This window comes from Jidongwangia harbinensis, from assembly GCF_020216025.1.
Taxonomy (GTDB): Bacteria; Actinomycetota; Actinomycetes; order Mycobacteriales; family Micromonosporaceae; genus Actinoplanes; species Actinoplanes harbinensis.
This window is the reverse complement of the sequence record NZ_JAIWNC010000010.1, coordinates 1-57443: the sequence shown is the minus strand read 5'-3', so window position 1 is coordinate 57443 and position 57443 is coordinate 1. Positions and strand designations below refer to the sequence as shown.

Here is a 57443-nt window from a genome sequence, read left to right as displayed (position 1 = left end):
AGGTAGCGGTAGACGTCCGCGGCGGTCCGGGGCCCGCCGTCCGGGTCCGGGGCCGGCGCCCGCACCGGACCGGCCGCGGTCTCCGGGGTCCACGCGAGTGCGGCGGCGGGCAGCACGGAGACGGTCAGGGCAGCGGCGAGCGCGGCGGCGAGGAACCGATACAGGCGGGTACGGCGCATCGAACTCGCTCCTTCGCTCGGCCCGGAAGCGTGTACATCGATGATGGACAATGCTTACTTCTGTGTCGCGTTGTGTCAACGTGTGAACTCTCGGTGATCTAAGCACCCCGTTCCGGCGGCCGGCCCCTAGGGGGTAGTGCCAGCTCTACCCCCGCCAGGGTGCAGGCGTCAGGGTCGAATGGGGTGAGGCCCTGATGGTGCCGGACGGGCCCACCCGGAAGGCTGAAGCAGTGATCAACGAACTGATGACCGCCGCCACCGCCTTCGTCGACTGGCTGTCCACCCTGGACGACTGGTCGGTGCTGCTGTTCACCGCGCTCTCCAGCGCGCTGGAGACGACCTTCCTGCTCGGCCTGCTGGTGCCGGGCGAGTCCGTGGTGATGCTGGCCGGTTCGTTGCCCGCCGGTCCGCTCGGCTTCGCGCTCGCCGTGGCGGTGGGTACGGCCGGCGCGATGGCCGGCCAGATCGCCGGGTACCTGGTGGGCCGCGTGCTCGGGTCCCGGCTCCGGGACACCCGGCTGGGCCGCCGGATCGGCGCCGAGCGGTTCGACAAGGCCGAGGCGTACCTGCGCGACCGGGGTGCCGCCGCGCTGGTGGCGGTCCGCTTCGTCGCCGTGATCCACGCGGTGGTGCCGATCGTGGCGGGCACCGCGAAGATGCCGTTCGGCCGGTTCGTCGGCTGGTCCTCGCTGGGTACCGCGATCTGGGTCGGCGCGTTCGCCGGCGCGGGCGCGCTCACCGCCGGGGTGGACACCGGCGGCACCGGCGTGGTGCTGGCCGCGGTCGGGGCGACCTGCCTCGGGGTGGTGCCGTTCGCCGGCCGCCTGCTGCGGCGCAACCGCCCCGGCGTGCCGGCCACCCCGCCCGCCCGCCCGCGGCTCGCCACGGTCTGAGACCCGGCACCCGCCCCCGGTACCAGCCTCAGCCCAGATCCTCGGCGACGCGCCGCAGCGCGGTGACGGTCTCCCGGTCCCGACGTTCGTCGTCGAGCGCCGGCCACGCGCTGCACTTCACGATCACCACGTCCGCCACCGGATCCACGAACAGGTACTGCCCGTGCACGCCCAGGCCGGTGACCGCCGGCCGATGAGCCGCGACGGTCCACCACAGGGTGGAGTACCCGTAGTGGTCGTACCCGCTCTCCCCCAGGGCACCCACCGCCAGATGCGGCAGCCGCCGGCCCCAGGTGCGCCGGGACCAGCCGGACGGCACCACCCGGCGGCCGGCGATCACCCGTCGTGCGCCATCAGCAGCCCGATCCGGGCCAGGTCGCGGGCGGCGGCGTCGAACGAGCCGGCCCCGAGCGTGGCCGGCGGGCGGGATCGATCGAGGTGCATTGTGCCCGCCCCGGGACAGTGGTCCCGGGGCGGGCGGACGGTCAGAACGGCCAGTCGGCGTTCCGGCCGGCCTCGATCAGCGGGACCATCCGGAACGTCGCGTCGGTCAGCCCGCCGAACTCGATCCGGTTCGGCGCGCCCGCGTCGAACGCGGTCCGCGTGTACCCGCCGAGGTTGAAGCCGTACAGCGGGGTGTGCCGCGGCACCACGGCGGTCACCTCGCCGGTGCCGGGTCCCGGAGCGAACGTCTGCATGTCCGAGATCACGAAGACCCGGTCATGACCGCGCAGCGTCGCCCGGACCGCCTCGGCGATGCGGGTGCCGTGACCCACCTCGCCGACCCGGCGGACGAACCGGTCCACCTCGCGGATCACCGAGGCCCCGGCCGGCACCGGGTGCCGGAACACGCCGTCGGCGAAGCCGTGCAGGTCGACCCGCTCGCCGCGGGCGGCCAGCGCCACCCCGAACACCGCGGCCGCCTTCACCGGGGTCATCGTCGACGTCCGGGAGAAGCCGCGGGCGGACATCGACGCCGACGTGTCGACCAGCACCAGCGACCGGCCGGGCAGGGCCGGCAGGTTGGACAGCGACAGTTGCAGCGCGCGGTCCAGCGCGCCGCCCCAGCGCAGCGACGGCGCCTGCTCGTACGCGGCGAGGAACCGGAACGGGAACTGCCGCGACCGGGCCACCTGGGCCGGGTCCGCCAGCCGGGCGCAGACCTGGGCGGCCACGTCGTCGCCCACCCCGGCCTGGTCGAAGTTGCGCAGGTTGCGCAGCAGCGCCATGTAGCCCATGCCGGGGATCAGCGCGGTCCACAGCCGGGCCTTGTCCAGCTCGGCGCCGGCCAGCGACAGCGCGTCCTCCCACGTCATGCCGGCCCGGGCCAGCGCGTCCGGGTCCAGCAGCACCGACGGGTCCCGCTCCGCCGCGCGCCGCAGCTCGGCGTTGGCGGTCAGCATGGACAGCGGGGCCGGCGGTGCGGTGTCCCGGCCGTGCCGGCGGTCCAGCGCGTACCCGAACAGGGCGCCCTGCCACGCCCGACCGGTGGCCGGCGACGGGTGGGTGAGGTCGATGACGTCGCCGAAGCGGAACCCGTGCGACGCGGTGTCGTACTTCAGCAGCGACCGCTCCCGGTACAGCCGCGCCACCGCGTCCGCGACGCCGCGCTTCACCGGCTTGGGCACCGCCCGGCCGTACACGGACATCCAGTAGGCCAGCGCCTCACCGGGCTCGTCGGCCCGCTGCAGCACCGAGTCGACCACCGCGCGGCCGCCGGGAATCCCGTGGTCCCGCATGGCCTTGGCCGCTTCCAGCGCGCCCACCAGCGACGCCGAGCGCAGGTTGCCCTCGGTGCGCAGCCAGCGCAGGAACCGGGCGGTCCAGGCCGGATCGGCCACGGTCACCCGCTGCACCAGGCCGGCGTAGCGGCGGTCCCGGTCGGCGGCCTTCTCGTAGTACGTGTCCTCGCCGGCCAGGTTGGCCACGGCCAGCAGGAAAAGCTCGCTCTTGGCGTCGTGCGCGAAGCCGGCGCCACCGGTGTGGGTCCGGCCGGAGGCGGTGTGCTCGGCCGTGACCGGCCCCCGGCCGAGGGCCGACCGTGCGCCGGCGATGTTGAACTTGGTCATGGTCTTCCCTTCTGTGCGCGGCGGGGTTGTCGTGCGGAGGATGCCCGAGATCAAGGGCGGCCACGGTACAAAGTTGCTCTGCCGTTGAGCTACGGCGGTGGGTACCGCCGGCGGGAGTCGAACCCGCATCCACCCGGTTTGGAGTCGGAAGTAACCGTCGCCTTCGCACCGGGCATCCTGCCGACGTCGTGCTTCCCGAGTTCTGGTCGGCATCGGCTTTGGGGACTTGAACCCCGTCCCGCCTATGGCGGTTCTTTACCAGAGAAGTAGCCGCGTACCTTCGCACCGGGAAGTGCGCGTCAAACGATACGAACGATGGCGTTGCGCGGCAACGGAATTACCCGGGGACGGCCCCCCGTTGCCGACGCCGTCCCCGGTGCCTCGCGGTCAGCCGAACCGGGCCGCGATCCAGCGCGCCACCACGTCGACCGTCCGGAACACCGCCTCGTCGTGGTTGGCGCCCTCGACCGTCACGAACTCCACCGGCTGGCGGTAGACGGCCAGCTGCGGGAGCAACAGGTCGCGGGTGACCTCGTACGGCACGGCCTCGTCCGCGGTGCCCTGCACGATCAGCATCGGCACGCTCGGCGTGGACTGGGCGGGGTTGCCGTACCGGGCCAGCTTGGCCACCACCGCGTCCGGCAGCGCGCCGCCGACCAGCAGCTCCTCCGCGGTCAGCGAGGCGTAGGCGTCGAGGATCTCGTACAGGCAACCGGACTGCAGCACCGACGCGCGCTGCCGGGCCGGGCCGGCGAGCAGGGCGTTCGGGTTGACGCTCGGGTCCTGGGTGCTCAGGCCGTACAGCGCCATCACCAGGTAGCCCTGGCCCGGGGTGCCCGGGATGGCCGGCGCCAGGACATCCAGATTGGACACCGGCGCGATGGCCGCCACGCCGCGCAGTACCAGCGGCCCGTCGTACGAAGGCGCGAGCTGACCGGCGAACAGTGCGCCCTGGCCGCCCTGCGAGTGGCCGTCGAGCACGTACTGCGTGCTCAGCGCGGCGTCGAGGTTGCGGGCCGCCTTCACGCTGTCGATCATCGAGCGGCCGGCGCTCTCGCCGATCAGGTACGGGTGTGCGGCCGGCGTACCCAGCCCCGGATAGTCCGGCGCGGTGACCGTCCAGCCCTTGCCGAGCAGCGCCGCGATGGCCGCCCGCGCCTCCGGCCAGAACACCGCCTGGCTGGCCGAGGGCGCGCACTGGTCGGCGAGGCCGGTGCTGCCGTGCCCCCAGACCACGGTCTTGTTCTTCTTGCCGGTCTTCGGGGTGAGCACCAGGCCGGTGGCGGCGGTGATGGCTCCGCCGGGCGCGGTGGTGAGGTACGAGATGCGCTTGCCGTTCGCGAGCGGCACCAGTTCGGCGGGCAGGGTCGCGGTCGAGGCGGTGACGACGGTGCCGGGCACGAGCGACGCCGCCGCCGGCGCGCCGGTGACGAGCAGGCCGGCGAGCGCGAGCAGAACGGTCTGGAGTACGGCGGCCCATCGGACGGCGGGCCGGCGGAGGTGCGCAGTGGACATGTCCGGATCCTTTGCTGGGCGGGTCATGAGGCGATCGTTGTCGGATCCGGCGGTGATTCAAGTGCGCACGTGCGTAGTACTTCGAGGACTAGCCTCGCGGTAGTGAACTCCGTCGATGGCGTCCGGTGCGTGCGGCGGGCCCCGGGCGTGCCATAGGGTCGGCGGATGACCGGCGAACAGGCACTCTATGCCGCAACCGTGGCCGATGTGGCGGAGCCGGACAGCGTGTTGCTGCCCGGTCACGACGTACCCCTCGGACGGTGGACCACGGTGCGCCGCCTGCTCCCGCACCGACAGCGCCGCCTGATCGGCGCCTGGTGCTTCGTCGACCACTTCGGCCCGGACGACGTGACCGGCCGCCCCGGCATGCAGGTGCCGCCGCATCCGCACACCGGCCTGCAGACCGTCACCTGGCTGGTCGACGGCGTCGTCGAGCACCGCGACAGCCTGGGCAGCCACCAGCTGGTCACGCCCGGGCAGCTCAACCTGATGACGTCCGGGCACGGCATCGCCCATGCCGAGTACACCCCCGACGACCACCCGGCGGGCATGCACGGACTCCAGCTCTGGGTGGCGCTGCCCGACGAGACCCGGCACGGCCCGGCCCGGTTCGAGCACCACGCCGGCCTGCCGGTCCGGCAGCTCGGCGACGCCCGGGTCACCGTGGTGGTGGGCCGCCTCGGCGACGCGGAGTCCCCCGCCCGGGTGGACACGCCGCTGCTCGGCGCGGAGGTGCTGTTCGACGGCCCCGGCGGTGCCCGGCTCCCGGCCGATCCCGCCTTCGAGTACGGCATGCTGGCGATGGACGGCGCCGCCACGGTCGCCGGCACCGACCTGCACCCGGGCTCGCTGCTCTACCTGGGCACCGGCCGCACCGAGATCCCGGTCGACGCGAGCCGGCCGGCGCGGCTCTTCCTGCTCGGCGGTGCGCCGTTCGAGGAGCCGCTGGTGATGTGGTGGAACTTCGTCGGCCGCTCGCACGAGGAGATCGTCGAGGCGCGCGCCGACTGGACGGCCGGACGCCGCTTCGGCGCGGTCAGCGGGTGTGCGGCCGATCCGCTGCCGGCTCCGGAGATGCCGTCGGTGCGGCTGAAGCCCCGGGACCGGCACGGCCGATCGGGGTAGTCCCGTCGCCCTCCGCCGGCGACAGCACGGACCGGACCAGCAGACGCAGTCCGGCGGTCCACCGGTCGTCGGACCGGTCGCGCAGGTGTTCCACCAGATCGCTGCGGACGGCCGCCAGCAGCACGTGCGCCAGGTAGTCCGCCGACTCCGGTCCGCGTGCCTCCGCGACCAGTCCGGTCAGCAGCGCGTGCCAGCGGTCGTACGCCTCGTTGCGGTACGGGCTGCCGGCGCCGGCGTTCTCCAGCGCCAGGGCGAGGACCCGGTTGTCGAGCTTGAACCGGAGCATGGCCTCGAGCAGGTCCAGCGCGCGCTGAGCGGCCGGCCGGCCGGGCGCCGTGGCGAGCGCGGCGTGCAGCTCCACCGACCGCTGTTCGTACAGCGCGCGGATCAGGCCGAGGCGGTCGCCGAAGCGGCGGAACAGCGTGCCCTTGCCGACGCCGGCGGCGGCCGCGATGTCGTCCATCGAGACGCGCTCGGGGTCGGCCGCGGCATCGAACAACCGCCCGGCCGCGGCGAGCACCGCCTCCCGGTTACGTACCGCGTCCGCGCGCATCCGACCCCTCTCGCCAAACGGACTGATGGTCCGTATAGTTCAAACGGACCGACGGTCCGCATCCTACCGCGGGCCGCTTCCCGGCGGAGGGACCAGCATGCCGTACACCCCGACCGACGTTTTCCACCGCGCGATCGAGCTGTTGCTCGCCAAGGACATGGCCGCCTTCATCGCCCTGTTCGCCCCGGACGCGGTGATGGAGTTCCCGTTCGCGCCGCCCGGCCAGCCGACCCGGCTGGAGGGCCGCGCCGCGGTGCACGACTACCTGATCCACTACCCCGATCTGCTCGACGTCCGGGAGATCGGCGACGTGGTGCTGCACGAGACCACCGACCCCGAGGTCATCGTCACCGAGTTCACCGCGTCCGGCGTCGTCGTGGCCGGCGGCCGGCCGTACCGGTTGCGCTACATCGCGGTCCTGACCGTCCGGGACGGGCAGCTCGTGCACTACCGCGACTACTGGAATCCCCTGGCCGCTCAGGAACTGCTCGGCGGCGGCCTGGTGCGCGCATGATCCTGGTCCTCGGCGGCACCGGCACCACGGGCCGGCTCCTCGCCGCCGCGCTGACCCGGCACGGCCACCCGGTGCGGACCGCCAGCCGGCAGGAGTCCGCCGCCACCGTCCGCTTCGACTGGTACGACCCGGCCACCCACCCGGACGCCCTGGCCGGCACCCGCGCGGTCTACCTGCTGCCGCCCGTGGGCGAGGTCGATCCCGCCCCGGTCATGCTGCCGTTCCTGGCCCTGGCCGGGCGGCTGGGCGTCCGCCGGGCGGTGCTGCTCAGCTCCTCGGCGATCCCGGCCGGCCCGCACGGCGCCGGCCTGGTGCACGCCCGGCTGCCCGGCCTGTTCCCCGAGTGGGCGGTCCTGCGCCCGTCCTGGTTCATGGAGAACTTCGTCGGTGATCATCCGCACGCCGTGAGCGCGCGCCGGCACGGCGAGATCGTCAGCGCCACCGGCGACGGCCGGGTCGGCTTCGTGGACCCGGCCGACATCGCCGAGGTGGCGGCGCGGGCGCTCACCGACCCCACGCCGCACAACACCGAGCACCTCATCACCGGGCCCGAGACCCTGAGCTACGCCGACGTCGCGTCCGTGCTCACCGACCTCGGCGGGCGGGCGGTGCGCCACCGCGCGGTCGGCCCGGCCGAAATGACCGACCACCTGGTCGCGGGCGGGATACCGCGGAACTTCGCCGGGCTGCTCGCCGGGCTGGACGCGGCGATCGCGGCCGGGGCGGAGGACCGGACCACGACCACCGTCGCCGACGTGACCGGCCGGGCGCCGCGCACCTTCCGGGACTTCTGCGCCGGCCGGCTGGGCGGCACCGCACCCGCCGGCCCGCACACACCGGCGACGTAGCCGAACCCGGCGCCCCCCGTCCCAACGCGGCGCCGGCGGTCAGAACGCCGCGCCCGCGGTCAGGATGCGGCGCTCACGGTCAGGATGCCGCGCTCACGGTCAGGATGCAGCGCTCACGGTCAGGATGCAGCGCTCACGGTCAGGATGCGGCGCTCACGGTCAGGATGCGGCGGCGGACGACGGGCTGACGCCGGCGAACGGGATGCTCGCCGGCGCGGCGCCCGCGTCCCCCGCCGGGTGGCGCCACAACCCCCGCCGGCGCAACTCCGGCAGCACCCCCTCGCCGAACCAGTACGCCTCCTCCAGGTGCGGATACCCGGACAGGATGAACTCGGTGATGCCGAGCTCGGCGTACTCGGCGATCCGGTCCGCGATCTCGCCGTGGCTGCCCACCAGCGCGGTGCCCGCGCCGCCGCGGACCAGGCCCACGCCGGCCCACAGGTTGGGCGCCACGACCAGCCCGTCGCGGGAGCCGCCGTGCAGGTCGAGCATCCGGCGCTGCCCCTCGGACTCGCTCCGGCGCAGACCGGCCTGCACGGCGGCGATGTCGGCCGGGGAGACGCCCTGCAGCAGGCGGTCGGCCTCCGCCCAGGCCTGCGCGGCGGTGTCCCGGGCGATCACGTGCAGCCGGATGCCGAAGCGCAGCGCGGGGTTGAGGCCGCGGATCCAGTGCAGTTTCTCGGCGACCTGGGCGGGCGGCTCGCCCCAGGTCAGGTAGACGTCGGTGTGCCGGGCGGCGACCGGGCCGGCCGCCGCGGAGGAGCCGCCGAAGTAGATGTCCGGCGCCGGGTCGGGCAGCCGGCTGAGTCTGGCGCCCTCGACCCGCAGGTGCTCGCCGACGTGGTCGACGGTCTCGCCGCGCCACAGCGCCCGGACGATGCCGAGGAACTCGTCGGTACGGGCGTACCGCGCGTCCTTGTCCAGGAAGTCGCCGAACGCCCGCTGTTCCGCCGACTCGCCGCCGGTGACCACGTTGAGCAGCAGCCGGTTGCCGGAAAGCCGCTGGAACGTGGAGGCCATCTGCGCGGCGAGCGTCGGCGAGATCAGGCCGGGGCGGAACGCCACCAGGAATTTCAGTCGCTCGGTGACCTCGGTGAGCATCGCGGTGGCCAGCCAGGCGTCCTCGCACCAGGCGCCGGTGGGGGTGAGCGCGCCGACGAAGCCGAGCTGCTCGGCACTGCGGGCGATCTGGCCCAGGTAGCCGATGGTCAGCGGGCGTACGCCGCCGGCGGCACCGACCGGGACGCCGTGCCCGCCGCCGACGATGTCGCGGCTGTCGCCGTTGGTGGGCAGGAACCAGTGGAAGTCGAGCGCGGTCATGGAACCCACAGTACCCATATCTCCTATCGAGTAGATAGAGTGCTCTCCAGCACGCCACCCATCGAGGAGCCACCATGCGACGTTTGACTGCCCTGTTCACCGCGCTGACGCTGACGCTGGCCGGCCTCAGCGGGTGCGGCGGCGATGACGCGGCGTCGGCCGGCGGGGACGGCGGGCCGCTGCGGGTCGGCTACCAGCGGTTCGGCGGGCTCAGCCTGGTCAAGGCGAAGGCCGCGGCGCCGGAGGTGACGTGGTCGCTGTTCGAGAGCGGGCCGGCCCTGACCGAGGCGCTCAAGGCCGGCGCGATCGACATCGGGCAGACCGGTGAGGCGCCGCCGATCTTCGCCGCCGCCGGGAAGATCCCGTTCTCCGTCGTCGGCACCAGCGCCCCGGTTCCGAAGGGCGAGGCGGTCCTGGTCAAGAAGGCCCGCGGATACCGGTCGTTCGCCGATCTGCGCGGGAAGACCGTCGCCCTGAACAAGGGGTCGAACGTGCACTGGCTGCTGGTCAAGCTGCTGGAGAAGCACGGCATGAAGCTCACCGACCTCAACGTGAAGTACCTCAAGCCCGCGGAGGGCCGGCCGGCCTTCGACAACGACCAGGTCGACGCGTGGATCATCTGGGACCCGTACTTCGCGCTCGCCGAACAGCCCGGCGTGCAGGTGCTCGCGGACGCCACCGGACTGGCGAACAACCGGGAGTACATCCTGGTGTCGCCGGAGGCGGTGGAGCAGAAGACCGACCGGATCAAGACGTTCCTGGACACGTACCAGAAGACCACCGACTGGGGCATCGCGAACCCGGAGGAGCGCGCCCGGATCCTCGCGCCGGAACTGAAGATCGACGAAGCGGTCACCGCGCGGGCGCTGGCCCGCAGCGCCCAGCCGCTCGCGCCGCTGACCGCCGAGGTCGGCGCGGAGCTGCAGGCGATCGCGGACGGCTTCGCCGAGCTCGAGCTGATCCCGCAGACCGTCGACATGAAGGCCCGCGTCGACGACCGGTTCTCCGCGGAGTTGCAGTGACCGCGCTCGCCACCCAGCCGGTCGCGCAGGCGACGGCGCCGGCCGCCCGCAGACGACGGCGGCTGCGCTGGCAGCGCAGTATCAGCCCGCTCGTCCTCCTGCTGGTGTGGGAGGCGCTGTCCCGGGCCGGCGCGCTCTCGCCGGAGAAGCTGCCCGCACCCAGCACGGTGCTGGCCACCGGCCGGCGGCTCGCCGCGGACGGCACGCTCGGTGCGCACCTGGTCGACTCGCTCACCCGGGCGGCCGCCGGCCTGGTCATCGGCGGGGTGCTGGCACTGGTGCTGGGCGCCGCGGCCGGCCTGTTGCGCCTCGGCGACGACGCCATCGACCCGCCGGTGCAGATGGCCCGGATGCTGCCGCACCTGGCCCTGGTGCCGCTGCTGATCATCTGGGTCGGCATCGGCGAGTCCATGAAGATCACGCTGGTCGCCCTGGGCGCGTTCTTCCCGCTCTACTTCAACACGTACGCCGGCATCCGCGACATCGACGAACGCCTGGTCGAGGCGGCCCGCACCTGCGGACTCGGCACCTGGGCCCGGCTCCGGCACGTGATCCTGCCGGGCGCGCTGCCGTCGCTGTTCCTGGGGCTGCGGCTGGCCATCGGGGCGGCCTGGCTCAGCCTGGTCGTCGGCGAGCAGACCAACACCGAGAACGGCATCGGCTTCCTGATGATGGAGGCCCGGGAGTTCAGCCAGACCGACGTGGTGGTGCTCGGCCTGTTCGTGTACGCGGGCCTGGGCCTGCTGTCCGACCTGCTGCTGCGGATCGCGGAGAGGAGGGCGCTGGGATGGCGGCGCGGACTGAGGGCGGCGTGACACCGGTCGTCCGGGTCACCGGGGTACGCCGGGCGTTCGGCCCGGCCGTCGTGCTGGACGGCGTCGACCTGACCATCGGACCCGGTGAGGTGGTGGCGCTGCTGGGCGGCAGCGGCTCGGGCAAGAGCACGCTGTTGCGCATCCTGGCCGGCCTGGACCCGGAGGCGACCGGTGCGGTGTCGGTGCCCCGCGAGCACGCCGTGGTCTTCCAGGAACACCGGCTGCTGCCCTGGAAGCGGGTGGCGGACAACGTGGCGCTCGGGGTGACCGGCCGGGACGTGCGGGCCCGGTCCGCGGCGGCGCTGACCGAGGTCGGCCTCGCCGAGCGGGCGCGCAGCTGGCCCAGCGAGCTGTCCGGCGGGCAGTCCCAGCGGGTGGCGTTCGCCCGGGCCCTGGTCCGCGAGCCCCGGGTGCTGCTGCTGGACGAGCCGTTCGGCGCGCTGGACGCGCTGACCCGGCTGAGGATGCAGGACCTGTTCGGCCGGCTGCGCGACCGGCACCGCTTCGCCGCCCTGCTGGTCACCCACGACGTGGACGAGGCGCTGCTGCTCGCCGACCGGGCCCTGGTGCTGGACGGCGGCCGGATCGCCGAGGAACTGCCGGTGCCGCTGGACCGGCCGCGGGCGCCGGACGACCCCGGATTCGGGCCGCTGCGCCGCCGGCTGCTGGACCGGCTGGGCGTTCCGGTCCGGGGTAGCTGAGGAGCGTCCCACCGGGCGGCATGGCCTTGACGAACGTCGATGTCTTGGCGATGGTCGACGGATGGTGAAGCGGGGACTGCTCAGCGCGTTGTTCGTCACGGCGGCCCTGGCGGCGGTCGGGTTGGTCGCCGCCAACGACGCGGCGGGCGGGACGCTGCCCGGCGTACCCCTGATGATGCCGCCGACGTCTCCGGTGCCGTCCGTGCCGTCCGCGCCCAATCCCTCGCCGCACCCGCCGAGCGCGCCCACCGACCTGGTCGCCGCCCGGGTCACGTCGGTGTCGGTCACGCTCACCTGGACCGCCTCGGTCCGCGGCTGCTGCGAGATCGCCGGGTACGACATCACCTACTACCAGTCGTTCGACGACGTGGTCCGGCTGCACACCGCCGGCAACGTCACCACGGCAACCGTCACGGCCGGCATCGTGCCCCGCCAGCAGTACTCGTTCCAGGTCATGGCGCGCGACTCCATGGGCCGCCGCTCGGCCTGGTCCCCGACGGTCACCGTGGTCACCCCGGCCGGTGACACCGGCCCGGACGTCACGCCGCCGAGCGCGCCGTCCGGCCTGACCGCCGGTGAGGTGGGCCCGGCCGGTGTCCCGCTGAGCTGGTCGCCGTCCACCGACGACGTCGGCGTGACCGGGTACAACGTCTACTGGTTCGACGGCTGGTTCAGCTCCCGGGTGGTGGCCCAGGTGACCGGCACGACGTACACCGCGGCGTTGCCGGCCGCCCGCAACCAGTTCTACGTACGGGCCCGGGACGCGGCCGGGAACGTCTCGATCGCCACCCCGGCGATCACCGTCACCACCACCACCACGACCACGCCACCGGTCAGCGAACCGCCCGCGCCGCCGTCCTGCCGGGTGACCTGGACGCCCACCGCGGAATGGCCGCGCGGCTTCACCGCCACCGTGACCGTCACCAACACCGGCGAGCGCCCGCTCGACGGGTGGACGCTGGCGTACACGTTCGGCGGCGACCAGCGGATCACCTCGTCCTGGAGCAGCACGTTCACCCAGACCGGCGCGGACGTGACGATGCGCGACGCCGGCTGGAACGGCCGGCTCGCCGCGGGCGCCAGCACCACGGTCGGGGTGCAGGGCAGCTGGTCGGCCAGCAACGCGGCGCCGGCGGCGTACACCCTCGGCGGTCTTGCCTGCGCCACCGGCTGACCGGGCCTGCCCCACCCGCGGGTCCAGGCGCGATCTCGGGGATACGCTGGGTCGATGAGCGAGCGGGTCACGAACTGGGCGGGCAATGTCGTCTTCGGGGCGCAACGGTTCCACCGGCCGACCTCGGTCGCGCAACTGCAGGACCTGGTGGGCGCCGCGGAGCGGGTGCGGGTGCTGGGCAGCGGCCACTCGTTCAACCGGATGGCGGACACCGGCGGCGACCTGGTCTCGCTGGCCGCGCTGCCCCGCACGGTCGAGATCAGCGACGACCGCCGCACCGTCCGCGTCGACGGCGGCATCCGGTACGGCGACCTGGTCCCGCACCTGGACGCGGCCGGCCTGGCGCTGCACAACCTGGCGTCGCTGCCGCACATCTCGGTGGCCGGCGCGGTCACCACGGCCACCCACGGCTCCGGCGAGCGCAACGGCAACCTGGCCACCGCGGTCGCCGGGATCGAGCTGATCCGCGGCGACGGAGAGCTGGTCACGCTGCGCCGCGGCGACCCCGGCTTCGCCGGCGCGGTGGTCGGCCTGGGCGCGCTCGGCGTGGTCACCGCGCTCACGCTGGACGTCGTCCCGGCCTTCGAGATCCGGCAGTACGTGTACGACGACCTGACCCGGGACGCGCTCGAGGAGTCCCTGCCGGAGATCCTCGGCGCCGGCTACAGCGTGAGCCTGTTCTCGAACTGGGCCAGCACGACGATCAACCACGCCTGGGTGAAGCGGTCCGAGCCGATGCCCGGCGGCCCGTTCTTCGGCGCCCGGCCGGCCGACGGTCCCCGGCACCCGATCCCCGGGCTGCCCGCCGACAACAGCACCCAGCAGGCCGGCGTGCCCGGTCCCTGGCACGCCCGGCTGCCGCACTTCCGGATGGAGTTCACCCCCAGCTCCGGCGCCGAGCTGCAGTCGGAGTACATGGTGCCGCGGGAGCGCGCCCTGGAGGCGATCGACGCGGTGGCGAGCGTGCGATCGGTGATCGCGCCGGTGCTGCAGGTCAACGAATTCCGCACGGTGGCCGCCGACGGCCTGTGGCTGAGCATGAACTACCGCCGCGACAGCCTGGGCCTGCACTTCACCTGGATCGCCGACACCGAGGCGGTGCTGCCCGCGGTGGCCGCGCTGGAGGAGGCGCTGGCGCCGCTGGATCCCCGCCCGCACTGGGGCAAGGTCTTCACCATGGACCCGGCGACCGTCCGCGGCCGGTACGAGAAGTTCACCGACTTCGCCGCCCTGGTCCGCGAGCACGACCCGGCCGGCGTCTTCCGCAACGACTGGGTCGAGGGCATCCTGGGCTGACCGGACCCGCGGGCCGTCGTGCCCGGCGGCGCGGACGCGACGATCCGGCCCGGGGCACGCCGCAACGGTGGCAGGATCACACCTGTGCCGCTGTCTTCCGAGCCTCTGCGCAAACTCGGCTTCCTCACCATCGGGCTGTTCGACGGTGACGATCCCGGTCCCGGCCACGAGTCGACCCTGGCGATCATCGAACTCGGCGAACGGCTCGGCTTCGACAGTGCCTGGCTGCGGCACCGCCACCTGCAGTACGGCATCTCCGCGCCGATCGCCGTGCTGGCCGCCGCCACCCAGCGCACCCATCGCATCGCGCTCGGCACCGCGGTCACGCCGCTCGGCTGGGAGAACCCGCTCCGGCTCGCCGAGGAACTGGGCACCGTCGACATCCTCTCCGGCGGCCGGCTCCATCCCGGCGTCAGCGTCGGTGAGCCGGCCCCCGCCGACGTCGAGGACGCGCTGTACCCGGACACCGCGAGGCACGAGGACTTCAGCTACCGGCGGGTGGAACGGCTGCTGGCCCTGCTCCGCGGCGAACCGGTGACCGATGGCGGCTCGGCCACCGGGCTCGACTCGGCGCGGGTGGAGCCGCACTCCCCCGGCCTGGCCGGCCGCCTGTGGTACGGCGGCGCGACGCTGAGCGAGGCCCGATGGGCCGGCGAGCACCGGATGAACTTCCTGCTCAGCAGCGCGGCCCGGGCCGAGGGGCCGGCGAACCTCGCGGAGATCCAGCTGTCCCACCTGCGCGCGTTCCGCGCCCAGCATCCGGCCGGCCGGGTCTCCCAGGCGCTGGTGGTCATCCCCACCGATTCGGCCACCGCCGCACAGCAGGCCAGATACCGGGAGTACGCCGCGCGGCGCCTGCCCCGGACCACCGCGCCGCAGGGGCCGGAGCGGACGCTGTTCGCACCCGACCTGGTCGGCCCGTCGGCCGAGATCGCCGAGCGGCTGTACGCGCACGCGGTGTTCCGGGAGATCGACGAGGTGGCCTTCGCGCTGCCGTTCACCTTCGGTCACGACGACTACGTGCAGATCCTCACCGACATGGCGGGCGCGCTGGGCCCGGCGCTGGGCTGGCGGCCGGCCACCTGAGACCGCCCGCGGCCGGCCGGCGTCAGCTCGGCGGCCGCCACGTCTCGAAGGTCGGCCCCTCCCGGCGCGGTACCACCGGGTAGACGCTGGAGTACGCCTGCCAGGACGGCTGCGGCTTGGGCGCCGACCCGGTCAGCGACCGCTGCAGCGCCTGCAGCATGTCCCGCACCGCCATGTGCAGCTGCGGGTCGCCGACGATGCCGCGGGCGTCCACCGAACCTGGGCTCACCGGCACCCGGATGCAGGCGGGCCGCAGCAGCCGGGCGTCGGCGTGGCCGAGAACCGTCTCCAGCATCGCCCGGGCACCGTCGTCCTGTCCCCCGCCGGCCACCGACAGCCAGGCCACCGGCTTGCCGCCGAGGTTGCCGCCGTCGACCAGCCAGTCGAGCAGGTTCTTCAGGCTCCCCGGCAGCGAACCGGCGAACTCGGGCGTGCTGAACAGCACGGCGTCCGACGCGTCGACGACCCGCCGCAACAGGTCCACCGAACCGGGCGGCTGCTCTCCCGGTACGAACGCCGGCAGGACGCGCAGGCCGTCGTACAGCGTGGCGGTGATCCCGGGCGGCACCAGCTTCGACGTGGTCCGCAGCACGGCACAGTGCAGCGAGTCGTCGCGGGTGCTGCCCGGGATCAGCAGAAGGCGCGTCATGCGCCGACGATACGGCCCGGCGCAAGCGTCAGCGGCGGCGGCAGACGTCCCCCACGTCGACCGTCGCGCCGCGGGCCACCTCGACCTGCCGGGCGGCGGTCACCGCGCCGCCGGGCCGGTGACAGGTCAGCGTCCACGACTCGGTGACGCCCGGGGCGCCCAGCCGCGGCGGCGCGAAGGTGACCGTGCCGTTGCCCCAGTCACCGCTGTCCGAGCCGTCTGTGCCGGCCACCTTCTGGATCACCGCGCGGTAGGTGCCGGGCGCCGGGTCGATCAGCGTCGCCTCCTCGAACGGCCGGTCCTGGTACCCGTTGACGGACATGCCCACCACGTGCCCGTCCGGGTCGAGCACGTGCAGGTCGTAGTCGGTGCCCGGATCGGTCCACTCGATGCGCACCCGGGCGAAGCCGTTGTCGTGCCGGGGCATCCCGGTCACCGTGAACGGCACCTCCTCGCGTGCGCTCTGCAGGGGCTCGCCCGGATCGACCGGCGTCTGCCCCGCCGGGTTCGCCAGCCTCAGTGCCGCCTGTGGTTCCGCGGCCGGGGCACGCCCGCCCCGCCCGGCCATCTGCGGCCGGGTGGACGGGTTGACCGCCCAGCTGAACCGGCCGCCGGTGCCGCGCAGGCTGCTGCGGAACCGGTCGGTGTAGTGCAGCGGCGCGGTCTCGGTGCCGTCCGGCTGGAGCACCGGCGAGGTGGGGGTGCTGAACCGCTTGTGCGCGGTCAGCGTCCAGCCGTCCGGCAGCGTCCCGGTGAGCGTGGAGTGGTACTTCGGCTCCAGCGTCGCGGCGAGCATCGTGTAGTAGACCTCGCGGTTGCCGCCCTTCCCGGCGCCGGGCGCGGTGCCCCGGCCCAGGTACTCGTCGATGTGCCGGGTGAACTCCGGGTGCAGCGACTCGAAGCCGACCCACTCGCCGACCTCGATCGTGTACGCCAGCGTGCCCCCGACCCCGTGCGCCCAGTCCTCCGCCGAGCCGCTGGTGTCGTACAGCTGCCAGCCGCGCACGCTGTGGTAGCCGTTGTGGTCGCGCATCCGGGCGCCCAGCTCGGCGGCGACGCCCTCGTCGGCAGAGACCTCACCGGCGAGCAGGCTCGGCGGCCGGATGATCAGGTTGGCGGCCGAGTGGTTGTTGACCGCGGTGACCACCTGGCGGTCGGTGTACAGCGACCGGAGGTTGCGGATCTCCGGCTCGGAGAACGGCGCCGGCCCGCGGAAGTACATGTCGTCCCAGGCCGCGCTCGCGCCCGGCCCGCCCCACAGACCGCCGTAGTTGCGGTTGAGGTCGACCCCGATCTGGTTGGCCGCCGGGTTCTGCAGGCAGATGCCGCCCGTCCGGTCGGCCGGCACGGACGCGGCCGAGCAGTTCTTCCGGGTGAATTCGTACGCCGTGTAGTCGACCGGGAATCCGCCGACGACCTCGGCCCGGTGCGCCTCCCGGCTGACCGCGAAGCCGTCCGGGTTGACCAGCGGCACCACCACGGCGCGGGACCGGCTCAGCAACTGCCGGGTGCGCTCCTCCCGGGAGTACGAGGTGACCAGGTCGTAGGCCCATTCCATGGCGTGCTCGGCGGCGATCCACTCGGGCGGGTGGTGTGCGGAGGTGTTCAGGAACACCGGCTTGCCGTCGTCGGCCGCGCCGACGTCCCGGGTGATCTCCAGCGCCAGCATGTCGCGGCCCTCGACGGTCCGGTGCGGCAGGACGACCAGCCGCACCAGGTCCGGGTGCCGGCGGGCCAGTTCCTTCATCTCGTACTCGTAGTCGGGCAGCCGGCGGTACGACGTCCGTCCGCTGGGCAGGCCGGAGCGGACGGTGGTGTCCGCGTACCGCCGGTCGGCGGCCCGGTGGCGTGCCGACTCCGCGGCCACGTCGGAAACCTTGACCGTGTACGCCAGCCCGGCCCGGCGCAGCTTCTCGGCGTCGGCCGGTCCGCGCAACAGCACCGCGCGGGACGTCTCGGTGCCGTGCTCGTCCAGGCGCAGGCCGAGCCGGTCCAGCTTCGCCTTGTCCGCCCGCGCCGGGGTGGCGACCTCGACGACCTGGATCGGTGCAGCGGTCCGGCCGGCCGCCGCGGGGGCCGGTACCGGGTCGGGGTGGAAGCTGACCGCGACGTCGACGGTGCGGGCGGGGCCGGCGTACCGGCAGCCCTGGATCGTCAGGACGTCCCCGGCGGTGACCTGACCGTCGGCCAGTTCGGCGCTGCGCGGACCGGCCGAGCCGGCCACCAGCCGCCCGGCGGAGTCGAAGACCGCGAGGTCCCAGTCCCCGTCCGCGCCGGACCGGAGCCGGGCCCGGATCACGCCGGTGGACGGCGCGGTGATCCGGAACGTGTCCACACCGCGGCGCCCGGCGGCGGGCGCGGCGTGGCACTTGCGGGGCTCGGCACCGCCGGCGGTGAGGGTCCGGCCGGGCGCCGCAGCCACCGGCGGTGGAACTCCGAGGCCGACGGCCACGGTGGCGACCGCGACCGTGGCCGCGGCCACCGGGCGCAACCGCCTTGAGACACTGGTCACACTGTGCAACGAAAAGCTCCTGTCGATCGTCAGGAGACAGTTCCTACCAGGCGCGTTCGGCGCCGGGGCCGGTTCGCCGGTGCGGCCTGCCCGATGCTCCCCCCGTTGTGCACCTCCGCCGGGCCCGCCCCCGGGTCACGGCCGGGGCAACAGCACCCGGAACGTGGCGCCGGCACCCGGTGCGGTACGCAACTCCACCCGCCCGCCGTGCGCTGCCACGATGGACCGCGCGATGGCGAGTCCCAGCCCCGCCCCGGTGCCGCCGTTGTCCCGGCTGCGGGACGCGTCCACCCGGTAGAACCGGTCGAACACCCGGGCCGCCTGCTCGTCGTCGAGGCCCGGCCCACGGTCGGCCAGTTCCAGGACCGCGTCGCCGCCGACCGTGCCGACCCCGATGCGCACCGGTGTACCGGCCGGGGTGTGCGCCACCGCGTTGGCCACCAGGTTCGTCATGACCTGCCGCAGCCGGGCCTCGTCGGCGATCACCGGGGCGCTCTCCGGCGGTCCGCCGTCCGGGCCGGTGAGCGTGACCGGGCGGGCCGGATCGAGCGCCTGCACCTCGGCGTACGCGTCCGCGGCCAGCGTGCGCAGGTCCATCGGCGAGCGGTGCGCCACGCCCACCTCGTCCAGGCGCGCCAGCAGCAGCAGGTCCTCGGCGAGCGAGGCGAGCCGGGTGGACTCCCGCTCGATGTGCCGCATGGTGCGGTCGACGTCGGCCCGCTCCGGCAGCCCGCCCATCCGGTACAGCTGGGCGAAGCCGCGGATGCCGAACAGCGGGGTGCGTACCTCGTGGCTGACGTCGCTGAGGAAGGCCCGCATCCGGTCCTCGGAGCGGGCCCGGGCCGCGAACGCGGCCTCCAGCTGGCCGAGCATCCCGTTGAGCGAGGCGGCCAGCCGGCCCACCTCGGTGCGCGGCGGCGCCAGCTCGGGCACCCGGTGGCTCAGGTCGCCGGCCGCGATGGCGGCAGCGGTGTGCTGGATGCGCCGCAACGGGCGCAGCCCGGCCTGTACGGCGAACCAGCCCACCACGGTGAGCAGGGTCAGGACCGCCGCGATGGTGAGCGCGCAGAGCATCCACATCCGCCGCACGGCCGAGTCGACCGCGGTCAGCCGGGCGGCGACCAGGACGGCGTTGTCCCCGGTGACCCGCTTGCCGACGATCATTCGCCAGCCGTCCACGGTGAACGGCCGCTGCCCGCGGGCCCGCACCGCGGCGGCGTCCAGCGTCGGCAGCGGCGGCGTACCGGAGGAGGAGCCGGCGGCGGCCGCGGTGCCCGCGACGCGCACCGGCTGCCCGGTCGGGGTCAGCTCGACGACGTAGATCTCGTCGATCGTGTCCAGCGTCCGGGTGTACTCGGGCGGCAGCCGGTCGGCCACCTGCACGGGGAACCGCTGCAGGATCGTGCCGAGCAGCGTGAGCTGGGTGTCCACCCGGTCCACCAGGTGCCCGCGCAGGTAGCCGATGGCCACCGCGTTGGTGGCCAGCACCCCGGTGGTGAGCAGCGCCAGGCCGATGGCGAGCAGCCGGGCCCGCAACGAGAAGCGGCTCACGGCTGGGGCCTGCGCAACACGTAGCCGACGCCGTGCACGGTCTGGATCAGCTTGGCGTCACCGTTGTCGACTTTGCGCCGCAGATAGCTGATGTAGGTGTCGACGATGCTCGGATCGCCGCCGAAGTCGTACCGCCACACCTGCTCCAGGATCTCCGCCTTCGTCACCACCTGCCCGGCGTGGCGCATCAGGTGGTGCAGCAGCCGGAACTCCGTCGGCGACAACCGCACCGCGCGACCGGCCCGGGTGACCTGCCGGCTGTCCGGGTCCAACGCCAGGTCGGCGACGGTCAGCGTGCCGGCCGCCGATCCGCCGGTGCGGCGCAGCACCGCCCGGATCCGGGCGATCAGCTCCGGCAGGTCGAACGGTTTCGTCACGTAGTCGTCGCCGCCGAGGGTGAGCCCGTGCACCTTGTCGGCGGGCGCGTCCCGGGCGGTCAGGAACAGCACGGGAACCCGGGTACCGCCGGCCCGTAGCCGCCGTACCACCTCGAAGCCGTCCAGGTCGGGCAGCATCACGTCGAGCAGCACCAGATCGGGCGGTTCCCGCCGGGCGGCGTCGATCGCGGCGGCGCCGGTGTCCGCCGAGGTGACCGCGAAGCCGGCGAAGCGCAGCGTGGCCGCGAGCAACTCCCGCACGGTGGGTTCGTCATCGACCACGAGCAGGGTTTCCATGCCGCCCCACTCTAGGTGCCGGGATCAGCCCGGACAGGAAGCCGGTGAGCGCACCGAGCAGCGCCGCCACCACGACCGTGCCGTGCGCCTCGGCCTGCAGCGCCGGTACCCGGAGGAAGAACACCGACACGGTGGCGGTCGCGCTGAGCGCGGTGCCGGCGGTCACCAGCGCGCACGCGGCGCCGGTCACCACGCCGAGGCGGGCGGCGGCGCGCCAGCCCCGGCCGCCACCCCAGCGGCACAGCGCCAGCACCAGCACCGCCGCGGGCAGCAGCCACCAGGGCCGGCCGCCGTCCCAGCCGCTCCCCCAGACGCCGTCGACGTCGCCGCCGGCACCACCCCCGGCGCCGCCACTGCCGAGCGCGCCGCCGGCGAGGCGGCCCTCCGCGGTGGCGGTCCCCGGCACGCCCAGGCCCCAGGACAGCAGTCCCAGTGGCACGTTCGCGCCCGCCAGCAGGCCGAGCCCGGCGGCCCGCGCCCCACCGGTGACGGCGGCCACGACGGTCCCGCCCGCGGTGGCGAGCGCGGCCAGGGTGGCCAGCACGACCGCCGTCGCCGCGATCGGCCGCCGCCACCGGCCGGACGCCGCCGCCAGCCACCCACCGGCCACCACCGCGGCCAGCACCAGGGCGCCCAGGACCGCCGCGGTCCGGTCCGGCGCCACGGTGACGGACACGGCGCCGATCCGCACCGGGCCGGCCGGCCCGACCCCCGCGCACACCGCGGCGCCGCCGGCGACACCGAGCACCGCGCCGCCGGCCCGCACCAGGTCCCCGGTCCGCCCGCGCCGGCCCCGCAGCAGCAGCAGCAGGCCGGCGAGCGTGCCGGCGCCCGCGAGGGTCACCCCCAGCGGCCGGACCGCGACCCGCCCGGTCACGGTCACCGGAACGCCGCCGCCGGGTGCGCCCGGCACGACGGCCGGCCGGTCGGCGCCGCGCCCCGCCAGGGCGGCGACCGACCGGGCGTCGCCGGTCGCCGCGGCCTCGACCGGCGCACCGGCCGCCATGGCCACCCCCGCCGCCCCCCACCGCACCCGGTCCCCCACCCCCGCGCCCCCGAGCAGCAGGTGCATCCCGACCCCGGCGACCACTCCCATCACCGCGACCGCCACCAGTCCCGACAGCACCCCCGCGACGCCCTCCGCGACGACCCGTGGCCCGGGCATCAGGCGTCCCGGGTCCGGAACACCACGAAGGCCACGGCGAACACGGCGGCCACGGCCGCGTACATCAGGCCCAGGCCGGCCCACGGCGGCAGCATGTCCTCCGGATTAGGCACGGTCTGGAAGATCTCCCGGCCGGCGGACGGCGGCCACCACTTCCCGAACCAGGGCGGCAGCATGTCCGCGAGCAACGGGATGACCAGGGTGACCGCGACCAGGACGGCGAACGCACCGGCGGTGGCGCGGAGCAGGATGCCGAGCGCCACGCCGAGCAGTCCGACCGCCGCCATCCAGAGCGCGCCGCCGGCCAGGGCGCGGAGGACGTGCGGGTCGCCGATCGAGGCCGAGGGCGCGCCGGTCGACCGGAGGACCGGCTGGCCGAGGAGGAATCCGGCCAGCACGGCGATCGATCCGGCGGCCAGTGCGACGAGACCGACGACGCCGGCCTTGGCGGCCAGGACGACGCCCCGGCGGGGCACCGCGGTGAGGCTGGTGCGGATCATGCCGGTGCCGTACTCCGAGCTGACCGAGATCACGCCCAGCGCGCCGACCGCCAGCTGGGCGAGGGCGAAACAGGCGCTCAGACTGCTCTGCGTGGGGTCGAACAGGGCCTGCTCCGCCGGTGTGGCGTCCAGATAGGCCATGCCGAGACCCCGGGAGATCAACATGCCGAGGCCGCCGGCCAGCACGACGGTCAGCGCCGCCGTGAGCGGGGTGGAACGCACACTGCGGAACTTGGTCCACTCGGACCGGAGGACGCCGATCACCGGTCTCCTCCGTCCCGCGCCGCGAACTGCACGCTGTCCCGGGTGAGTTCCATGAACGCCTCCTCCAACGACGGCCGCTGCGGAATCAGCTCGGACAACGGCAGCGCGTGCCGCGCGGTGAGCGCCCCGATCCGGGCCCCGTCCAGGCCGGTCACCAGCAGCGAGCCGTCCGGCTCCGGGGTGACCAGCCCGCCGGACGTGGTGAGCAGCGCGGCGACGGCGTCCGGGTCGGCGGCCCGCACCCGGACCCCGCGCACGTCGTCCGGCCCGATCACGTCGTCGAGCCACCGGTCGGCGATGAGCCGCCCGGCGCCGATCACCACCAGCCGGTCGGCGGTCAGCGCCATCTCGCTCATCAGGTGACTGGAGACCAGGACGGTCCGGCCCTCGGCGGCGAACCCGCGGATCAGCTGCCGGATCCACCGGATGCCCTCCGGGTCGAGACCGTTGACCGGTTCGTCGAACATCAGCACCGGCGGGTCGCCGAGCAGCGCCGCCGCGATGCCGAGCCGCTGGCTCATGCCGAGCGAGAAGCGGCCGGCGCGGCGCCGCGCGACCTCGGTGAGGCCGACGGTCGCCAGCACCTCGTCGATGCGGCGGCTCGGCAGGTTGTTGGTCTGGGCGAGACAGAGCAGATGGTCGTACGCCGTCCGCCCGGGATGCACGGCGCGGGCGTCCAGCAGCGCGCCCACCACGCGCATCGGGGACGGCAGGTCCGCGTACCGGCGGCCGCCGACGGTGACCGACCCGGACGTCGGCGCGTCCAGTCCCAGGATCATCCGCATGGTGGTGGTCTTGCCGGCGCCGTTCGGTCCCAGGAAGCCGGTGACCGAGCCCGGCTCCACGGTGAACGTGAGGTCGTCGACGGCCCGGGTCTCGCCGTACCGCTTGGTGAGGTTTCGTGCCTCGATCCGAATACTCATGCCGCACACCCTGGCCGCGCGGGCTGGCAGGCTCCGGTGCGCTTCTGAGTGATTCCTGCACGCATAAGCCCCCAAACCGGACAGCATCCGGCGGGGCGGCCGCAAGATCCGGGAGAACTGCCAGGACTCACCTCAGGGAGACCGCGACCTCCTGTGCCTCGGCCAGCGTCGGCAGGCCCTCCAGGCGGTACGTCACGCCGCCGGCCGACCAGACCAGGGTGGGCGCCGCCAGCCGGGCCGTCTCGGTGCGTTCGACGCGGTCCCGGTCGACGTACGTGACCGGGTGCGGGCCGGGCAGCCAGATCGCCGGGCCGTCCCGCACGGTGGTCCAGTGCGCGGCGGGCGCCGACTTGAAGTACGCCGGCGCCGGCGCGCCGTCGAACTGGTCGAGCCGCACCGCACCGCCGCGGTAGGTCAGCGTCACCACCCGCGGCGCGCCGTTGCGGTCGGGGTCGGCGGGCAGCACCTGGTCCGGCGCACCGAGCGCGGCCGGCACCAGGACCGGGAACAGCGCGATGCGGCGGGCCTCCACCAGGCCGGTGGACCGCAGCGACGGCAACGGGCTCGGCCCGGACGGCAGATCATCGGGTACGGGCCCACGTCGCACCTCGATGCCGGTCACCCGCAGCAGCCCCTCCACCGCGTCCACCACCGCCGCGCGGGCCGGCGCGACCGCGGCGACCGTGCCCAGGATCGCGGCCACCGCGGACGCGGTCCACCAGCGGGTCCGGTGCCGGCGCCGGACCGGCCGGGCCAGCCGGGCCCGCACCGCGGACCGCTGATCGACCGGTTCGGGTACGTCCAGCCGGGCACCCAGCGCGCGCAGTTCACCGGCGAGGTCGTCGTCGGGACGCTCAGACATCGGACACCTCCCCGGCGACGAGACGCTCACGCAGCTTCTTGAGGGCCCGCGAGGTCCGCGACTTCACGGTGCCCTTCGGCAGGCCCAGCGTCACCGCGGTCTCGACCTCCGACAGGTCCAGCAGGAAGCGGCAGACCAGGACCTCCCGGTCCCGGGCGTCGAGCAGCCGCAGCTGCGCGATCAGGTGCTGCCGGCGTTCCACGGCGACCGCCGAGTCGGCCGGGTCGGTGCCGGTCGGTTCCGGGCCTTCCCGCGCCGCGGCCCGCAGCACCAGGCCGTCCCGGCGGCGGCGCGAGCGGTGCAGGTTCCGGGTCTCGTTGGCCACGATCGCCAGCAGCCACGGCCGGAAGCCCGCTTCGCCGCGGTACCGGGACAGCTGCCGGTACGCCTTCACCAGCGCCTCCTGCACCACGTCGTCGGCCTCGGCGCCGGCGCCGAGCAGCACCGCGGCCCGGTGCGCGGGCACGGTGTACCGGGCGACCAGGATCTCGTACGCGTCCAGGTCCCCGGTGCGGGCCCGGGCCACGGCCGCCGCATCGTCGAGTTCGATGGCCATGTCCAGTCCCGACACCTCCGCGCCCTCGACCTCCGCACCGACACTCCCTGGACACCGCGGGGCGCCGGAAGGTTCCCGGGAACCGCGGGGCGCCGAGCGGTGTCGACACTGCATGACAACACGGCGGGACCTGTTTCTCCTCGGCGGCGGGCTGGTGGCGGCCGCGACGACCGGCTGCCGGGAGCCGGCCCGGACCCCGGCGGCCGGCCCGGCGGTGACCGTGCCCGACGTCCTGGTCGCGGAGAGCGGCACCGGCCTGGTGATTCTGGGCGGGACCCGGCGGCACCTGCTGGGCCCGGCGGCGGCGGTGCGGCCGGACGGCGGGCTCGCGTACGCGGTGACCCGGGACCCGGACGGCGGATCGGGCCTGGTGCGGATCGACCCGGCGGACGGGGTGCCCACCCGGAGCGGCACGCTCGGGGGCGGGTGGGTACCCCGGGCGGTCTCCGCCGACGGCCGGGCGTGCGCGCTCGGCCGGCACCTGCCGTCCGCCCGGCCGGCCGGGCGGGCACGGACCGCGTTGCTGGTGACCACGGACGGACGGCAGCGACGGTACGACCTCGCCGGCGTGGTCGAGCCGGACGCGTTCACCTCCGACGGTGCCGGGCTGTTCGTCCTGGAGTGGCTGCCGCCCCACGCTCCGGACCGCTACCGGGTGCGCCTGCTCGACCTGGCGTCCGGCCGGGTGACCCCGTTGCTCACCCGGGCCAAGGCCACGGTGCCGCCCGGCGCGGAGGAGGAGATGCGCGGCGACGGGCGCCACGCCGTGCTGTCCCCGGACCGCCACCTGCTCTACACGCTCTACACCCACCAGCCCGGGCACCGGCACACCCGGGACCTGCTGTCCGGCCGGCCCGGCGGCGTACACGCGTTCGTGCACGTGCTGCACCTGACCGAGCGGTGGGCGTACTGCCTGGACCTGCCGCATCCGTTCGGCACCGGGCCGGCCGACGGGCACGCGGTCGCGGTCAGCGAGGACGGCCGGCGGCTGGCCGTGGTGGACGTGACGTCCGGCGCGCTGGCGTACGCGGACACCGGCACGCTGCGGATCGACCGGGTCGACCCGGTCCCGGCCGGCCGCGGCCCGGCCGGACTGGCGCTCGCCGCGGACGGCCGGCAGACCTTCGTGGGCGCCGGCGCCTCGGTGACCGTGCTGGACTCCGGTACCGGTGCGGTCACCGCCCGCTGGCCGGTACCGGGGCCGGTCCGCGGGCTGGGCCTGAGCCCGGACGCGACCCGGTTGTACGCCGGCGGGACCGACGAGGTGGTGTGGCTGGACCGGGGCACCGGCGCTCTCCATGGCCGGGTGCCGGTTGCCGGGCTGACCGCGCTCCGGCACGTCCGGCGCCGGTGACCGCCGGCCGGATCACCTCAGCAGCAGCACGTTGTAGGCCTCCAGCCGGTCGACCGTGACGGTCAGCCTCCCGTGCCGGCAGGACCAGGCGGGTGCCTTCTCGCCCGGGAAGTCCGGCGAGATCATGGCCACCCGGCGCGGGCAGTGCGTCAGGTCGGCGGCGACGCCGAGGCCGGTCTGCGGGAGGATCGCCCGGTCGTAGTTGTGGTTGACCAGGTGCAGGGTCCGCGCCCCGGTGCCGCGCTGCACGAGCAGGCTCGCCGCGACACCGCCGGCACCGGCCCGGACGGCCTGCGGCGCGTACCCGTTGGCCCGGAAGACCGACCGGTGCACCTTGTAGAAGCGGGTGTACGAGGTGAAGAAGTCGAGCATGCCCTGTTCCCGGGCGGTCGGACTGCCCACCGTGTCCTTCAGGTGGAACGCCGGGAAGAGCGCGTTGGCGTACGCCTCGGCACCGAAGATCCGCCAGTAGTCCTGCTTCTCGGACAGCGGCAGGTTCAGGTAGCCGGTCATCATGTCGTTCGGCCAGTCGATGAACACCGTGACCGGTACGTCGCCGGCGATCCGGGCGTTCTGCTCCTTGAGGTACCGGTAGTTGGCCTGCAACGACTTGGCGCCGTTCAGGTGACCGTCGACCAGCGGCACGTAGTCGGCCCCGCGGAAGTCCGGGGTCTGCTCGTCGGGGTTCCACGGGTACATCCCGACGCTGGTGAAGTCCACGTACGGCAGCAGCCCGTTGGAGGAGATCAGCAGGTGCCGCCCGGTCGTGGCGCGCGCGTAGGAGCGTACCTCGTCGACCATGTCCTTCCAGTAGCGCCGCAGGTAGGTGGCGGTGAACGAGGTGTCCTCGGCGTACATTCGGTTGGCGGTCACCCGCCCCCACTCGGCGGCCAGCGGATTGGCCGCGTGGAGGGGGTCGGCGTTCCAGCCGTGCGCCCGCAGGTAGTCCCGGTAGTTGAAGTTGCCGGCCAGGTCGTCGGCCGGTACGTCGCGCCGGACGACGTTCTCCGCGGTCATGCCGAAGCGGCTGATCCAGTCGGCGGCCGTGTGGTCCGGGTACTTCGCCAGCAGGTACCGGTTGAAGTCGGCGATGGTGTGATCGTCGAAGCCCTCGTTGCCGTTGAAGCCGTACTTCTGCCCCCCGCTGAAGCCCGCGTTCACCTCGTCGAAGTTCAGCCCGTCCACGCCGCCGTCGATCTGGATCCTGGCCCAGTCGAGCAGGTACTCGCGGTAGCCGGGGTGGAAGATGTTGCCCCGCCGGGCCGGCTCCGGGAAACCGAACTCGTCGTGCGGCACCGGGTTGTTGTCCGCGTCGCGGGTCGACATGTCGTCGAAGATCTCGATGCTGGGGAAGTCGTGCGGGAAGATGACGCTGGCCGTACCGCTGCCCATGAAATTGATGCCCTTGGCGTGGTAACGGTCGATCTGCGCGAAGTGGTAGTCGGCCGGCTCGTCACCGTCGGTGGACCACTTGCCGATGGCCCGGATGGTGGTGTCCGGGTCTAGCTCGTAGACCTGCGGGTCCTCGTCGCCCACATCGGACTGGCTGAAGGCGTACACGGTGAAGTCGGCCGGGCGGACCGGGTGGTGCCGCGGTCCGGCCGCGGCGGCGCCGGCGTGCGGCGGGGCGGTCAGCGCCAGGACGACGGCGCACGCCGACCATCGGGACATCGTGGATCGGCGCGACATGTCCATCCTCCGTGGGCCGCTGCTCGACGGGTCCCTCGCGGCCGGCCCGGTGAGCATATGACGACCACCGTCGCATAGAAAGTTGTCTATCGAGGCGTCGACCGACGAGCCCGACACGAGGCCGCGGAACGGCGAGTCACCGATCGGCGCAGTAGGATCAGCACGTCACCTGCCGGTCGAGATCCGCAGTTGCTCGGTTTGCCACCCCGGCGCCCGGCGGCACCTGCCACGAGAGGTGCACCCATGTCGGCGGTCGGAGGCGGACCCCCGTGACTGACCGGGTCCAGGCGCTGCGGGACCTGATCGCCGCGCCTACCACACCGTGGGAGTCCACCGGTGCGGTGCTGCGGGAGGTGTGCCATGCGACGACACAGGCGCTGTCCGCCTTCGGGGCGGGGATCAGCGTGCTGACCGACGACGGCACCCGCGGTGTGTACGCCGCCACCGACCCGGACAGCGAACGCCTGGAGGAGCTGCAGTTCGTGCTGGGCGAAGGCCCCTGCATCGACGCTTTCGCCGCCCGCCGGCCGGTGCTGATCGCCGACCTGGAGGACGGGGCGGTGGCCCGCTGGCCCGGTTACGCGACCGCGTTGCTGGCCGACGGCATGCGGGCGGTGTTCGCGTTCCCGCTGCAGATCGGCGCGGCCCGCGTCGGTGTCATGGACGTGTTCCGCGAGCGGGCCGGCCCGTTGACCGGCCACGAGCTGCCGCTGGCCCTGTCGTTCGCGGACGTCGCCGTCGAGGCGCTGCTCAACCGGCACCGGGACGCCGGAGCGCTGGACGGCTCGGCGACCGAGATCATCCGCACCCCGGCTCTGTTCCAGGCACAGGGAATGGTGATGGTGCAACTCGGCGTCAGCCTCGGTGAGGCGTTCGCCAGGCTGCGGGCGTACGCCTTCGCCCACGACCGCCGCCTCGACGACGTCGCCCGCGACATCATCGAACGCCGCCTCCGATTGGACCGGGACCTGTCATGACCACAACCGCGACGACCACGATGACTACCACAGCCGGGAGGCCGGTATGACCACCCTTTCCGCCGAGCGGCTCGCGGCGATCTTCGTGGAGGTGGCCGACACCCTCGTCGACGACTTCGACCTGATGGAGTTCCTGCACATGCTCGCCGACCGGGCCACCGATCTGGTCGGCGCCGCGGCAGCCGGTCTGCTGATGGCCGACGCACACGGTCGCCTGGAGTACATGGCGGGCTCGAACGAGACCGTCAAGCTGGTCGAACTGTTCCAGCTGCAGAACCAGGAAGGACCGTGCCTGGAGGCGTTCGCCACCGGCGCACCGGTGATCAACGTCGACCTCGGTCAGGCGGGTGCGCGCTGGCCCCGGTTCGCGCCCCGGGCGACCGCGGTCGGTTTCCTGTCCGTGCACGCCTTCCCGCTGCGGCTGCGCCAGCAGGTCATCGGCGCGATGAACGTCTTCGGCGACCGCCGGGGCGGCGACTTCACCGGCGCCGACGTGCCCATCATGCAGGCGCTCACCGACGTCGCCGCGATCGGCCTGCTGCAGGAACGCGCCGTCCGCCACGGCGAGATCCTCACCGAACAGCTGCAGGGCGCCCTGAACAGCCGCATCGTGATCGAGCAGGCCAAGGGTGCGGTGGCCCAGGCGGCCGGTGTCTCGGTCGACGAGGCGTTCCGCACGATCCGCGCCTACGCCCGCCGGCACAACCGCAGACTGACCGACGTCGCCCACGACGTGGTCGCCGCGCCCGACGCCGTCGCCAGGTTCCTCGGCAGGTGACAGCGGGCGTTCGTCCTACGATCGCCGGGCCGAGGTGCCGGCCAGTTCCACCGGGGAACGCAGCGCGCTCCATCCCAGGACTCCGGTCACGTCGTCGAGACGGCGGTCGACGGAGAGGCCGCCGACGTCGATGGTGAAGCAGTGGACGTCCTTGCTGTGGTCGCTGTTGCGCATCTTGACCACGTTGAGCGCTCGCCCGGTGGTGGAGTCGAGTTCGATGTAGCGCAGCAGGATCACGTTGTGGAACAGGACAGCGACGCCGCCGATCGGTTCCGGGCTGGGGCCGAGCGTGGTGGTCTCACTGGTGATCAGCAGGGTGGCGCCGGCCGCGCGGATGAGTCCGGTCAGGCTGCGGGCGTAGGCCGGGAACCGGTCGGACTCGCGGGCGGCGAAGACCATCTCGGCAAGGCTGTCGATCACCACCCGGTGGATCCGGCCGGCGGCGAGAGTCTCCCGGATGCGGGCGGCCAGCAGGTCCAGGTCGAGTTCGCCGAGGGGTACGTGGAGCACGACGAGTTGAGCCTTCTCGCTCGCCGTGAGCAGGTCCCAGCCGAAGGCGGCGGCCATCTTGACGAGCTGGTCCCCGGTGTCCTGGAAGGTGACGTAGAGGCAGCGTTCGCCCTGGATGACGCCTTGGGTGATGAATCGGAGACCGCAGATCGTCTTGCCGACGCCGGACGGGCCGAGCACGACGGTGGCCTCGCCGGCACCGATCCCACCCGCCATCAGCTCGTCGAGGCCGGGTATTCCGCTGCTGATCCGGCCGGTGATCGGTGCCGCCACGCCCGCGTCGACGGTCTCGATGCGGGGAAACACCTCGAAACCGTCGGGACCGATGCGGAAGGTGTGTTTGCCCTCCAGATGGTGTGTGCCGCGCATCTTCACCACTCGCAACCACCGCCGGTCGATCGGTTCGCGGGGTTCGTAGGCGAGGTGAACGATGGCGTCGGCCAGGGAGAACTCGACCCCGGCCGCCATCTCGGCCGGGGTGTACTCGCCGACCAGCACGAGCGCGGTGTCGGTGTGGGCGAGGCGGCTGGTGAGGTCGTAGAACGCCATTCGCAGTTCCCGTTCGCCGGTGAAGTCGCGCAGGGCCTTGGCGCTGTCGATCACCATCACACCGGGCTGCTCGTCCAGCGCTTTGCGGGTGATCTCGTCGACCAGGGCGCACATCCCGCCGGGCTGGTCGTCGCGGATGAGATCGCCCAGATGCAGGTATTCCACCTGGCTGCCGAGCACCTCGGGGGCGAAGAAGGTGAACGACGTGAGGTGCCGGACCAGTTTGGAATGCGGTTCCGACAGGGTCGTGTAGTAGGCGGCCCGCCGTTCGGCGGTGGCGTTGGCGAAGCACATCTGCTGGGCCAGGATCGTCTTGCCGGTGCCCGGTGCGCCGGCCAGTACGGTGACCGACCCGGGCTCGAGGCCGCCGTTGAGGACGACGTCGAGACCGGGAATGCCGGTTCCCAGCCTGTTCATACTCGGTCCGCCTTCTGGGTCAGGAGCGCGTTCGCCACCGTCAGCAGGTGCGCCCGCTGGTAGGGCTTGGGCAGTATCGCGTCGGCGCCGGCGGCGAGCTGAGGGTCGCCGGTCACCGCGAGGATCGGGATCCGCTCGGTGGCGGGACGAGCGCGGAGGCGGCGGATCAGTTCCGCGCCGCCCATCACCGGCATCATCATGTCGGTCACCACGAGGTCCGGCGTCGACAGATGGACGTCCTGAAGCGCGGCGGCGCCGTGACCCGCTTCGACGACCTCGTGCCCCGCCCCACCGAGAATTCTTCGCAGGATGTGGCGCTGGTCCGGCTCGTCGTCGACCACCAGAATCCGGGACACCGTGGACCCCTGCCCGACCATCATGGACGGTGGAACACCGCGGTGCGTGCCGACCGCCGGCCCACCCTGACCTGCCGGGGTCCGGGGCAGGAATACCTACCCACAATCTACCGCTCAGCACCGGCGGCGTACCGGCTTCGCCGATACCGCTCCGCAGTCGCCCGCGCCCGGTCAGGGGCGTCCGTGGTCAGAGCACCTAGCGCGGGTCTGGCCTCGTCCTGCCGAGCGAGCCGGACTGCCGCGGCTGGCGGTCGTCGCCGGTGGCGGTGCGCCGCTCCTCCGCGTCGTCGTCCTGCTCGACCTCGAACGGGAACTGCAGTCGGCGCATGGCCTCCGGGCCGCCGTCGCGGGGACGCACGTCGTCGTCGCGCGCCGCCTCCTGCGGTGATCGGAACAGAGCCTCGCCGTCCTCGGCCTTCCTGATCATCGGGGAACCGCTCTCGTCGTCACTGGCGTTGCTCACCCGACCGACGGTACCCGTACGGTGCGGGCGCGTCCGGCACCTGGGCAGGCGAGCCGGGATCAGGCCGCCGCCGTAGCCTTCTCGGGCCGCGCCACGGTGTCCAGGTGACGCAGCGCCTGCGCGTACGACGCGACCAGGCCGGTCTGCAGGTAGGCCACCCCGTGGTCGGCGCAGAACGCCTCCACGGTCGGCTGGACGTGCCGCAGGTTGCCGCGCGGCATCGACGGGAACAGGTGGTGCTCGATCTGGTAGTTCAGGCCGCCCAGCGCGAAGTCGGTGAGCCAGTGGCCGCGGACGTTGCGCGAGGTGAGCACCTGACGGCGCAGGTAGTCGGCGTCGTCCTCGGCGCTCAGCGGCGGCATGCCCTTGTGGTTCGGCGCGAACGCACAGCCCAGGTACAGCCCGAACACGCCCTGGTGCACGGCGATGAACACCAGCGCCTTCACCGGCGACAGCACCAGGAACACCGCGGTGAGGTAGCCGGCCGCGTGCACGAGCATGAGCACCGCCTCGCGCCACCGCGCCCGCGACCGGTCGGTGATCAGGAACAGCACGCTGGCGTACCGGAGATTGAGCGCCTCGAGCAGCAGCAGGGGGAAGAACGACCAGGCCTGGAAGCGGTAGAACGCCCGCGCGACCCGGCCGCTGGCCTGCACCTGCCCGACCGTGAACACCAGGGCGCCGGCGCCGATGTCGGGGTCCTTCTCCTCGTCGTTGGGGTGCGCGTGGTGCCGGTTGTGCTTGTCGGTCCACCAGCCGTAGCTGAACCCGATGCCCAGGTTGGCCAGCACCACCCCGGTCACGTAGTTGGCCCGGGCGGACCGGAAGATCTGCCGGTGGCCGGCGTCGTGCCCGAGGAAGCCCAGCTGGGTGGAGACCACCCCGGCGAAAACCGCCACCGGCAGCTGCCACCACGAGTCGCCGATCAGCACGAACGCGGTGCATCCGGCGACGGCCAGGGCCAGGAGCAGGGCCGACAGGGCGGCGTAGTAACCGGGCCGGCGGTCGAGCAGGCCGGCCTGCTTCACCTGGCGGGAGAGTTTCGCGTAGTCACTGCCACGCGGCGCCGGGGCGACCGCGTCCGCGCTGCCGTTGGTCTCCGCCACCGGCACGTCGATCGATTGCACTCAGTTACTCCCGAAGAACTCGAGGAAGGGACGAGCCGCCGGGGTCCAGGGCGCACCGGACAGTCTAGTACCCCGAACCTGGGCCGGAATAACTCCATCGAGGGACCCATCCGGTGACGAGCCGATGAACGATCCGATGCAATTTCTGTGAAGCCTCCGGGCCACCATGGTGGGCGTTGGTCCGGGGGGCACCGCCAGCCGGCGGACCGGCGTCCACCGGCTAGCGGCGCGGGTGGGCGTACCGGTCGGGGCAGCGGCAGCGGTGGCAGTTCGGCCGACCCGCTCGGCGGCGCCGCCGAGGGAACGCGCTGTCCCCGGCTCGCCGGCCGGGGGCAGCAGCGCCCGGCGTGCCCGACCCCCGACATCCGCGGCCCCGCCCATGACGGTCGACCGCAGGCCCGGATGAGCTCTTCGGCGATCGAGGAGAGACACCGTGAAATTCCTCATCCTGGGACCGCTCAGCGTGACGCACGGCGATCGGCCGGTGGTTCTGACCGGCCGGCGCCAGCGCACCGCCCTGGCGGTGCTGCTGGCCAACGCGGGCCGGGTGGTGCCGCTGGAGTACCTGATCGACGCGGTGTGGGACGACGCCCCGCCGGCCACCGCGCGGCGACAGATCCAGAACGACGTCTCGGCGCTGCGCCGGGCGCTGTCCGGCGACGGCGCGCGGCCCGGCTGCATCGTGGCCGACGGGCACGGGTACCGGATCGAGACCCGGCCCGGCGAACTGGACGCCGAGGTGTTCCAGGCGCTGGTGACCGAGGCGTTCGAGCTGACCCAGCGGGACGAGCCGGCCGCGGCGGCCGCCGCACTGCGGTCCGCGCTGCGCCAGTGGCGCGGGCCGGCGCTGACCGGCCTGACCGGCCGGGCCGTGGAGGCGGCCGCGGTACGGCTGGAGGAGCAGCGGCTCGCCGCGCTCGAACAGTGCCTCGACCTGGAACTGAACCTGGGACGGCAGCGGGAGCTGGTCAGCGAGATCGCCGAGCTGGTCGCCGCCCACCCGCTCCGGGAACGGCTGGTCGGGCAGCTCATGCTGGCGCTGCACGGATCCGGCCGGCAGTCCGAGGCGCTGGCCGCGTACGACCGGCTGCGGGCCCGGCTGGCGGACGAACTCGGTCTGTCGCCGGGCACCCACCTGCAGCGGCTGCACGCCGCGATCCTGCGCAACGAGCCCGCGGTCGGCCCGCTCCCCCAGCCGGCCGCGGCCGCTCCGGCCGTGCCCGCGCAACTGCCCGCGGACGTGCCGGGCTTCACCGGCCGGGCCGACCACCTCCGCACGCTGGACCGGCTGTTGCCGGACGGTGACCGGCGGACGGCACACGCGGTGGCCGTCGCCGGACTGGCCGGGGTCGGGAAGACCGCCCTGGTGGTGCACTGGGGGCACCGGGTCCGGGACCGGTTCCCGGACGGACAGCTCTACCTGGACCTGCGCGGCTTCACTCCGGGCGCGCCGGTACGCCCGGACGAGGCGCTGGCCCACCTGCTGCGCTCGCTCGGCGAACCGGCCGAACAGATCCCGGCCGACGTGCAGACCGCGGCCGGCCGGTACCGGTCACTGCTCGCCGACCGGCGGGTGCTGGTGGTGCTGGACAACGCCGCCACCGCCGACCAGGTGCGCCCGCTGATGCCGGCCAGCCCCGGTTCCGTCGTGCTGGTCACCAGCCGCGACCGGCTGACCGGCCTGGTCGCCCGGGACGGCGCCGGCAGCCTGATCCTGGACGTGCTGGACCCGGGTGAGGCCCACACCCTGCTGGCCGGGATCCTCGGGCCGCAACGGGTGGCGGCCGAGCCGGCCGCCGCGGCGGAACTGGCCGGGATCTGCTCGCACCTGCCGCTGGCGTTGCGGGTGGCCGCCGCCAACCTGGCCGGCCGCCCGTGGTCGACCATCGCCGCGCACGTCGCCGCGCTGCGCGACGGCGACCGCCTGGCCGGGCTGGACGTGGCCGACGACGAGCAGACCGGGGTACGACGCGCCTTCGACCTGTCGTATCAGACGCTGCACCCGGACGCGCGGCGCGTCTTCCGGCTGGTCGGCCTCGCACCGGGACCGGACGTGACGGCCGGCGCCGTGGCCGCGCTGGCCGCCACCGGCGCCGCCGACGCCCGCCGTCAACTGGACCGGCTGGCCGCCGCGCACCTGATGAACCACCACGCGCCGGGCCGATACCACTTCCACGACCTGCTGCGTCACTACGCGGCGGGCCGCGCTCTCGCCGAGGACACCGGAGCCGACCGCGACGCGGCGCTGCGGCGCCTGATCGACTGGTACCTGCAGGGCGCCGGCCACGCCGCCGACCTGCTGTATCCGCACCCGCTGCGCCTGCCGGTGCCCGCCCCCGAGGTGCCGGTGCCGGCCGAGATGGCCGACGGCCCGGAGGCGCTGACGTGGCTGGACGCCGAGCGCGGCAACCTGACCGCGGCGATCCGGCACGCCGCCGAGCACGGACCGCGATCCGGCGCCTGGCTGCTCGCCGACACGCTGCGGGGGTACTTCTGGTTGCGGATGCACACCACGGACTGGCGGAACTCCGCGGAGGCCGCCCTGGCCGCCGCCCGCCGGGAGGGCGATCTGCGCGCCCAGGCCTCGGCGCTGCTCAGCCTCGGCGACCTCCACTTCCGGCAGGCCCGGCCGGAGCCGGCGGTCGAGCGGTACGCCGCCGCGCTGGCACTGGCCGAGCGGACCGGCTGGCGGGAGTGCGAGGCCGCCGCGATCGGCAACCTGGGCGTCCTGTACCGCGACTCGGGGCGGCTGCGTGAGGCCGTGGTCCACCTCCGCCGCGGCGTGGCGCTGGCCCGCACGAACGGTTCCCGGTACGGCGAGGCCAGCGCCCTGGACGCGCTCGGCCGCACCTACTGGCACCTGGGACGTCTCGCGGAGGCCGGCGAGTGCTGCGCGCAGGCGCTGGCGATCAACCGGGCGATCGGGTCGCGGCTGGGCGAGGCCGCCGCGCTGGGCGACCTGGGCGAGATCGCGCACGCCCAGGGGAACCACCCGACCGCGGTCGACCGGCTGGCCCGCGCGCTGGTCCTGTTCCGGGAGATCGGCGACCGGACCAACCAGGCGCACACCCTGCGGGCGCTGGCCGCGGTGCGGTGCGACCGGGGCGACACAGTCCGGGCCGGGGAGCTCGGCCATGCCGCCCTGGTGCGGGCCCGTGAGCTGGATGACCGCCGGATCGAGGCGGACGCGCTGAACACGCTCGGCGCGATCGCCCACCGTACGGACCGGCACTCCGACGCCGTCGGGTACCACGAGCGGGCGCTGGCGCTCACCCGGACCAGCGGCGACCACTATCCGGAGACGGAGGCCCTGCTCGGCCTCGCCGTCGCGTACCGGCGGCTCGGCCACCGCGACCGGGCCCTCGAGTACGCCGGCCGGGCCCTCGCGATCGCCGACCGGTTCGACTACGGACTGCTGGAGCGCCGGGCACTCGGTCTCCTCGGCCACGGCCCGCTGGTGGCCGCCACGGGACGCCCCGACCACGCCGGGTGACCGCAGCTCCCCGGAACCACCCGCCTACCCCGTCGGTGCCCGCGGCGGCCCGTCGTCGTCCGGCCCGGTCCGGGCCGGCGGGCCCGGCACGGCGGACTCCTGCCGGTCGCGCCGGGACCGCATCCAGGCCACGGCCGCGACGGTGCCGAGCACCGCGACCAGGGCCAGCTTGAAGCCGACCTTGCTGAGGCTCAGGTAGCCGGCCAGGCGCGCCAGGCCGCCGGCCCACCAGGACGGGTCGCCGACCCGGTCCCCGTCCGACCGGGCCTGCCAGTCGACGATCCACCACCCCAGCACGACCAGGGTGAGACCGGCCGCGCCGGCCAGCAGCACGGCGAGAATCAGGTGCTTACGGCGTACGTGCGGCAATCCGTTCACCACCTCAGGGTAGGAACGGCACGCATCCCCGGCGTCTGTCCACGGGCCGAAGGTGTCCTCTGTCGAAAGGTGGTGATCGGTGACGGCAGTCTGAACGGTGGATGAACTCATCGCCCCGCGCACCCATCGACCCTCGTCAGCCGCCACCGCACGCGCCTACCGTCAGGGGCATGCCCAGCATCGCCGTGGTGACCGCGGTCCGGCCCGCCCGCGACCTCGCCCACCGGCTGCTGGCCGATCGGCCCGAGCGGCTGCAGCACACGGCCGGGGTGGCCCAGCGGGCCGCCGAGCTGCGGCCCGCGGTCGGCGACGACGAGGAGCACGAGACGCTGGTGGCGGCGGCCTGGCTGCACGACATCGGGTACGCCGACGCACTGCACGACACCGGGTTCCACCCGCTGGACGGCGCCCGGCACCTCGACCGGGAGGGCTGGCCGAGGCGGCTGTCGGCGCTCGTGGCGCACCACTCCGGCGCGTGTTTCGTGGCCCGGGCGCGCGGGCTGGACGAGGCGCTGCGGGCGTACCCCCGGGAGGACTCACCGGTGGCCGACGCACTCACCTACGCCGATCAGACGGTCGGCCCGGGCGGGATCCGGATGGACGTACGCTGCCGCATGGCGGACATGCTGCACCGGCACGGCCCGGCGTCGGCGAACGCGGTGGTCCATCACGTCCGTGGCCCGTACCTGCTCGCGGTGGCGGACCGGGTGGAGCACCGGCTCACCCGGTAGCCGGCCCACGCCGGCAGCCGGTCCGCCCTGGCAGCCGATTCGCCCCGGCACGTCGGCCCGCCCGGCGCGTCGGCCCGCCCGGCGCGTCGGCCCGCCCGGCGCGTCGGCCCGCCCTGGCGCGTCGGCAGAACCGCTCAGCGGCGGGCCCCCGGTGCCGACTGGATCTACGTGCCGTCTCCCCGCCGCATGCTGGCGTCCGGTGTGCCGCTGGACCGCATCCGGGTCATCGCGTACCTCGCCGCCGGCGCCGTGCTGGTCGCGCACACTGTGCCGGTCCTCGCCGCCGGCGTCCCGGCCCGGTGGACCGCGGTGTCGCTGACGGCGCTCGCCCTGCTGCTGGCCCTGCTCTCCTGGACCACGTTCGCCGGGCGCCCGGTACCCGGGGAACCGGTCCTGGTGCCCGCGCTGCTGAGCCTCATCGGGGCCGCGCTGAGCGGTCCGGTCCGGATCATGGCCATCACCATCGCGGTGTTCGCGGTGCTGGCCCTGCACAGTTCGCGACGCGCCTGGCTGATCGGTACCGTGCTCGGTCTGGCCGTGCTGCCGGCCGGCACCGCGCTGGCCGCCGCGGCCGGCGCCGCCACCCCGCCCTGGCAGTCGTCGGAGGTGCTGGGGCTGGTGCCGTTCGTGGTGCCGGTCGGGCTGGTGATGCGCACCATCCACGGCGTGCTGGTCCAGCAGCACCTGGTCTCCACCCGGGACGCCCTGCTCTCCACCGCCGGCGGGCGGATCCTGGCCGCGGACGACGTCGACGAGGTGCACCGGATCGGCGCCGAACTGTCCGCCCGGATGGCCGCGCTCACCCCCGGCCTGGTGATGATCATCGTGCGGCCGCAGGACGGCGGGCTGCGGGTGGCCCGGTCCGTCGGACTGGACGAACAGCTCCGCGGGCAACGGGTGACCGAGGCGGCCCTGACCGACCCGGCGACCGCCTTCGCCGGCGCCGCCCCGGCCGTCCGGCACTGGCACGTCGAGCACACCGTGGACCGGTACCTGCTGCTCGGCGGCGTCCGGCCGGTGGCCGACGGCGAGATCGACGCGTTCCGCAACCTGGTACACCAGGTCGTCCTCGGCGAGACCGGCCTGCGCTCCCGGGCCGAGCTGATGCACCGGGCCCACCACGACTACCTGACCCAGCTGGCCAACCGGGACCTGTTCTTCACCACCCTGGTCGACGCGGTGGAACGCGGCCCGGCCGGCTCGGTCGCCCTGCTCGCCGTGGACCTCGACGACTTCAAGCAGGTCAACGACAGGTACGGGCACGGCGCCGGCGACGAGCTGCTGGTCGAGGTGGCGCGGCGGCTGCGCGACGCGGCCGGCCCGCACGGCCTGGCCGCCCGGTTCGGCGGCGACGAGTTCGCCATCCTGCTCACCGGGCTCGGCGGGGAGTGCGACGCGGAACCGTTCGCCCGTGACCTGTGCGACCGCCTGGTCGCGCCGATCCGGCTGAGCCAGGGCACGGTCCGGGTCGGTGCGAGCATCGGCATCAGCGGTACCGAGTCCGCGCTCACCGCCACCGAACTGGTCCGCCGCGCCGACCTGGCGATGTACGCGGCCAAGGCGGCCGGCAAGAACCGGGTGGAACGCTACGACCCGACCGCCGGCCGGATCCGCCAGACCTGATGGGACACCGGAGGCGTCACGCCTGCTGTCGATAATGCCGCGTCGAATTCCGGAAGGAACTCTCTCACTGCGGTCCCCGCCGTATCGGGCAGGCGACGGCACATCGGTCACCTGGCGACGTTCACGGGGCGGTTTCCTCAGTAGACGAAGCGGGCGACCGCCTGGCGGAGGTCGTCGGACATCCGGGCGAGGTCGGCCGCGGCGCGCTGGGCCTGGCCGACGCCGGTGGCGGTGAGTTCCGCGGCCTGGGCCACGCCGCTGATGCTCTGGCTGATCTGGGACGAGCCGGTCGCCGCCTGGGTGACGTTGCGGCTGATCTCGCCGGTGGTGGCGGTCTGCTCCTCGACCGCCGACGCGACGGCCGTGGAGAACGCGGAGATGTTCTCGATGACCTCGACGATCCGCTCGATCGCACGCGCCGCCGTACCGCTGTCGGTCTGGATGGCCTCGACCTGCAGCGAGATCTCGCTGGTCGCCCGGGCGGTCTCCTGGGCCAGGTCCTTGACCTCGCTGGCGACCACCGCGAAGCCCTTGCCCGCCTCGCCGGCCCGCGCCGACTCGATGGTGGCGTTGAGCGCGAGGAGGTTGGTCTGCTCGGCGATCGCCGTGATCATTTTGACCACGTTGCCGATCTCGGAGCTGGACGCGGTCAGCTGGTCCACCGCCTGGTTCACCGATTCGGCGATGCCGGTGGCGTCCTGGGCGACCCGGGCCGCGTCGGTGGCGCGGCCGGCGATCTCGCTGATCGACGCGCCCATCTCCTCGCTGCTGGCGGCGACCGTGTGGATGTTCGCGGTGACGTCGCCGGCGGTGGCGGACGCGTGCTGGGCCTCGCGGCTGGTCTCCTCGGCGCCGGCGGCGATCCGGTTGCTGATCGTGGACAGCTCGCCGGACGCCTCGGCCAGGGTGTTGCCGCTGCGGCTGACCAGCGAGATGGTGTCGCGGAGTTCGGCGGTGGCCCGGTCGAGGGCGCGGGCCATGGCGCCGATCTCGTCGTGGCTCTGCACGTCGGCCGACGCGGTGAGGTCGCCGCGGCCCACCGCTTCCAGCACCTTGACGACCTTGGCGGTGGACCGGCTGGCGAGCCGCGCGATGGCCAGGCCGAGCGCGACCGAGAGGACCAGGCCGAGGGCCAGGAAGATCAGGGTGTTGCGCCGGGTGGTGTCGTAGGCGGCCCGGGACGCCGCGTTGTCGAGTTCCGCGGCGATGGTCTCGATCTCCACGAGGTTCTGCAGGGCCACGCTGACCTTCAGGAAGGCCGGGTTGGCCTCGCTGTCCCGGGCCACCGCGAAGGCCGCGTCGTCGTTCGCCCGGGCGGCGGCCAGGAGCTTGCCGTCACGCACCGCACGGTACGCCGCGATGCCGTCCGTGAGCAGCGTGATGTTCTGCTCCCGGCCGCCGCCGGCCGCCATCGCCCGGTACGCGGTCAGCGCCCGGTCGAACGCCTTGTCGTTGGTCTCGATGCTCGCGATGAACTGGTCGCGGGTGTTCGCCGAGCTGGACATCGCGCTGTCCAGCACGTCGGTGCGCATGCTCAGCGCGGCCTGCTCGAGGGCCCGCAGTTCGGCCAGCGACAGCACGTTCTCCCGGTAGATCCGGTCGGAGGTCGCCTGCATCTGGCTCATGCTGGCCAGTGCCGTGGCGCCGATGCCGACCGCCACCGTGGCACCCAGCGCCACGACGATCAGGAACTTCGTGCGCAACCGCCGGTCGGCCAGCCATCGGGTGACCGGGTGACCGCGGCGACGCGGAGCGGGGGTTCCGGTGTCTCTGGGCGGCTCGGTCATCGTTGTTCTCGCAGTCGTCATCGTGGGTGTGCAGGGGCCTCTCTGCATGATCGACCGGATTCGGGAGTGAGTGAGCGTTTCGCCGGAAATCTCCTCAGGTTCTGGAACGACTAGCCGAAGGGAAGTCCGGCCGTCCTCCGGGGCCGGCCGTCGGCAGGCCGCGCCGGCCGCGGAACGAGGAATTGGTGGTACGACATGCGCTCATCCCACTGGTTGCGGCGGGCCGCGGCCGGACTGGCCGCCTCGGCCCTGCTGGGCCCGCTGGCCGCCTGCGGCGCGGCCGGGGACGAGGCGGGTGGCGGGGTACGCGTCTGGGCGCTGGAGGACCCGCAGAACGCGCCGATCATCCAGCTCGGGATCGACCAGTTCAACCAGACCGCGACGACGCGGGCGGAACTCGCCACGTTCCCGAACGCCTGGTACGGCCTGAAGCTGGACTCGTCGCTGGGCGCGCTCAACTCCCCCGACGTCTTCTTCAACTGGGGTGGCGGCAACCTCGCGCAGTTCACCGCGGACAACCAGGTCGCCGACCTGGACGCGGCCCTGGCCGAGAACCGGGCGGTCGCCGACGCGTTCCTGCCGAGCGTGCTGGAGGTCGGCAAGGTCGGCGGCAAGCAGTACGGGCTGCCGATGAACGGCATCCAGCCGGTGGTGCTCTTCTACAACAAGACCGTCTTCACCGCGGCCGGGGTCGAGCCGCCGAAGACCTACGACGACCTGCTCAGCCTGGTGGACACGTTCAAGGACCGGGACATCATCCCGATCGCGCTGCCCGGCACGCAGAGCTGGACTCTGCTGATGTGGCTGGAGTATCTGCTGGACCGGGTCGGCGGGCCGGACAAGTTCGCCGCCATCGCGGCCGGCAAGCCCGGCGCCTGGTCCGACCCGGCCGTGCTCAAGGCCCTGACCCTGTGCCGGGAACTGGCCGAGAGCGGCGCCTTCGGCCCCGAGTTCGCCTCCATCAACTACGACAGCGCCGGCGCGCCCCGGCTGCTCGCCACCGGCAAGGCGGCCATGCTGCTGATGGGCAGCTGGGAGTACTCGAGCCAGCTCAGCAACAACCCGGACTTCGTGACCAGCGGCAACCTGGGCTTCACGGCGTTCCCGGTGGTGACCGGCGGTGCCGGCCAACCGGACAGCGTGGTGGGCAATCCCAGCAACTACTTCTCCGTCTGGGCCGGCGGGCGGCACACCGACGCCGCCATCGAACTGCTGATGAAGACGCTCACCTCGGACGCGTACACCGACGCGCTGGTGGAGTCGGGCCAGGTGCCGGCGATCAACGGCGTGGACGCCAAGCTGGCCGGCACGCCGAACGCCGAGTTCTCCACCTTCACCTACCGCCTGGTGGAGAACGCCTCGTCGTTCACCCAGTCCTGGGACCAGGCCCTGTCCGCGGAGGTGAGCGCCGCGATGCTGAGCAACCTGACCAAGCTCTTCCTGGCGCAGATCACGCCGGAGCAGTACGTGACCGCGATGGCCGCGGTGGGCTAGGCGACCGGAGCGCCACCGCGGCGATGACCTCGGCCAGGTCGGCGGGACGGGACAGGAACGGCGAGTGCGACGTGTCCAGCTCGAACACCCGGGTGGGCTGCGCCGAGACGGCGTCGATCTCCGTGACGAACCGGCGCTGCAGCGCCTCGGGGACGACCCGGTCCCGGGTGCACACGACGTACGTGTGCGGCACCGAGCCGTAGCGGGCGGCGGTCACCGGAACGGGGTCCTGCGCGATGCCGAGCGGCCCGTCCGGGCTGAGCAGCGAGATCGCCGCCTCGGCGGTCGGCCGGTCGACGTCGTGGTAGAACGCGTCCCGGACGGCGTCCCGCCCGGCCCGGCCGCCGGTGTCCTGGCGCAGCGCGCCCACCAGGGCGGGGTCCGCCGCCATCAGCGGGGTGACCCGCTCGCCGGCGTTCTCCGGCTCGCCGAGGTAGTACCCGGCCGGCGGGCCGCTCACCGGTGCGAACGCGGACACGTACACCAGGCCGGCCACGAGGTCCGGGGCTCGTTCGGTGGCGGCGGTCGCCACCACGCCGCCCATGCTGTGCGCCACGACCAGGCACGGGCGGCCACCGCCGATCCGGCGCAGCTGCCCGACCAGGGTCTCGGCGGCCGACGCGGCGGTCACGTCGGCGAGCGGCGCCGGTTCGGCCGCGTAGGCGCCCCGGTCGAACGGCCGCGCCCAGCGCGCCTCCGGCGACCGGTGCTTGAGGCCGTGCCCGTCCAGGTCGACGGCGACGGCGGGAACGCCCCGGGCGGCGAGCTGCTCGACGACCGGGGTCCAGCACCAGCTTCCGTGCCACAGACCGTGCACGAGAACCACAGGGGTACGCATCTTCGACTGCCTCATTCGGGGACGGCGATCAGGTCCCCCGGACCGTACGGGCGGCCGGCGCCGGTAGCCACGCACCACCGATACGTGGTTACGCCCGCACCTGGTCGATGAGCGCCGCGAGCCGCCGCCCGGTGCCGGTCTCCGGGGCCGGGCGCAGGATGAGCAGCCGCTGGCGGGACTGCGGCGTGGTCACCACCGTGCACTCCAGGTCCAGGCGGCCGACCCGGTCGTCCTCGACGACCTTGCCGGCACAGTGCAGCGCGCCGACCCGGTGCTCGTCCCACATGGCAGAAAACTCGGCACTGGCCGTGCGCAGCGCCGCGACCAGCTCGGTGGCGGCCGGGTCGTGGTCCCGCTGGGCGACGACCGCGCGCAGGTCGGCCACGTACGCGTGACCGGTGTCGGGGTGTTGCGACGACGGCTCCAGCACGTAGCGCCAGCGCGGGCAGGTGAACCAGCGCCAGATCAGGTTGTCCTCCCGGCCCGCGAGCCCGGTGAACCGGCCGAAGAGCGCGACGTTGAGGTCGTTCTGGGCCAGGACGGTGCCCAGGTCGTCGGAGATGAACGCGGGCGTCGCCGGCCCGCAGGCGCGCAGGACCGCCAGCAGGCCGGGGTCCGGGCGCTCCAGATCACCGGGCGGCGCCGGCGCGGCCTGTCCGGCGAGCCGGTACAGATACTCGCGTTCCCCGGCGGTGAGCCGCAGGGCACCGGCCAGGCCGGCCAGCATCGGCGCCGACGGCCGCGGGCCCCGGCCCTGCTCCAGCCGTTCGTAGTAGACGGTCGACATGTGGGCCAGCATGGCCACCTCGTCGCGGCGCAGGCCGGGGGTCCGCCGCCGGGTGCCGAACGGCAGGCCGGCCGCGGCGGGTGACAGCGCCTCGCGGCGGCGGCGCAGGAAGTCGGCGAGGTCGCCGCGACGGGTCAGCGGGGCGGTGGTCACCGCCGGATCGTCGCATGCCGCCGCCAGGCAGTGCGGTGCCGAGCACCTGACCGGCCCGGGCCCGCGTCCCCGCGCCGGCCCGCCTGGTCAGGCGCCGCCGGTGAACAGCAGCCGGTTCGGTGTGCCGGCGCCGGCGTCGGTGATCCGGTTGGTCACCGCGTTGTTCAGCACCGTCGTGGCGAGCTGCGCCGGGGTGGCGGACGGGCTGCGCTGCAGCAGGCCGGCCACCGCGCCGGTGACGTGCGGCGCGGCCATCGAGGTCCCGGTCAGCACGTCGGTGTCGGTGTTGCTGGCGATTCCGGCAGAGGTGATGTCGGAGCCCGGCGCGAACAGGTCCACGCAGGTGCCGAAGTTGGAACTGGGCGCGCGCTCGTCGGCCCGGCCCGCGTTCGCCACGGTGAGCGCGGTTCCGGCCCGCCCGGGCGAGGTCTGGCACGCGTCCGAGGTGCTGTTGCCGGCGGCCACCACCACCGGGATGCCCGCGCCGACCGCCGCGGCCACGGCGGCGTCGGCCGGTTCGTACGGGCCGCCCTCGATGCTCATGTTGATCACCGCGGGGCGGACCGCGTTGTCCACCGCCCACTGGATTCCGGCGATCACCCAGCTCCACTGGCCGACGTTCGAGCAGTCGAGCACCCGCACCGCGCGGAGCCGGACCTCCTTGGCGACGCCGAACGTGGTGCCGCCGACCGTGCCCGCCACGTGGCTGCCGTGGCCGTTGCAGTCGTTGCCGTTCTCGCCGTCGCCGACCAGGTCGGTACCGACCGCGGCCCGGCCGCCGAAGTCCTGGTGGGTGACGCGGATGCCGCTGTCCACGACGTACGCGGTGACGCCGGCCCCGGTGTTCGTGTAGGTGTAGGAGCTGTCCAGCGGCAGGGCCCGCTGGTCGATGCGGTCGAGCCCCCAGGACGGCGGGTCGGGTTGCACGACGCTCCCCCGGACCCAGAGGTCCTGCGCCACGTACGCCACCGCGGGATCCGCACTGAGCAGGGCGGCGTCGGCGGGCGCCATCCGGGTGGCGAAGCCGTTGATCAGCGGCAGGTCCCGGGTCACCGTGCCCCGGTGGTCCGACGCCAGCCGGCCGGTGGTGTCCCGGTCCACCCGCGTCTCCGGCTTCAGCACCACGACGTAGCTGTCCGGGACGCCGTCCGCGGCGGCCGGCCGGAACGCGCCGGCCGCGGTGGACTCCGCGGCCGGCATGGCGTTCGCCGGGGCCGCCGCCAGGACGACCGCGCCGGTGGTCAGCGCTCCCATGATGAGGCGTTGCAACCTCGACCTCATGAACGCGTACCCCTCTTCCCTGCCGTCCATCCATACATGTTGATTCAACAATCTAAACATGTACGACGAAAAGCGCTCGGCCGAGGGTCGCCCGGAGGGCGTCCGGTCAGGTCCGGAGGACCCCGCTCTGCGCGCCGGCCACGGCGGGTGTCGAGGGCACCACGATCCGGTACGCGGACCGCGCCCGCAGGCCGGACAGCGTGAACGTCGCCGCCGCCCGGTACGTCAGCACCGTGACCCAGTGCCCGCCGTCGAGCCGCTGGACCTGCACGGTCTGCCCCGCGGTACCGCCGATCGCCGCGGTCGCCGAGTACCGGCCGCTCTTGCGCAGCTGCACCGCCGCCCGGGGCGTGTAGGTGTAGGTCTTGGACGTCACCGCGTTCGACGTCGCGGTCGCGGTGACCATCAGCCGGACCTGGTACCAGGCGGTGGTGGCCCGGGTGTACCGGAACGTGCCGGCGCTCGACGTGGTGCCCGGTACGCACTCGAACGCCCGGTTCCAGAGCGCGGTGCAGATCGACACCGGGCGCCCCGCCCACTTCGTCCCCTGCGCGGTGACCGTGAACGTGGTGCTGGTCGCCGCGCCGTACGGCACCACCTGCGACACCGCCGTGGACGTCACCACCGGGGTCACCTTCGCCGGCGCACTCGTCGGCGGCTTCGTCGTCGGCGCCGGAGTGGTCGGCACCGGAGTCGTCGGCACCGGGGTGGTCGGCACCGCGCTGGTCGGCGGCACGGTGGCCGGCGGCGTGGTGGTGGGGACCGCGGTGCTCGGCGTGACGCCCGGCGTCGCGGCCGGAGTGCTGGCCGACGGCGTGGCGGAGGCCGGTGCGACCGAGGCGAGCGCGGCGGCCGGGTTGATCCGCCCGTGGCCGAAGTCGGAGTCGCGGCCGGCGGCGCCGAGGTCGGTGGCGGTACCGGTCAACGCCAGCTCGACCTGGTCCGGGGTCAGCCCCGGCCGGTACGCCGCCACCAGTGCGGCCGCCGCGGCGACGTGCGGAGCGGCCATCGACGTGCCGTTGTAGTAGGCGTACCCCGCGCTCGGGACCGTGCTGAGGATGCTGCTGCCCGGCGCCGCCACGTCGACGTAGCTGCCCCGGTTCGAGAACGAGCTGTACGCGTCGTTCTCGTCGGTGGACGCCACCGCGACCACACCCGCATCGGCGGCCGGCCAGAGCGTCGGGCTGCCGCTGGCCCGGTAGTTGCCGGCCGCGGCGACCACCACCACGCCCTTGCTGCGGGCATAGCCGATCGCGTTGCTGACCGACGTCACCTGCACGGTGGAGCCGAGCGACATGTTGATGACCTGGGCGCCCTGGTCGGCGGCGTAGACGATGCCCGTCGCCACGTCGGACATCACGCCGACCCCGGACGCGTCCAGGGTCCGGATCGGCAGGATCCGCACGTCCGGCGCGATCGCCGAGACGCCGGCACCGTTGCCGGTACGGGCCGCGATGGTGCCGGCGACATGGGTGCCGTGACCGTTCGGGTCGGTGCTGACCCCGGACGTGTCGGCGACCAGGTCGATGCCGGGCAGCACCTGGCCGGCGAGGTCCGGGTGGCTGGCCTGGACGCCGCTGTCGATGACCGCGACCGTGACGCCCGCGCCGGTGGACCGCTGCCAGGCCGTCGCGACGTTCAGCTTGGTGAAGTCCCACTGCAGGCTGCGGTACGGGTCGGTACCGTCCGGCACGGCCATCAGGGTGACCGGGGCGTCGATCTCGACCGCGACGGCACGGTGCGCCTGCTGGCCGGCCCGGACCAGACGCTCCGCCTCGGCGCGGTCGGTGGCCCGGCCGACCGAGACCACGGGACGGCCGTCGTCGTCCAGGACCGTACTGACCACGCTCACCGGTTCGGCGGTACTGATCTCGGTGGGCAGCAGACGGCCCGGGTCCTCGGTCAGCCCGGCGGTCACCGGCGTCCAGGAATCACCGGCGTCGCGCGGACCGGACGACGCCACGGCGGCGCCGGCGATCAGCGTTCCGGCGGCGAGTACGCCGGCCGCGTACCGGTGCATGGGGGTTTTCATCTGACGGCCGCCTCCCCGGGCCGGCGCGGGGGAGGCGACGGCACGACTGGTCACAATTACGGATCAGAGTCGGCCCGCCACGGTGCCGGACGGGGCGCCGCCCGGTTGCGACCTGGTTGCGGCGGCCCCGCCGGGCGTGGCACCCGCCGTGCGCAGCGTTGTGAAACGTTTTAGCACCGCATGGCGGTGCGGCCGGTCCAGCCGCCTTGCCGAGATCGCCTCGCCGGAACACCACCGCGCGAGCCACCACCCCACCCGCGCCCACCGGGCGCCCGCGAAGACGGAAGTCGATCACGCCGACCCGCCGACACCCGGCTGAAACGATCCATGGGCGGGCAGGAAACGGTTGACCAGAGACCGCCATCGATGCAAACTGCAGGAAAGCGCTTTCCTACCGAGAGGAGGGTCGCGTGAGTGCACTCGGCGAGTTCCGACGGCTCGGCACCACCAGGAGCGGCCCGCGGCGGAAGCGTGACAACAAGGCCGCGTACCTCTTCCTGCTGCCCTGGTTCGGGGGTCTGCTGCTGATCACGGCGGGACCGGTGGTGGCGTCCTTCGTCCTCGGGTTCACCGACTACAACCTGATCCAGCCGCCCGAGTTCAACGGGCTGGCGAACGTCCGCCGGATGGTCGCCGACGAGCGCCTCCATCAGGCCCTCGGCGTCACGTTCGGCTACGTCCTCGGGTCCGTGCCGCTGCAACTGGCCGCGGCGCTGGCGCTGGCCATGCTGCTGGACCGGGGACTGCGCGGACTGGCGTTCTACCGGTCCGCGTTCTATCTGCCGTCGCTACTCGGCTCGAGCGTCGCGATCGCGGTGCTGTGGCGGCAGATCTTCGGCGCCGAGGGACTGTTCAACCGGGCGCTCGACCTGGTCGGGGTGTCCGGCCGCGGGTGGATCTCCGACCCGGACACCGCGCTGTCGACGCTGATCGTGCTGAACGTGTGGACGTTCGGCGCGCCGATGGTCATCTTCCTGGCGGGACTGCGGCAGATCCCGGCCATGTACTACGAGGCCGCGTCCGTGGACGGCGCGAACCGGTGGACGCAGTTCCGCCGGATCACCCTGCCGCTGCTGTCGCCGATCATCTTCTTCAACGTGGTGCTGCAGATCATCCACGCCTTCCAGTCGTTCACCCAGGCCTTCGTCGTCTCCGGCGGCACCGGCGGGCCGTCGGACTCCACGCTGTTCTACACGCTCTACCTCTACCAGCGGGGATTCCACAACTTCGACATGGGGTACGCCTCCGCACTCGCCTGGCTGCTCCTGCTGATCATCGCCGGGTTCACCGCGCTGAACTTCTGGGCCGCCAAGCGTTGGGTCTTCTACGATGACTGACCTCACCGAACGCACCGTCCCGGTGGTGACCACCGGTGATCCGCCGCCGCCCCGGTTCCGCGTGCCGGCGCCGGTCCGCTCGATCGCCCGGCACGCCGCGCTCAGCCTGCTGGCGCTGGTCATGCTGTACCCGGTGATCTGGATGGTGGTCAGCTCGCTGCGGCCCGACGCCGAGATCTTCCGGTCGCCCGGCATCGTGCTGGACAGCCTGCGGGTCGCCAACTACGGCACCGGGTGGAACGCGCTCACCTCGCCGTTCGGCCACTATCTGGTCAACTCGGCGATCGTCGTGCTGGGCTGCATCATCGGCAACCTGGTGTCCTGCTCGATGGCCGCCTACGCGTTCGCCCGGCTGGAGTTCACCGGCCGGCGGCTGTTCTTCGCGCTCATGCTCGGCACCATCATGCTGCCGATCCACGTGATCATCGTGCCGCAGTACATCATGTTCTCGCAGCTCGGCTGGGTGAACACGTTCCTGCCGCTGATCGTGCCGAAGCTGCTCGCCACGGACGCGTTCTTCGTCTTCCTGATGGTCCAGTTCATCCGGGGGCTGCCCCGGGACCTGGACGAGGCGGCCCGCATCGACGGCGCCGGGCATCCCCGCATCTTCCTGCGGGTGATCCTGCCGCTGATGCTGCCGGCGCTCGCCACCACGACGATCTTCACGTTCATCTGGACCTGGAACGACTTCTTCAGCCAGCTGATCTATCTGACCGATCCCGAGATGTACACCGTGCCCGTCGCACTGCGCTCCTTCGTGGACTCGACGGTCGCCACCTCGTGGGGCGCCATGTTCGCGATGAGCGTGGTCTCCCTGCTGCCGATCTTCCTCGCGTTCCTGGTCGGCCAGCGATACCTGATCAAGGGCATCGCCACCACCGGCATCAAGTAGGCGTTCTCCCCTCCCCCCTCGGAAGGACACAGCGATGCACACTCCCCTGACCAGGCGGTCCGTTCTCGCGCTGGCGATCGGCGCCGGAGCCGGAGCGGCGCTCGCGGCCTGTGGCGGCGGCGGAGGCGACGCGGGCGGTGACATCTCCGGCGACCCGGTGACCCTGCGCTTCACCTGGTGGGGCTCGGACGCCCGGCACAAGCGCACCCAGCAGGTCATCGACCTGTTCACCAAGGCGAACCCGACCATCACGGTGAAGGGCGAGTTCAAGGAGTGGAACGGCTACTGGGACAGCCTGGCCACCACGGTCGCCGCCAACGACGCACCGGACATCATCCAGATGGACGAGCTGTACCTCTCCTCGTACGCCGAGCGCGGCGCCCTGCTCGACCTCGGCACCGCCGCGAAGCACCTGAGCACGGCGGACTTCGACGCCGGCGCGCTGGACACCGGCAAGGTCGACGGCAAGCAGTACGCGATCCCGACCGGGCTGGCCGCGTACGCCATCGTGGTCAACACCGACCTGCTGAGCCGTTACCGGGTGGCGCTGCCGGACGACGCCACCTGGACCTGGGACGACCTGAAGCGGGTGGGCGCGCAGGTCTCGAAGGCCGGCGGCGGCACGGTCACCGGCGTACAGTCCTGGGGCTTCGACTCCGGCGGCGTCAACATCTGGGCCCGGCAGGCCGGCGCCTCGCTGTACGACGACGAGGGCAACGTGGCGGTCCCGCCGGCCGTGCTGGCGAGTTTCTGGCAGTACCTGCTGGATCTCACCAAGCAGGGCATCGCGCCGCCGCCGTCGGTCACCGTCGAACGGGCCGGCGGTGCCCTGGACCAGTCCGGCACCGCCACCAACACCTCGGCGTTCGGCACCTGGTGGAACACCCAGCTCACCTCGCTGGCCGAGGCGAGCGGGCAGAACCTCAAGCTGCTCCGCCAGCCCGGCGAGGCGCGGGCCGCGACGCCCGGCGCCTACTACAAGCCGTCCATGTTCTGGTCGGTCTCGGCGCGGTCGGCGCACCCCGCGGAGGCGGCGCTGTTCGTCAACTTCCTGGCCAACGCCCCGGAGGCCGGCGAGGTGCTGCTCACCGACCGCGGCGTGCCGGCGAACACCAGGGTGCGGGCCGCGATCACGCCGAAGCTGACCGCCACCGACAAGGCCGCCGCCGAGTACCTGGGTGCGCTGAAGACCGGCCCGGCGCCCCGGGTCACGCCGAAGGGCGCCAGCGGCATCGAGGCGATCCTCAAGCGGCACACCGAGGGGGTGCTCTTCGAACGGCAGACTCCGCAGCAGGCCGCGGCGGCCTTCATCAAGGAGCTGCAGGCCGAGATCGACGCCGCCTGAGCATGGCCGGCACCCGATACCGCGCGGCGGTGCTCGGCGGCACACCCCTGATTTGCACATCCCGGAAGCGGAGGAGACCCGATGAGTTCTCGCACGGCGTACGTCGCCGCGGTCAGCGCCGCGGCGCTCGTTCTCACCGGACTGCCGGCACCCGCCGGGGCGGACGGGCGGCCCGGCATCCGGCTGGAACGCCTGGACCGCGGCCTGGTCGCGGCCACCACCACCGACGGCGTGTTCCTGAGCTGGCGGCTGCTCGGGCACGAGGTGTCCGGGGCGTCGGCGACCGGCGTGACCGGCGCGGACTTCCACGTGTACCGGAACGGCCGACGGATCGCCACGGTCACCGCCAGCACCAACTACCTCGACCGGTCGGCGTCCGGGTCGCCGGCGTACCGGGTGGCGGCGGTGGTCCGCGGTGCCGAGGTGGACCGCAGCGCGGCCGTCTCGCCCTGGCCCGCGGGCCACTACGACCTGCCGTTGCGGAAGCCGCCGGACGGCGTCACCCCGGCCGGCGAGACGTACACGTACACGGCCAACGACCTGAGCGTCGGCGACGTGGACGGCGACGGCCGGTACGAGTACGTGGTCAAGTGGGACCCGTCCAACTCCAAGGACGTCTCCCAGGTGGGCTACACCGGCACCGTCTACCTCGACACCTACGAGCTGGACGGCACCCTGCGGCACCGCATCGACCTGGGCGTCAACATCCGCGCCGGAGCGCACTACACGCAGTTCCTGGTCTACGACTTCGACGGCGACGGCCGCGCCGAGATCATGCTCAAGACCGCGCCGGGGACCAGGGTGAACGGCCGCTACGTCACCATGCCCGAGGCCGACGTGCGGGCCGGTTACCGGCACACCGACGACTACCGGCTGGACGCCGCCGGATACTACGACCACGTGGTGCGGATGTTCCTCGGCTGGCACCGGCATCCCGAGGTCGTCGCCGGCAACTGGCCGGCCACGCTGGAGGCGGCGTTCGGCATCGCGCCGGCGTACCGGTATCCGTTGCGCCGCGCGGACGCCGAAGCGCTCGCCGACCACTTCATGGACGTGTACGCACCGGCGCGCAGCGCCCGGAACAACCTGCGCGCGTTCGAGGGTTTCATCCTGGACGGCCCGGAGTACCTGACCGTGTTCGAGGGGGCGACCGGCCGGGAACTCCAGACGGTCCGGTACCGGCCGGGCCGGCACGACGACGGCCTCCGGTGGGGCGACTACGCGATGGCCCGGATCGAACCGGGCAACCGGGTCGACCGGTTCCTGGCCGGCGTCGCGTACCTGGACGGCCGCCACCCGTCCGCGGTATTCGCCCGCGGCTACTACACCCGCTCCACGCTGGTCGCGTACCGCTGGACCGGTCGCCGGATCGTCGAGGACTGGTCCGTGGACAGCGGCTGGACGCCGATGACGAACCCGTTCAACGACGCACCGCACGGGCGGGACGGCACCGACCCCGAGTTCGGCACGCTCACCACCCAGGGCTTCCACTCGCTCAGCGCCGCCGACGTGGACGGCGACGGGCGTCAGGAGATCGTGTACGGCGCCGCCACCATCGACCACGACGGCAGCCTGCTCTACTCGTCGTTCGGGACCCTGCCGGAGGACAGCGCCGCGCCGGGGCAGCACGTGCGGCTCGGCCACGGCGACGCCATGCACGTCACCGACATCGACCCGGACCGCCCCGGCCTGGAGATCTTCACCGTGCACGAGGGCGCCACGTCCGCCCCGTACGGCATGGCGATGCGCGACGCGGCGACCGGCGAGGTGCTCTTCGGTACGTACTCCGGCCGCGACACCGGCCGCGGGATGATCGGCGACGTGCTGCCGGAGGTGCGCGGCCTCGAGGCGTGGGCCAGCATGCCCGGCGGTTCCGAGGCGCTCGGCCTGCACACCGCGACCGGTCAGGTGACGCCCGGCCCGATCCCGGGCACGAACCAGAGCATCCGGTGGGCCGCCGACCTCACCACGCAGATCGTCAACGGCGCCCAGGACGCCACCCCGACCGTCGACGACTGGCGGCGCGGCACGGTGCTGACGGCCGAGGGCACCCGGACCAACAACGGCACGAAGGGCAATCCGGGCCTGGTCGCGGACGTCCTCGGCGACTGGCGGGAGGAACTGCTGGTGCGCACGGTGGACAGCACCGCGGTCCGGATCTACCTGAGCACGGAGGTGACGGCGCACAAGCTGTACACGTTGATGCACGACCCGCAGTACCGGGTGGAGGTGGCGCGGCAGCAGACCACCTACAACCAGCCGTCATACCCCGGCTTTCATCTCGCGTCGGACACCGACTGGTCGCGCGTGGGCCCCGTGTTGCGGAATCCGTAACTTGCTCGACACTCGGAGTTGATGCGTGACCCGGGTCACCGCGAGGTTCGGAAGCCGGTTCCGACGCCCGTCCGCCCGGGGCGAGAGGAGCCACCGTGAATGTCTCCGATCCGCGGCCGCCGGCCCGGCCGGGCCGGCGTTCCGTGCTCAAGGCAGCGGCCCTCGGCGCGGTCGCGGCGCCGGTCCTCTCCGCCTGCGGCGGTGACGGCGACGGCACCCGGCTGCGGTTCTACCAGAGCAAGCCGGAAGTGCTCGGCTACTTCGACCAGATCATCGAGGACTTCCACCGGCGGCAGTCCGGCATCGAGGTCAAGCACGACGCGACCGGCAGCCTGGTGGCCTCCTTCGTCCGCGACGCACCGTTCGACCTGGTGTGCGTGAACTACAACCTGGACGAGTCCGGGACGTTCGTCGGCCGTGGCGTGCTCTCCGACCTGGCCGGGCTGCCCGAGGCCGGGCGCATCGACCCGAACGTGCAGGCGCTGGTCGGCCAGTACGCCTCCTACCGCGACGAGACCAGCGTCCTGCCCTACTCGGTCACGGCCGCCGGGGTGATCTACAACAAGGACCTGTTCGCCCAGCACGGGGTCGGCGTGCCCACCACCTGGACCGAACTGATCCGGGCCTGCGAGACGTTCCGGTCCCGGTCGGTCATCCCGGTCTACGGGACCTACCAGGCACCCTGGACGATCTCCCAGGGCCTGTTCGACTACCTCGTCGGCGGCACGCTGGACGTGGCGGACTTCTTCGCCCGCCTCAAGGCCCAGGGCACCGACGTCGGACCGGACTCCGAGGTGAGCTTCCAGCGCACGTTCGCGCCCGCGGTGGAGAAGATGCTGCAGCTCGGGTCGTACGCGAACCCCGACGCCGCGTCCCGCGACTACCCGGACGGCAACGCCGCCTTCGCACAGGGCAAGGTGGCCATGTACCTGCAGGGCCCGTGGGCGATCGGGGAGATCACCAAGGCCAATCCGAGGGTACGGATGGGCACGTTCGCCCTGCCCGCGACGGACCGGCCGGCGGACCGCAAGGCGCGCGTCAACATCGACCTCTCGTTGTGGATTCCGCGCGGCGCCGCCGAACCGGAAGCCGCCAGGCAGTTTCTGTCGTACCTCATGACGCCCGCGGTGATGGACAAGTACAACGCCGAGAACCTGGCCTTCTCACCGGTCCGGAACGCGCCGGCGGTGACCGACGAGCGCATCGTCGACCTCGAGCCGTACGTCCGCGAGGCCCGCTTCTACCAGGGCGCGGGCACCTACATCCCGGGCATCATCCCGCTCACCAACTACCTGCAGGAGCTGGTCTTCACCGGCGACGGCGACCGCTTCCTCGGCAAGCTCGACAACGACTGGCGCCGCCTCGCCGTGCGGTCCCTCTGACCCGAAGGAGACCTGGATGACCGCCCCGCCGCCGGTCGCGCCCCGGCCACCGCGCCGCGTCGACAAGACCTTCTACGCCATGCTGCTGCCCGTCGTCCTGCTGTTCACGCTGTTCATCACGGTGCCCGCGGTGGTCGGGATGTTCTACAGCATCACCAACTACGTGGGGTACGGCGACTGGGAGTTCGTCGGGCTGACCAACTACATCGCGATCTTCAGCGATCCCCGGATCCTCAGCTCGTACGGATTCACGCTGGGCTTCTCGGTGGTGACCGTGATCGTGGTCAACGTCGTCGCGCTGGCCCTCGCACTCGGCCTGAGCGCGAAGATCAAGCTGAAGACCGCCCTGCGCGGGGTCTTCTTCATCCCGATGGTGATCTCCGGCATCGTCATCGCCTACGTCTTCAACTATCTGTTCTCGACGTCGCTGCCGACGATCGCGGCGCGGCTGGGCATCGAATCGCTGGAGTCGAGCATCCTGGCCGACGAACGGTTCGCCTGGATCGCGGTCGTCATCGTCACCGCCTGGCAGGCGATCCCGGGCGCGATGATCATCTATCTGGCCGGGCTGCTCGCCATCCCCGGCGAGGTCTACGAGGCCGCGTCCATCGACGGAGCCCGGCCGTGGCGGCAGTTCCGCAGCATCACGCTCCCGCTGATGCTCGGATACGTCGTGATCAACACGATTCTCGGCTTCAAGGGCTTCCTCAACGCGTACGACATCATCGTCGGCCTGACCAACGGCGGCCCGGGCACCTCGACGTTCAGCGTGGCCATGACGATCTTCACCGGATTCACCAGCGGCGACTACGCGTACCAGATGGCCAACGCCGTGCTGTTCTTCGTGATCACCGTCCTGATCTCCGTGATGCAGCTGCGGCTGATCCAACGCCGAGGAGTGTCGCTCTGATGGCCACCACGCTGCCCGGCACCACGTCCGCGGGGCCGTCCCGGGCGCAGGAGAAGAACGCACCGGAGCCCGGCGGCCGGCGACGGTCCGGCTGGGGGCTGACCGTCCTCATCGTGCTCGCCTCCCTCGCCGTGCTCCTGCCGCTGTACTTCACGGTCGCGATGGCGCTGAAGTCGTCGGAGGAGGCGGCGACCGGCAGCGGGTTCAGCTGGCCGTGGCCGATGCGGTTCGACAACTTCGCCACCGCGTGGGAGATGACCGCCTTCCCGCGGGCGTTCGCCATCTCGCTGGCGGTCACCGTGGCCACCGTCGCGGGCCTGGTGACGCTCGCCTCGTGCGCGGCGTACGCGATCGCCCGGAACTGGGAACGCAAGCTGTTCCGCTGGTCGTACTTCTATCTCCTCGCGGCGATGTTCATCCCGTTCCCGGTGATCGCGCTGCCCCAGATCAAGCTGGTGTCGATCGTCAACCTGGACAACCCGGCCGGCGTGGCGATCCTGCACATCCTGTTCGGCCTGTCCTTCAACGTGCTGCTCTACACCGCCTTCCTCCGGTCCATCCCGTACGAGCTGGAGGAGAGCGCGCGCCTCGACGGCGCCAGCACCTGGCAGGTGTTCTGGCGGCTGATCTTCCCGCTGCTGGCGCCGATGAACGCGACCGTCGGCATCTTCGCGTTCCTGGCGTCCTGGAACGACTTCATGATGCCGTCGCTGATCACGTCCGACCCGGCCATGCAGACCATCCCGGTGGTGCAGAGCATCTTCCAGTCGCAGTTCAGCGCGAACTACAACGTGGCCTTCGCGTCGTACCTGATGGCCATGGCACCGACCGTGCTGGCCTATCTGTTCGCGCAGCGCTGGGTGATGACCGGGGTGACCCGGGGAGCGATCAAGTGAAACCTCTGCGGGACGCCGGCCCCCGGCCGCAAGCTGACGGCTGAGCCCGGGGCCGGCGCGGCGAGTCAGCTCGCGGTACAGGTCGGCGTCAACGTCCCACTGGTTCCCGTGCCCTGGAAGCCGAACTCCACCACCTGGCCGGCGTTGAGCCGGCCGTTGTGCGACACGTTCGAGAACTGGAGGGCACCGCTGGTGCCGGACCGGTTCGCGTTCCAGGAGTTGGTGACGGTCGCACCGGCCGGCAACGTGAGCCCGACGTTCCACCCGCTGATCGCCGACGGTCCGGCGGTGACCCTGACCGTGGCCACGAATCCCCCGGTCCACGCGTTCACCGACGTCGTCGCGCTGCAGCCGGCGCCCGTCGGCGGGTTGCTCGGCGGCGTGCTGGTCGGCGGCTCACTCGGCGGGTTGCTGGTCGGCGGGTTGCTCGGTGGGTTGCTGGTGGGCGGGTCGCTCGGCGGGTTGCTGGTGGTCAGCGTCGGGGTCTGCCAGTCCCGCCAGCTCGCCAGGTTCCCGGTGGCCTTGCTGTGTATCCGGATCGTCCCGGCCGCGTTCCCGCTGCGCAACAGGTACTTCTGAAGGTGCTGCTGCAACAACGGCCGCCACTCCGCCCGGCTCGCGCAATGCGTCCCGTCCGACACATCGGAGTGATACGTGATGTTCGCACCGGCACCCAACGCCCGGTACACCTCCGCACCACCCAACGCCGCCACACTCGCCGACCGCGGCCCCAGATTCGCGATATGCGGATTGTCCATCACGAA

Annotated in this window: 51 protein-coding genes (1 of these 51 running past the window's edge); 24 read left to right on the top strand and 27 right to left on the bottom strand. The window is 73.1% G+C overall.

Going from position 1 to position 57443, the window contains the following annotated elements; translation table 11 throughout:
• On the bottom strand, positions 1–179 hold the start of the coding sequence (locus LDL48_RS15210) for a glycoside hydrolase family 2 TIM barrel-domain containing protein (RefSeq protein WP_225255760.1). Its footprint begins 4426 nt before the window's first position; only the first 179 of its 4605 coding nucleotides appear in the window; its start codon is at positions 177–179; its stop codon lies off the left edge, out of view.
• A gap of 230 nt (positions 180–409) precedes the next feature.
• On the opposite strand from LDL48_RS15210, the gene LDL48_RS15205 reads away from it, so the two are divergent.
• Positions 410–1072, top strand: coding sequence for a DedA family protein (locus LDL48_RS15205; RefSeq protein ID WP_225255759.1), 663 nt, complete (start codon positions 410–412; stop codon positions 1070–1072).
• Positions 1073–1100: 28 nt separating this feature from the next.
• On the opposite strand, the gene LDL48_RS15200 is transcribed toward LDL48_RS15205, so the two are convergent.
• From LDL48_RS15200 to LDL48_RS15190, 3 genes are all read right to left on the bottom strand, one after another.
• Complete coding sequence (locus tag LDL48_RS15200) at positions 1101–1412, bottom strand: hypothetical protein (RefSeq protein WP_225255758.1); 312 nt, start codon at positions 1410–1412, stop codon at positions 1101–1103.
• Positions 1413–1557: 145 nt separating this feature from the next.
• A complete protein-coding gene (locus tag LDL48_RS15195; RefSeq protein ID WP_225255757.1) occupies positions 1558–3141 on the bottom strand; it encodes a TROVE domain-containing protein in 1584 nt (527 codons plus the stop codon).
• A 387-nt stretch (positions 3142–3528) separates the two neighbouring features.
• The gene (locus LDL48_RS15190; protein WP_225255756.1) at positions 3529–4656 is read right to left on the bottom strand and encodes an alpha/beta fold hydrolase; all 1128 of its coding nucleotides are present in this window, start codon (positions 4654–4656) and stop codon (positions 3529–3531) included.
• Between the two features lie 165 nt (positions 4657–4821).
• Between LDL48_RS15190 and LDL48_RS15185 the strand changes: the two genes are divergently transcribed.
• The gene (locus LDL48_RS15185; RefSeq protein ID WP_225255755.1) at positions 4822–5781 is read left to right on the top strand and encodes a pirin family protein; all 960 of its coding nucleotides are present in this window, start codon (positions 4822–4824) and stop codon (positions 5779–5781) included.
• Here the strand turns inward: LDL48_RS15185 and LDL48_RS15180 are convergent.
• On the bottom strand, positions 5693–6334 hold the full coding sequence (locus LDL48_RS15180; protein WP_225255754.1) for a TetR/AcrR family transcriptional regulator: 642 nt from the start codon (positions 6332–6334) through the stop codon (positions 5693–5695). The genes LDL48_RS15185 and LDL48_RS15180 overlap by 89 nt on opposite strands.
• 97 nt (positions 6335–6431) lie before the next feature.
• Here LDL48_RS15180 and LDL48_RS15175 point away from each other — a divergent pair, with 97 nt between their 5' ends.
• The gene (locus LDL48_RS15175) at positions 6432–6848 is read left to right on the top strand and encodes a nuclear transport factor 2 family protein (protein WP_225255753.1); all 417 of its coding nucleotides are present in this window, start codon (positions 6432–6434) and stop codon (positions 6846–6848) included.
• Entirely contained in the window at positions 6845–7696 is an 852-nt protein-coding gene (locus LDL48_RS15170; RefSeq protein WP_225255752.1) for an NAD-dependent epimerase/dehydratase family protein, read from the top strand. Before LDL48_RS15175 ends, LDL48_RS15170 begins: the two co-directional genes overlap by 4 nt.
• Before the next feature lie 159 nt (positions 7697–7855).
• Here the strand turns inward: LDL48_RS15170 and LDL48_RS15165 are convergent, their stop codons facing one another.
• Complete coding sequence (locus LDL48_RS15165; RefSeq protein ID WP_225255751.1) at positions 7856–9016, bottom strand: LLM class flavin-dependent oxidoreductase; 1161 nt, start codon at positions 9014–9016, stop codon at positions 7856–7858.
• A gap of 74 nt (positions 9017–9090) precedes the next feature.
• On the opposite strand from LDL48_RS15165, the gene LDL48_RS15160 reads away from it, so the two are divergent.
• The 6 genes from LDL48_RS15160 to LDL48_RS15135 all read left to right on the top strand — a co-directional run bounded on the left by LDL48_RS15160 (position 9091) and on the right by LDL48_RS15135 (position 15110).
• The gene (locus LDL48_RS15160; RefSeq protein WP_225255750.1) at positions 9091–10038 is read left to right on the top strand and encodes an aliphatic sulfonate ABC transporter substrate-binding protein; all 948 of its coding nucleotides are present in this window, start codon (positions 9091–9093) and stop codon (positions 10036–10038) included.
• A complete protein-coding gene (locus LDL48_RS15155) occupies positions 10035–10853 on the top strand; it encodes an ABC transporter permease (RefSeq protein WP_225255749.1) in 819 nt (272 codons plus the stop codon). Before LDL48_RS15160 ends, LDL48_RS15155 begins: the two co-directional genes overlap by 4 nt.
• Complete coding sequence (locus LDL48_RS15150) at positions 10826–11554, top strand: ABC transporter ATP-binding protein (protein ID WP_225255748.1); 729 nt, start codon at positions 10826–10828, stop codon at positions 11552–11554. Before LDL48_RS15155 ends, LDL48_RS15150 begins: the two co-directional genes overlap by 28 nt.
• A gap of 61 nt (positions 11555–11615) precedes the next feature.
• Complete coding sequence (locus LDL48_RS15145) at positions 11616–12728, top strand: cellulose binding domain-containing protein (RefSeq protein ID WP_225255747.1); 1113 nt, start codon at positions 11616–11618, stop codon at positions 12726–12728.
• A gap of 54 nt (positions 12729–12782) precedes the next feature.
• Entirely contained in the window at positions 12783–14024 is a 1242-nt protein-coding gene (locus tag LDL48_RS15140; protein WP_225255746.1) for an FAD-binding protein, read from the top strand.
• 84 nt (positions 14025–14108) lie between these two features.
• Positions 14109–15110 (top strand): LLM class flavin-dependent oxidoreductase, encoded by a 1002-nt coding sequence (locus LDL48_RS15135; RefSeq protein ID WP_225255745.1) that lies wholly within the window; start codon positions 14109–14111, stop codon positions 15108–15110.
• Positions 15111–15132: 22 nt separating this feature from the next.
• On the opposite strand, the gene LDL48_RS15130 is transcribed toward LDL48_RS15135, so the two are convergent.
• From LDL48_RS15130 to LDL48_RS15090, 9 genes are all read right to left on the bottom strand, one after another.
• On the bottom strand, positions 15133–15759 hold the full coding sequence (locus tag LDL48_RS15130; RefSeq protein ID WP_225255744.1) for an NADPH-dependent FMN reductase: 627 nt from the start codon (positions 15757–15759) through the stop codon (positions 15133–15135).
• 28 nt (positions 15760–15787) lie between these two features.
• Entirely contained in the window at positions 15788–18271 is a 2484-nt protein-coding gene (locus tag LDL48_RS15125; protein ID WP_225255743.1) for a M14 family zinc carboxypeptidase, read from the bottom strand.
• Positions 18272–18406: 135 nt separating this feature from the next.
• The gene (locus LDL48_RS15120) at positions 18407–19822 is read right to left on the bottom strand and encodes a sensor histidine kinase (protein ID WP_225255742.1); all 1416 of its coding nucleotides are present in this window, start codon (positions 19820–19822) and stop codon (positions 18407–18409) included.
• Positions 19819–20496 (bottom strand): response regulator transcription factor, encoded by a 678-nt coding sequence (locus LDL48_RS15115; RefSeq protein WP_225255741.1) that lies wholly within the window; start codon positions 20494–20496, stop codon positions 19819–19821. Before LDL48_RS15115 ends, LDL48_RS15120 begins: the two co-directional genes overlap by 4 nt.
• Positions 20471–21661 (bottom strand): hypothetical protein, encoded by a 1191-nt coding sequence (locus tag LDL48_RS15110; RefSeq protein WP_225255740.1) that lies wholly within the window; start codon positions 21659–21661, stop codon positions 20471–20473. Before LDL48_RS15110 ends, LDL48_RS15115 begins: the two co-directional genes overlap by 26 nt.
• Positions 21661–22425 carry an ABC transporter permease gene (locus tag LDL48_RS15105; protein WP_225255739.1) on the bottom strand — a complete coding sequence of 255 codons (765 nt, stop codon included), beginning with the start codon at positions 22423–22425 and terminating at the stop codon, positions 21661–21663. The genes LDL48_RS15110 and LDL48_RS15105 overlap by 1 nt, the downstream gene beginning before the upstream one ends.
• Complete coding sequence (locus LDL48_RS15100; protein ID WP_225255738.1) at positions 22422–23348, bottom strand: ABC transporter ATP-binding protein; 927 nt, start codon at positions 23346–23348, stop codon at positions 22422–22424. The genes LDL48_RS15105 and LDL48_RS15100 overlap by 4 nt, the downstream gene beginning before the upstream one ends.
• A 127-nt stretch (positions 23349–23475) precedes the next feature.
• Complete coding sequence (locus LDL48_RS15095; protein ID WP_225255737.1) at positions 23476–24210, bottom strand: hypothetical protein; 735 nt, start codon at positions 24208–24210, stop codon at positions 23476–23478.
• The gene (locus LDL48_RS15090; protein WP_225255736.1) at positions 24203–24766 is read right to left on the bottom strand and encodes an RNA polymerase sigma factor; all 564 of its coding nucleotides are present in this window, start codon (positions 24764–24766) and stop codon (positions 24203–24205) included. Before LDL48_RS15090 ends, LDL48_RS15095 begins: the two co-directional genes overlap by 8 nt.
• A gap of 112 nt (positions 24767–24878) precedes the next feature.
• On the opposite strand from LDL48_RS15090, the gene LDL48_RS15085 reads away from it, so the two are divergent.
• On the top strand, positions 24879–26120 hold the full coding sequence (locus LDL48_RS15085) for a hypothetical protein (RefSeq protein ID WP_225255735.1): 1242 nt from the start codon (positions 24879–24881) through the stop codon (positions 26118–26120).
• Positions 26121–26132: 12 nt separating this feature from the next.
• Here LDL48_RS15085 and LDL48_RS15080 read toward each other — a convergent pair whose 3' ends face one another.
• Positions 26133–27809, bottom strand: a complete 1677-nt coding sequence (locus LDL48_RS15080; RefSeq protein WP_225255734.1) for a hypothetical protein — start codon at positions 27807–27809, stop codon at positions 26133–26135.
• 269 nt (positions 27810–28078) lie between these two features.
• Between LDL48_RS15080 and LDL48_RS15075 the strand changes: the two genes are divergently transcribed.
• A complete protein-coding gene (locus tag LDL48_RS15075) occupies positions 28079–28786 on the top strand; it encodes a GAF and ANTAR domain-containing protein (RefSeq protein ID WP_225255733.1) in 708 nt (235 codons plus the stop codon).
• Between the two features lie 46 nt (positions 28787–28832).
• Positions 28833–29564 carry a GAF and ANTAR domain-containing protein gene (locus LDL48_RS15070; RefSeq protein WP_225255732.1) on the top strand — a complete coding sequence of 244 codons (732 nt, stop codon included), beginning with the start codon at positions 28833–28835 and terminating at the stop codon, positions 29562–29564.
• A gap of 15 nt (positions 29565–29579) precedes the next feature.
• Here LDL48_RS15070 and LDL48_RS15065 read toward each other — a convergent pair whose 3' ends face one another.
• The 4 genes from LDL48_RS15065 to LDL48_RS15050 form a co-directional block, all read right to left on the bottom strand.
• Positions 29580–31040, bottom strand: coding sequence for a DUF7125 family protein (locus tag LDL48_RS15065; protein ID WP_225255731.1), 1461 nt, complete (start codon positions 31038–31040; stop codon positions 29580–29582).
• Positions 31037–31381, bottom strand: a complete 345-nt coding sequence (locus tag LDL48_RS15060; protein ID WP_308016460.1) for a response regulator — start codon at positions 31379–31381, stop codon at positions 31037–31039. Before LDL48_RS15060 ends, LDL48_RS15065 begins: the two co-directional genes overlap by 4 nt.
• A gap of 211 nt (positions 31382–31592) precedes the next feature.
• Entirely contained in the window at positions 31593–31859 is a 267-nt protein-coding gene (locus tag LDL48_RS15055) for a hypothetical protein (protein ID WP_225255730.1), read from the bottom strand.
• Positions 31860–31918: 59 nt separating this feature from the next.
• Positions 31919–32986 carry a fatty acid desaturase family protein gene (locus tag LDL48_RS15050; protein ID WP_372472127.1) on the bottom strand — a complete coding sequence of 356 codons (1068 nt, stop codon included), beginning with the start codon at positions 32984–32986 and terminating at the stop codon, positions 31919–31921.
• A gap of 433 nt (positions 32987–33419) precedes the next feature.
• Here LDL48_RS15050 and LDL48_RS15045 point away from each other — a divergent pair, with 433 nt between their 5' ends.
• On the top strand, positions 33420–36479 hold the full coding sequence (locus LDL48_RS15045) for an AfsR/SARP family transcriptional regulator (RefSeq protein WP_225255729.1): 3060 nt from the start codon (positions 33420–33422) through the stop codon (positions 36477–36479).
• A gap of 24 nt (positions 36480–36503) precedes the next feature.
• On the opposite strand, the gene LDL48_RS15040 is transcribed toward LDL48_RS15045, so the two are convergent.
• A complete protein-coding gene (locus LDL48_RS15040) occupies positions 36504–36857 on the bottom strand; it encodes a hypothetical protein (RefSeq protein ID WP_225255728.1) in 354 nt (117 codons plus the stop codon).
• A gap of 170 nt (positions 36858–37027) precedes the next feature.
• Between LDL48_RS15040 and LDL48_RS15035 the strand changes: the two genes are divergently transcribed.
• Positions 37028–37588 carry an HD domain-containing protein gene (locus tag LDL48_RS15035; protein ID WP_225255727.1) on the top strand — a complete coding sequence of 187 codons (561 nt, stop codon included), beginning with the start codon at positions 37028–37030 and terminating at the stop codon, positions 37586–37588.
• A gap of 186 nt (positions 37589–37774) precedes the next feature.
• Positions 37775–39211, top strand: coding sequence for a GGDEF domain-containing protein (locus LDL48_RS15030; protein ID WP_225255726.1), 1437 nt, complete (start codon positions 37775–37777; stop codon positions 39209–39211).
• A 137-nt stretch (positions 39212–39348) separates the two neighbouring features.
• Here the strand turns inward: LDL48_RS15030 and LDL48_RS15025 are convergent, their stop codons facing one another.
• On the bottom strand, positions 39349–40998 hold the full coding sequence (locus LDL48_RS15025) for a methyl-accepting chemotaxis protein (protein ID WP_225255725.1): 1650 nt from the start codon (positions 40996–40998) through the stop codon (positions 39349–39351).
• Positions 40999–41193: 195 nt separating this feature from the next.
• On the opposite strand from LDL48_RS15025, the gene LDL48_RS15020 reads away from it, so the two are divergent.
• On the top strand, positions 41194–42492 hold the full coding sequence (locus LDL48_RS15020) for an extracellular solute-binding protein (RefSeq protein ID WP_225255724.1): 1299 nt from the start codon (positions 41194–41196) through the stop codon (positions 42490–42492).
• Here LDL48_RS15020 and LDL48_RS15015 read toward each other — a convergent pair.
• The 4 genes from LDL48_RS15015 to LDL48_RS15000 form a co-directional block, all read right to left on the bottom strand.
• On the bottom strand, positions 42449–43330 hold the full coding sequence (locus LDL48_RS15015) for an alpha/beta fold hydrolase (protein ID WP_225255723.1): 882 nt from the start codon (positions 43328–43330) through the stop codon (positions 42449–42451). The genes LDL48_RS15020 and LDL48_RS15015 overlap by 44 nt on opposite strands.
• A gap of 88 nt (positions 43331–43418) precedes the next feature.
• Positions 43419–44270, bottom strand: coding sequence for a helix-turn-helix transcriptional regulator (locus tag LDL48_RS15010; protein WP_225255722.1), 852 nt, complete (start codon positions 44268–44270; stop codon positions 43419–43421).
• Between the two features lie 87 nt (positions 44271–44357).
• Positions 44358–45581 (bottom strand): S8 family peptidase, encoded by a 1224-nt coding sequence (locus LDL48_RS15005; RefSeq protein WP_225255721.1) that lies wholly within the window; start codon positions 45579–45581, stop codon positions 44358–44360.
• 76 nt (positions 45582–45657) lie between these two features.
• Positions 45658–47583: a S8 family serine peptidase gene (locus LDL48_RS15000; RefSeq protein ID WP_225255720.1), complete on the bottom strand. Its 1926-nt coding sequence runs from the start codon at positions 47581–47583 to the stop codon at positions 45658–45660.
• A 410-nt stretch (positions 47584–47993) separates the two neighbouring features.
• Here LDL48_RS15000 and LDL48_RS14995 point away from each other — a divergent pair, with 410 nt between their 5' ends.
• The 7 genes from LDL48_RS14995 (at position 47994) to LDL48_RS14965 (ending at position 56679) form a co-directional block, all read left to right on the top strand.
• Positions 47994–48920: a carbohydrate ABC transporter permease gene (locus LDL48_RS14995; RefSeq protein ID WP_225255719.1), complete on the top strand. Its 927-nt coding sequence runs from the start codon at positions 47994–47996 to the stop codon at positions 48918–48920.
• The gene (locus tag LDL48_RS14990; protein ID WP_225255718.1) at positions 48913–49812 is read left to right on the top strand and encodes a carbohydrate ABC transporter permease; all 900 of its coding nucleotides are present in this window, start codon (positions 48913–48915) and stop codon (positions 49810–49812) included. Before LDL48_RS14995 ends, LDL48_RS14990 begins: the two co-directional genes overlap by 8 nt.
• A 34-nt stretch (positions 49813–49846) precedes the next feature.
• Positions 49847–51157, top strand: a complete 1311-nt coding sequence (locus LDL48_RS14985) for an ABC transporter substrate-binding protein (protein ID WP_225255717.1) — start codon at positions 49847–49849, stop codon at positions 51155–51157.
• 81 nt (positions 51158–51238) lie between these two features.
• Positions 51239–53491, top strand: coding sequence for a rhamnogalacturonan lyase (locus LDL48_RS14980; protein ID WP_225255716.1), 2253 nt, complete (start codon positions 51239–51241; stop codon positions 53489–53491).
• A gap of 95 nt (positions 53492–53586) precedes the next feature.
• The gene (locus LDL48_RS14975; protein WP_225255715.1) at positions 53587–54873 is read left to right on the top strand and encodes an ABC transporter substrate-binding protein; all 1287 of its coding nucleotides are present in this window, start codon (positions 53587–53589) and stop codon (positions 54871–54873) included.
• Positions 54874–54889: 16 nt separating this feature from the next.
• Positions 54890–55783, top strand: a complete 894-nt coding sequence (locus tag LDL48_RS14970) for a carbohydrate ABC transporter permease (protein WP_225255714.1) — start codon at positions 54890–54892, stop codon at positions 55781–55783.
• Positions 55783–56679, top strand: a complete 897-nt coding sequence (locus LDL48_RS14965) for a carbohydrate ABC transporter permease (protein WP_225255713.1) — start codon at positions 55783–55785, stop codon at positions 56677–56679. The genes LDL48_RS14970 and LDL48_RS14965 overlap by 1 nt, the downstream gene beginning before the upstream one ends.
• Positions 56680–56744: 65 nt before the next feature.
• Here the strand turns inward: LDL48_RS14965 and LDL48_RS14960 are convergent, their stop codons facing one another.
• Complete coding sequence (locus LDL48_RS14960; protein WP_225255952.1) at positions 56745–57437, bottom strand: cellulose binding domain-containing protein; 693 nt, start codon at positions 57435–57437, stop codon at positions 56745–56747.
• Positions 57438–57443 lie beyond the last annotated feature (6 nt).

Coding starts and splice junctions, on each gene's coding strand:
- LDL48_RS15195 (WP_225255757.1), bottom strand. CDS start 3,141: ATGACCAAGTTCAACATCGCCGGCGCACGGTCGGCCCTCGGCCGGGGG.
- LDL48_RS15190 (WP_225255756.1), bottom strand. CDS start 4,656: ATGTCCACTGCGCACCTCCGCCGGCCCGCCGTCCGATGGGCCGCCGTA.
- LDL48_RS15185 (WP_225255755.1), top strand. CDS start 4,822: ATGACCGGCGAACAGGCACTCTATGCCGCAACCGTGGCCGATGTGGCG.
- LDL48_RS15180 (WP_225255754.1), bottom strand. CDS start 6,334: ATGCGCGCGGACGCGGTACGTAACCGGGAGGCGGTGCTCGCCGCGGCC.
- LDL48_RS15175 (WP_225255753.1), top strand. CDS start 6,432: ATGCCGTACACCCCGACCGACGTTTTCCACCGCGCGATCGAGCTGTTG.
- LDL48_RS15170 (WP_225255752.1), top strand. CDS start 6,845: ATGATCCTGGTCCTCGGCGGCACCGGCACCACGGGCCGGCTCCTCGCC.
- LDL48_RS15165 (WP_225255751.1), bottom strand. CDS start 9,016: ATGACCGCGCTCGACTTCCACTGGTTCCTGCCCACCAACGGCGACAGC.
- LDL48_RS15160 (WP_225255750.1), top strand. CDS start 9,091: ATGCGACGTTTGACTGCCCTGTTCACCGCGCTGACGCTGACGCTGGCC.
- LDL48_RS15150 (WP_225255748.1), top strand. CDS start 10,826: ATGGCGGCGCGGACTGAGGGCGGCGTGACACCGGTCGTCCGGGTCACC.
- LDL48_RS15145 (WP_225255747.1), top strand. CDS start 11,616: ATGGTGAAGCGGGGACTGCTCAGCGCGTTGTTCGTCACGGCGGCCCTG.
- LDL48_RS15140 (WP_225255746.1), top strand. CDS start 12,783: ATGAGCGAGCGGGTCACGAACTGGGCGGGCAATGTCGTCTTCGGGGCG.
- LDL48_RS15130 (WP_225255744.1), bottom strand. CDS start 15,759: ATGACGCGCCTTCTGCTGATCCCGGGCAGCACCCGCGACGACTCGCTG.
- LDL48_RS15115 (WP_225255741.1), bottom strand. CDS start 20,496: ATGGAAACCCTGCTCGTGGTCGATGACGAACCCACCGTGCGGGAGTTG.
- LDL48_RS15110 (WP_225255740.1), bottom strand. CDS start 21,661: ATGCCCGGGCCACGGGTCGTCGCGGAGGGCGTCGCGGGGGTGCTGTCG.
- LDL48_RS15100 (WP_225255738.1), bottom strand. CDS start 23,348: ATGAGTATTCGGATCGAGGCACGAAACCTCACCAAGCGGTACGGCGAG.
- LDL48_RS15095 (WP_225255737.1), bottom strand. CDS start 24,210: ATGTCTGAGCGTCCCGACGACGACCTCGCCGGTGAACTGCGCGCGCTG.
- LDL48_RS15090 (WP_225255736.1), bottom strand. CDS start 24,766: ATGGCCATCGAACTCGACGATGCGGCGGCCGTGGCCCGGGCCCGCACC.
- LDL48_RS15085 (WP_225255735.1), top strand. CDS start 24,879: ATGACAACACGGCGGGACCTGTTTCTCCTCGGCGGCGGGCTGGTGGCG.
- LDL48_RS15080 (WP_225255734.1), bottom strand. CDS start 27,809: ATGTCGCGCCGATCCACGATGTCCCGATGGTCGGCGTGCGCCGTCGTC.
- LDL48_RS15070 (WP_225255732.1), top strand. CDS start 28,833: ATGACCACCCTTTCCGCCGAGCGGCTCGCGGCGATCTTCGTGGAGGTG.
- LDL48_RS15065 (WP_225255731.1), bottom strand. CDS start 31,040: ATGAACAGGCTGGGAACCGGCATTCCCGGTCTCGACGTCGTCCTCAAC.
- LDL48_RS15035 (WP_225255727.1), top strand. CDS start 37,028: ATGCCCAGCATCGCCGTGGTGACCGCGGTCCGGCCCGCCCGCGACCTC.
- LDL48_RS15030 (WP_225255726.1), top strand. CDS start 37,775: ATGCTGGCGTCCGGTGTGCCGCTGGACCGCATCCGGGTCATCGCGTAC.
- LDL48_RS15025 (WP_225255725.1), bottom strand. CDS start 40,998: ATGACCGAGCCGCCCAGAGACACCGGAACCCCCGCTCCGCGTCGCCGC.
- LDL48_RS15020 (WP_225255724.1), top strand. CDS start 41,194: ATGCGCTCATCCCACTGGTTGCGGCGGGCCGCGGCCGGACTGGCCGCC.
- LDL48_RS15015 (WP_225255723.1), bottom strand. CDS start 43,330: ATGCGTACCCCTGTGGTTCTCGTGCACGGTCTGTGGCACGGAAGCTGG.
- LDL48_RS15005 (WP_225255721.1), bottom strand. CDS start 45,581: ATGGACGGCAGGGAAGAGGGGTACGCGTTCATGAGGTCGAGGTTGCAA.
- LDL48_RS15000 (WP_225255720.1), bottom strand. CDS start 47,583: ATGAAAACCCCCATGCACCGGTACGCGGCCGGCGTACTCGCCGCCGGA.
- LDL48_RS14990 (WP_225255718.1), top strand. CDS start 48,913: ATGACTGACCTCACCGAACGCACCGTCCCGGTGGTGACCACCGGTGAT.
- LDL48_RS14985 (WP_225255717.1), top strand. CDS start 49,847: ATGCACACTCCCCTGACCAGGCGGTCCGTTCTCGCGCTGGCGATCGGC.
- LDL48_RS14980 (WP_225255716.1), top strand. CDS start 51,239: ATGAGTTCTCGCACGGCGTACGTCGCCGCGGTCAGCGCCGCGGCGCTC.
- LDL48_RS14970 (WP_225255714.1), top strand. CDS start 54,890: ATGACCGCCCCGCCGCCGGTCGCGCCCCGGCCACCGCGCCGCGTCGAC.
- LDL48_RS14965 (WP_225255713.1), top strand. CDS start 55,783: ATGGCCACCACGCTGCCCGGCACCACGTCCGCGGGGCCGTCCCGGGCG.
- LDL48_RS14960 (WP_225255952.1), bottom strand. CDS start 57,437: ATGGACAATCCGCATATCGCGAATCTGGGGCCGCGGTCGGCGAGTGTG.